This is a genomic window from Sphingomonas sp. LaA6.9 (assembly GCF_022601895.1).
Lineage (GTDB): Bacteria > Pseudomonadota > Alphaproteobacteria > Sphingomonadales > Sphingomonadaceae > Sphingobium_A.
Genome location: NZ_JAKVIO010000018.1, coordinates 1 through 57,671 on the forward strand (window position 1 = coordinate 1; position 57,671 = coordinate 57,671).

Here is a 57,671-nt window from a genome sequence, read left to right on the forward strand (position 1 = left end):
GCCAGGCCGATCGCTGGGATCCGCTGCTCGACTGGGCGGCGCAGCACTACGATATCGTCTTCGCGGTCGCGACGGGGATCATCCATACGCCCCAGCCGGCGGCGACGCTCGAGCGGCTGACCGCCACCACCGCGGCGCGCAGTCCCTTCCATCTGGCGGGGCTGTCGCCGCTCGTCACGATCACCGGCTCGCTCGTCGCAGCACTTGCGCTTGCCGAAGGCGCGGTCGACGCCGATACGGTCTGGCAGGCCGCCACCGTCGATGAGCGCTGGCAGGCCGAACAATGGGGCGAGGATGCGCTTGCGCAGCAGGCTGAGGACGCGCGCCGCGCCGAATTTCTGGCGGCGGCGCGCTTCCTTCAATTGCTAGGCTGACGCCCCGGCGTCGGCACGCGCGAAGGGATAGTCGATATAGCCTTCGGCACCCTGGCTGTACCAGGTCGCCATCTCGTCGCTGTTGAGCGGCAGCTTTTCGGCAAGCCTCAGCGGCAGGTCGGGATTGGCGATGAAGGTGCGGCCGAACGAGATCGCATCGGCCAGTCCCGCATCGAGCGCGGCCTGCGCCTCGGCAAATCCGAAATCCGAATTGAGCACCAGCGGGCGCTGGAACACAGGGCGGATCGCGGGCGAAACCTTGGGCTGGTCGGTGCGCCCGAAGGTGCCCTCTGGGCCGGGCTCGCGCAGCTCGAGAAAGGCGATGCCGATATCGCTGAGCAGTCTGGCGGCGGGCACGAAGACGCTTGTCGGATCGCTGTCGCTGACGCCCTGCGAATCGCCATTGGGGGACAGGCGGACCGCGGTGCGATCGGCACCAACTTCGCCCGCGACCGCCTCCACCACTTCTCTGAGCAGGCGAATCCGGTTTTCGGGGCTGCCGCCATAGTCGTCGTCGCGCTGGTTGCTGCCATTACGCAGGAACTGGTCGATCAGATAGCCATTGGCGGCGTGGATCTGGACGCCGTCGAACCCCGCGGCACGCGCATTGCGCGCAGCGCGGACATAGTCGGCGACGATCCCCGGAATCTCGGCAATGTCGAGCGGCCGTGCCTGTTCATAGTCCTGACGGCCGTCATAGGTATGCGCCGCACCCGGCGCGGTCGTCGCCGATGCCGATACGCCCACCGCGCCATTGTTGAAGCTCGAATGGACGATCCGGCCCATGTGCCAGAGCTGCGCGAAGATATGCCCGCCCGCCTGATGCACCGCCTCGGTCACGGGCTTCCAGGCCTCGGTCTGTTCCGCGTTCCACAGGCCCGGCGCATAGGGCCAGCCCAGTCCCTGCTGGCTGATGCCCGTCGCCTCGGAGATGATGAGCCCCGCGCTCGCGCGCTGCGCGTAATAGGTCTTCATGATTTCCGTCGGGACATGCGCGCGCGTCGCGCGGGCACGCGTCAGCGGCGCCATCAGGATGCGGTTGGGCGCGGAGACCGCGCCGAGATCTATGGGGTCGAAAAGGCTTGGCATGGAATCAGTCCTTATTTGCAACGGGACCGGACACACATAGGGCGCTAAGGGGGGCCATGCACGAGTCGACCCCCAAAAGTTTTTCTTATGTCGAGCCAAGCCCCGCTGGCCGCGCCTTTGTCGCGCTGATCGGCGCCAATGTCTGCCTGGCGTTCGGGCCGTGGTTCGTGCGCCTCGCCGATGTCGGCCCGACCGCCTCGGCCTTCTGGCGGATGACGCTCGCCGTCCCCTTCCTGCTCATCGCGATGCGCATGCTGGGAGAACGCGTGCCGCGCATGGGGCCAACGCTATGGGCCATGATCGCGCTGTCGGGCATCTTCTTCGCGGGCGATCTCGCGACCTGGCATCTCGGCATCCTCAAGACCAAGCTCGCCAACGCCACGCTGTTCGGCAATGTCGCGATCCTGATCTTCCCGGTCTACGGCTTCCTCGTCGCGCGCGCCTGGCCCAATCGTTCGCAGGCATTCGCGCTGCTGCTCGCCGCGATCGGAGGAGGCCTGCTCATGGGGCGCTCCTATGATCTGTCGGCCGAAAATCTGGCGGGCGATCTGCTGTGCCTTTTGGCGGGCCTTCTCTACACCTGCTACTTCATCGTGATGGCACGCGCGCGCGGCGTCATGGGCGCCTATACCGCGCTGTCGCTCTCGACGGTGGCGGGAATCCTGCCGCTGCTGTTCTTCGCGATGCTGTTCGGCGAAACCATCTGGCCGCACAACTGGGGGGCGCTGCTTGGCCTTGCCATTGTCAGCCAGGTCATCGGTCAGGGCCTGATGATCTATTCACTCGCGCATTTTTCGCCGCTCGTGGTCGGGCTTGCGCTGCTGATCCAGCCCGTCATCACCGCCACGATCGGCTGGCTCGTCTATGGCGAGCGGCTCGGCGTGCCCGATCTGATCGGCGCAACCTTTGTCGCGATCGCGCTGGTGCTGGTCAGGCGGCCCGACAGAGCCTGATCGTTTGAGGTGGAAGCGCGTGGCGCTTCCACCAAAAGCGTGAATCAGGCTCTATTCAAACAGCCGGGGCCGCCTGATCCTTCATTCTTAGAAGCCCGATTCTGCAGAGATCATGCAGTAGAGCATCGGGATCGAAAGCAGCGTGTTGGTCCGCGAGAACATCATCGCGGTCGTGGCTGCCTTGGCCTTGGTCGCGTCATCGGCCTCGACGATACCGAGCGCCTTTTTCTGGTTGGGCCAGATGATGAACCAGACGTTGAACGCCATGATCACCGCCAGCCACATGCCGATGCCGATCGTGCGGAAGGGCGATTGCAGCGTGAAGGCCTGATGCGCATAGCCCGCAAGGATCGCGACGATCAGCCCCGTGACCACGGTCGCGGCCGCCCCCCAGCGGAACCAGAACAGCGCGGCGGGCGCGATATATTTGGAAATGCCCGGCTTCAGCTCGGCGGGCACCTTGGGCATGGTCGGGATCTGGGTGAAGTTGAAATAATAGAGATGCCCGATCCACATGATCGCGCAGATCACATGGAGGAAACGCCAGAAATAGTTGTTGTCATAGGCGCCCTGCACCCCGAACAGCACCGCGAGCAGCGCGAGCACGCCCACGCCCAGCACCGCATTCAGATTTCCGAAGAATTTCGCCATATAGACCCTCCCTTGTTGCACGCTCGTAACGCTTGGCGAACGCGTATCACGCACGCCGGGGGGTGTCACGACCTTGCGGTCCGGCCGTCACGCGCGCATAGGACGCCCAATCATTGGAGACGCGCCGCTCATGTCCGCCCAGCCGCCCGCCCTGCCCACCGATCCGACGCTCGACGAGATCCGCGCCGCGCTCGCGCCGCATATCCCGACGCATGCCAGCTTCGATGGCTGGAACGCGGTCGCGCTGGCGCGGGCCGCCGGGGAACTGGGAATCGATGCCGATATCGCCGGGCTCGCCTTTCCCGGCGGCGCGGTCGAGATGATCGACGCCTGGTTCGCGGCGATCGATCGCGCGATGGAGACAGCGCTTCCGCCCGAAAAACTCGGCCGGATGAAGATCCGCGAAAAGATCAGCGCACTCGTGCTCGCGCGCATCGACGCCGCGACCCCGCACCGCGAGGCGCTGCGCCGCGCGCTCGCGATCCTCGCCATGCCGCAGAACGCCGCGACCGCGCTCAGGCTCGGCTGGCGCGCGGCCGATCACATGTGGCACCTCGCGGGCGACACCGCGACCGATTACAACCATTACAGCAAGCGCGCGATCCTGTCGGGCGTCTATGGCGCGACTTTGATGGTGTTCCTCAACGACGAGAGCGCCGGGCTCGCCGAAACCCGCGCCTTTCTCGGTCGCCGCATCGACGGCGTGATGCGTTTCGAAAAGGCCAAGGCGCAGCTGCTGGCACGGCGCGAGCACATGCCCAGCCTGTCACGCTTCATCGGCCGTCTGCGCTACCCCGCCGTCTGAAACGAGCGCTGGCTATTCCCGGGGGTTATTGATAATCAGTCGCAGGAAATGGATAGAATCGACGGAAACACGGTGCGGCTTGATCAATTGCCCCTGCGTCAGACGGCGCGGATCGCGGAAATCGACTGGAACATGCTGGCCCCCAATGAAGCGCGCCGCCTTCGCGAGCTCGGCTTTGGCGAAGGCGTGGCGGTCGAGGTGCGGCACCATAGCGGCCTTTTTCGCACCGGCCCGATCGCCTGCAAGGTCGGGCGGATGACGGTGGCGCTGCGCCGCAGCCATGCCGCGGCGATCCTGGTCACGACGTCGGCCATCGCCCCATGACCCCCGCACCGATGATCGCGCTGGTCGGCAATCCCAACGCCGGCAAAAGCGCGCTTTTCAATGCGCTTACCGGCGCGCGCCAAAAGGTCGGCAATTATCCCGGCGTCACCGTCGAGCGCAAATCGGGGCGCATGACGCTGGCCGATGGTCGTCCGGTCGAGCTCGTCGACCTGCCCGGCGCCTACAGCCTCGACCCCGGCAGCCCCGACGAGGCGGTGACGCGCGACGTGGTGCTGGGCCATCAGACGGGCGAGAAGCGGCCATCGGCGCTCATCGTCGTGGTGGATGCGGGCAATCTCGACAATCATCTGCGCTTCACGCTCCAGCTGATCGCGCTCGGCCTTCCCGTCGTGGTCGCGCTCAACATGGTCGACCTCGCCGAGCGCGACGGCCTGAAGCTCGATCCGCAGGCGCTGTCGCGCGACCTCGGCGTTCCCGTGATCCCCACCGTCGCGGTGCGCCGGCGCGGGCTCGAGGAACTCAGGGCCGCGCTCGAGACGCTGGTCGGCGACGGCAGCGCACCACCGCATGTCGAAGCGCCGCCGCCCGAGGACATCACGCATCTCCAGCACCGCGCACGCGCGATCTCGGTCGCGGCGACGGTGTCCGAAACCCCTGTCCGCCAGATAACGCACCTGCTCGATTCGGTGCTGCTGCACCCGGTCGGCGGCCTCGCGATCCTGCTCACGCTGTTCTTCGTCATGTTCCAGGCGGTCTTTGCCTGGTCCGAGGCGCCGATCGGCTGGATCGAAGGCGGTTTCGCCGCGCTTCAGTCGCTCATCAGCGACGCGCTGCCCGATGGCGTCTTGCGCTCCTTCCTCGTCGATGGCGTCATCGCGGGGGTCGGCTCGGTGGTCGTGTTCCTGCCGCAGATCCTCATCCTCTTCTTCTTCATCCTGCTGCTCGAATCCTCCGGCTATATGGCGCGCGCGGCCTTCCTGATGGACCGGCTGATGGCGCGCGTGGGGCTCAACGGCCGCGCCTTCATCCCGCTCCTGAGTTCCTTCGCCTGCGCAATTCCCGGCATCATGGCCACGCGCACGATCGACGATCCCAAACAGCGGCTGACCACCATCCTCATCGCGCCGCTTATGACCTGTTCGGCGCGGCTGCCCGTCTATTCGGTGATCATTGGCGCGTTCATCCCCGCGCGCAATCTCGGCTATGGCGTCGGGCTGCAGGGCGTCGTCTGGTTCGGCCTCTATCTCGTCGGCATCCTCGGCGCGATGATCGTCGCCTTCGTGCTCAGGAAGACGATCGCGCGCGGAGCGTCGAGCGACTTCATGATGGAGCTGCCAAAATATCAGATGCCGCGGCTGAGCGACATCGCGATCGGGCTGTGGCAGCGCGCGTGGATCTTCCTGCGCCGCGCGGGCACGATCATCATGATGGTGACCGTCGTGCTCTGGGCGCTGCTCTCGTTCCCGCAGGCGCCCGCGGGCCAGAACCAGGTCGAGCAGTCGATCGCGGGGCGCATCGCCACGGGGCTCGAGGTCGTGGTCAAACCCATCGGCTTCAATCACGAGATGGCGCTCGCGATCATCCCCGCAATGGCGGCACGCGAAGTCGCAGTGTCGGCGCTCGCGACAGTCTATTCGATCGAGAGCGGCGACGAGGACGAGACCGCGCGCTCGCTCGGCACGCAGCTCCAGGGCCGCTGGTCGCTCCCCACCGCGCTCGCCTTCCTGATGTGGTTCGTCTTTGCGCCGCAATGCCTTTCGACCATCGCGGTCATGCGGCGCGAAACCAACGGCTGGAAATGGCCTTCTTTCGCGTTGGCATATCTCTTCGGACTTGCTTATGTCGCAGCAGGCGCCACCTTCTGGGGCGCGACGGCATTGGGACTTTAAGAAGGGATAAGGGCGTGGCTGGCTCGGTGAACAAGGTGATTTTGGTCGGCAATCTGGGCGCCGACCCGGAAGCGCGCTCGCTCAACAATGGCGGCGAGGTCGTGAACCTCTCGATCGCCACGTCGGAGCGCTGGAACGACCGCGATGGCAACAAGCAGGAGCGGACCGAATGGCACCGCGTCGTGATCTTCAACGAGAATCTGGCGAAGGTCGCGAAGCAGTATCTGCGCAAGGGTTCGAGCGTCTATCTCGAGGGCCAGCTCCAGACGCGCAAATGGCAGGACAATAACGGCCAGGACAAATATTCGACCGAGGTTGTGCTCCAGCGCTTCCGCGGCGAGCTCGTCCTGCTCGGCGGCCGCGACGAGGGCGCGGGTGCAGGCGGCGGCCGTTCCAACGATAGCTGGGGCGGCGGTGGCGGCAATGATTTTGGCCGTTCGTCGGGCGGCGGCAACGATTTCGGCCGTGCATCGGGCGGTGGCGGCGGACGCCCTGCTCCGGCGGCGTTCGACAGCGATCTGGACGACGACGTCCCCTTCTGATCCCGCCTCACGGCGAATATCGGTGTATCGCGCGCCGTCGGTTTCTTCCGGACAGGTTTTCGGAAGAGACCGACGGCGCAACGCATTCGCGCCTGTGGCATGCTGCTTTGAAAGACATATGGCGGGCACCGGCGGGATCAGGGTGCAACACCGCAAGAATAGGGGTTAGCCCCGATATGGCCGTCCACAACCAGGTGATACCGTTGGCCTCCAGTTATTAATTACGCTGGCGGTTCATTCGGGAACCCTTGACCTCGATCGAGGGCACCCGCGGGTGTTACGGATGGGAGGCAAGGCTATGAAATCGATCATAAGCAGGAAGACCGCGCTGGGGATGCTGGCTGCCGTACTGGTCGCGGTGCCGGGTCTCGCGTCCGCACAGGACGGCCCGCTCAAGGGCATGATCGTTTCGCACGACGGATCGACGATCGTCGTCAGGTCGGGCGGCAAGGATACCCCCGTGGTCCTCTCCGAATCGACCAAGATCCGCGGCATTGAGGGCGCGCTCGGCGTCCGCGGCGAAGATCATCCGCCCTCGGACCTGATCCGGGGCCTCGCGGTCGAGGTGAAGACAGCAGGGGGCGGCGATGCGCTCACCGCAACCGAGGTCACCTTCAAGAAGAGCGACCTCAAGACCGCGAAGCAGATCGCGGCGGGAATCGCGAGCACCGAGGCGCAGGTCCAGGAAAACACCGACCGGATCGACAACGTCGCCGAACTGAAAGCGCTGGACCGGACCAACGTGTTGTTCGCCACCGGCAGCGCCACGATTTCAGCGAAGGGCAAGCAGGATCTCCAGGCGATCGCCACCAAGGCCAAGGGGATTACGGGATACAGGCTGGCGGTCGTGGGCCGCGCCGACAAAACGGGCAATGCTGCGGCCAATCAGAGGCTGAGCGAGCGCCGGGCGGCCGCCGTCCGGGACTATCTGCTGAAGTCCTGCGGCGTGATGCCGGGACGGATCCTTGCCACCGAGTCTCTGGGATCGTCGGAGATCGCGCAGGATCCCAATCCGCCCAAAACCGATGCCGAGGCGCGGCGCGTGACCGTGACGATTGCGGTGAGCAAGTCCTCGAGGGTGCAATAGGCAGACCCGACCAATCGGCAGGTTGGGCAGGTGCCGATATGGGTTCGCGAGCAACCGGAGTGTGACCGGTCGAAGTGCGTGGGCTAATTGTCCCATATCGGCAAGAAAGGACGCCGCCCGGTGGGTTATCGCCTTCCCGTGTTCACGAGCCTTTCCGGCTATCAGCCAGGCTGGATCCGGAGCGACGTGGCCGCCGGGCTCGCGGTGGCGGCGGTCGGCCTGCCGAGCGCCATCGCCTATCCTGCAATCGCGGGATTGCCCCCCGAGGTCGGGATTTACGCCAGCATAGCGCCGCTCGTCGCCTATGCGTTCCTCGGCCCTTCGCAGAAACTCATCGTCGGCCCCGACGCGGCCGTCATGACCATCCTCGCGGCGGCGATCGTTGCCATTGCGGCGAGCATCCCGGCCGGGGCCGGGGTAAGCCGCGCCGGCATCGCCGCAGCGCTCGCGTTCGGGGTGGGGCTGCTATATCTCGCGGCGTGGTTTCTCCGCCTCGGCGTCCTTGCGAACTTCCTGTCGCGCCCCATCCTGACCGGATTCTTCACCGGCATCTCGCTTTCGATCCTCGTCGGACAGATCGATCGTTTCACCGGCGTCAACATCGAGTCCGACGGCCTGCTCAGACCCGTTCTCGAACTGTTGCAAAAGGCGGGATCGATCCATTGGCCGTCCTTCGTCCTCGCCCTCGCGATGTTCGGCGTGTTGCAGCTGGTGCGCATCGTGCGTTTTCCGGTCCCCGGGCCGGTAGTGGTGCTGGTACTTTCCGTGGCCCTGTCGGCCGGCTTCGACTTTGAAGGACGCGGCATCAACGTGGTGGGGGACATCCCGACCAATCCCCCCTCGCTGATACTGCCGCCATTAACCGAGCTGCCCTTGCAGACACTCGCGCTCGGTTCTGCCGCGATCTTTCTTGTCAGCTTCGGCTCCGGCATCATCACGGCGCGCAGCTTCGGCGCGATTGGCGGGTATGCGGTCGATCCGAACCGCGAACTCGTCGGATTTGGCGCCGCGAACATAGCCGCGGGCCTGTTCGGCGCCATACCGGTCAGCGCTTCCGACTCGCGAACCGCGGTCAACCTCACCGTCGGCGGCCGAACGCAGGTGGCCAGCATCGTGGCCGCCGCAACGCTGATTGCGACGCTGGTCTTTCTGGCGCCGGCACTCAGGATCATCCCCATCCCCGTGCTTGGCGCGATACTGGTGGCGACCGCGCTCAGCCTGATCGACCTTGCCGCGCTCAGGCAGATCTGGCGCATCAGCCGCATGGAGTTCGTCTTCGCGCTCATTGCGCTGGCAGGGCCGATAGGGCTTGGCGTGCTCAATGGCGTGATTATCGCGATCGCCGCGACGCTCGTCTATCTTCTGCGCAAGACCATGTTTCCCCGCGACGCCATGCTCGGGCGCGTTCCGGGGCGCGACGGTTTCTACAAGCTGCACCGCACGCCGGAGGCCCGCCAGGTGCCCGGCCTTGCCATTTGCCTTATCCAGGGCAGCCTGTTGTTCTTCAACAGCGACTATGTCGGATCGCGCATCCGCGCCATTGCCGCCGGGTTGCCGGCGGACACCAGGTGGCTGTTGATCGATGCGAGCGCGATACCCCAGTTCGACAGCTCGGCCGCGGCAATGCTTATGGAATTGTGCGAAGAGCTGCGCGCCCGCGGGATCCGGCTTGGTCTGGCCGAGCTGCACGCCGAAGCCCGCGAGATGCTGGACCGGGCGGGCGTGATCGCGTGCATTGGTCCCGACATGGTCTTCCACATTCTCGAGGACGCGCACGCGGCGTTCGCGGCTCAGTCAGGCGGCTAGAGTGATTTCGAGCCAGATGGAATCATCTGGCGGTCCGGAAAACACGGCAAGCAAACGATCTCCAGGCTCTGTCCGGTTCAAGTGGAGCCGGACAGCGCCTAAACCCAGACAAGCGTCATGCCGACATCGCCGGGCATGCCGTTTGGAAAATCGATGATTTCAACGCGCAGCTTGTAGCCCTTGTCGCGAAAATGGCGCTGCCAAAGCGAAAAGATCTCCTTGGGAACGCCCGTGAGCGTGTCTTCCCACCCTGGCTCCTGCTGGTTGATCGCGCGCCCCCGATCGGTGCAGAGCTGATTGGGAAACCGATAGACCTGAACTTCCGTGCGACGATTGCGTACCGCGCCCTCGATAAGCTTGACCGCGCGTTGAATCGCTTCGTCGTCCGATATCCCGGACGGATGGGTCAACTGATCCATCAGGGACTTCTTGTCGGCCTCTTCCTCCTGTCGCCGCCTTGCTTCTTTCGCGGCGTCTTCAGCCTCGGCCATGGCAAGCTTCTGGGCATATTCGGTCGCCGAAGGGAGCAAATTGTCCGACATAGTCAGTATCCTCGTGCTGCCATGTTGAATCATCGTGTCGTTCGATCGCTGCGGACAAGCACGCCGGCGGCGCTTCCCGATCAGTATACCGCGGGAACCATCCTTCGCGTCGACGCCAGATCCACCTTTTCCTTTTTGACGCGTCTTTTGGGAAATTTGACCTTCTCGTGCGCCACTTCCTCATAGGGAACCTGGCTCAGAAAATGCCTGATGATGTTCAGGCGGGCGCGCTTCTTGTCTTCCGAAATCGCGACATACCACGGGGCCCAGTCGGTATCGGTGGCCCTGAACATGTCGTCGCGCGCTTCGGTATAGTCATCCCACCGGCTGTAGGAGGCGATATCCATCGGCGACAGCTTCCAGATCTTGCGCCCGTCCCCGATGCGCCCTTCAAGGCGCTTGGTCTGCATGTCGGGACTGACCTCGAGCCAGTATTTGAAGAGAATGATGCCGGATTCGACGATCGCGCGCTCGACGAGCGGTGCGACCTTGAGAAAGGTCTCGGCCTGCGCCTTGGTGCAAAAGCCCATGACGCGCTCTACGCCCGCGCGATTGTACCAGCTTCGATCGAAGATCACGATTTCGCCGGCCGCGGGCAAATGGGGCAGATAGCGCTGGACATACATCTGGGACTTTTCGCGCTCGGTCGGCGCGGCGAGGGCTATGACCTTGAAGACCCGCGGGCTGACCCGTTCGGTGATGGCCTTGATCACGCCGCCCTTGCCGGCGGCGTCGCGCCCCTCGAAACAGATGCAGATCTTCGCACCCGTTTCCTTTGCCCATTCCTGCAGCTTCACCAGCTCGACATGAAGCTTTTCCAGCTCCCCGGCATAGTCCTTGTTGGACAGCTTGAGCGGCACGTCGCCCTCGGCCTTATCCGTCTTCTTGTGCTTGGCCATCGCGCTCTCCGAAAAGATGGTACGACTTCCCGCCAGCGTCCGGGGGCGCCGCTGCGGCACAAATACCGGTCGTAACGCGCCGGTTTCGCGCAGTTTTCTGCGCCAGTCAGACAATCATTATGAACCTGGCGTCACGCAATTCAAGTCCTGCCGGCAGCGCGTAAAATACGTAGCTGCCTGCTTTTTTGCGCTCGCCGGACGCGGCAAAACACATCTTCGGGGCGATGACGCGCAGCGTGCTCCGGCACCGCCCAAAAAGGCGCCGATCCCCGGCCAGCCGGGTGGTGCGCGATTGCTGCGCGACAAATCCCTCTGGCCGCTTCCCCCCACGCGAATCCCTTGCTAAGGCCCGCCCCGACTCTCGCATTCGCGCGAACATAACGGCATGGGCAAGCTCCCGGCTTCTCCCCGTCCATGCCAGCCATTGGAAGGAGAAGACATGACCGCCGTCGGCCAGGATACACTCGCCACCCGCTCCACGCTCAATGTGGGCGGCAAGACCGTGCATTATTACTCGCTGGCCAAGGCGGCCGCGCAGATCGGCGATGTCTCGCGCCTGCCCTTCTCGATGAAGGTGCTGCTCGAAAATCTCCTCCGCTTCGAGGACGGCGTCACCGTGACGGTCGACGACATCCGGGCGATCGCCGACTGGCAGAAGGATCCCAAATCGACCCGCGAGATCCAGTACCGCCCCGCGCGCGTGCTGATGCAGGATTTCACCGGCGTTCCCTGCGTCGTCGACTTGGCAGCCATGCGCGACGCGATGAACAGCCTCGGCGGCGACGCGCAGAAGATCAACCCGCAGGTGCCCGTCCACCTCGTCATCGACCACTCGGTCATGGTCGACGAGTTCGGCACCCCCAAGGCGTTCGAGGATAATGTCGAGCTCGAATATCAGCGCAACATGGAGCGTTACGATTTCCTCAAATGGGGCTCGAAGTCGCTCGACAATTTCAAGGTCGTCCCCCCGGGCACGGGCATCTGCCACCAGGTGAACCTCGAGAACATCGCGCAGGCGGTCTGGTCGTCGGTCGATGCCAGCGGCGAAACCGTCGCCTATCCCGACACCTGCGTCGGCACCGACAGCCACACCACGATGATCAACGGTCTGGGCGTGCTCGGCTGGGGCGTCGGCGGGATCGAGGCCGAGGCCGCGATGCTCGGCCAGCCCGTCTCGATGCTCATCCCCGAAGTCGTCGGCTTCAAGCTCACCGGCGCATTGAAGGAAGGCATCACCGCCACCGACCTCGTGCTCACCTGCACGCAGATGCTGCGCGCCAAGGGTGTTGTCGGCCGCTTCGTCGAATATTTCGGCCCCGGCCTCGCCTCGCTGTCGCTCGCCGACCGCGCGACGCTTGCCAACATGGCGCCCGAATATGGCGCGACCTGCGGCTTTTTCGGCATCGACGACAAGACGCTCGATTACATGCGCCTCACCGGCCGCTCGGAAGAGAATGTCGCGCTGGTCGAGGCCTATGCGAAGGAACAGGGCCTGTGGCTCGATCCCTCGGCCGAGCCCGTCTTCACCGACATCCTCGAACTCGACATGTCGACCGTCGAACCCTCGCTCGCGGGCCCCAAGCGCCCGCAGGACAAGGTTCTGCTCTCGAATGTCGACGATGTCTTCAACGGCGACCTCGAAAAGGTCTACAAGAAATCAGCCCCCGCGCGCGTCGCGGTCGAGGGCCGGACGCATGACATCGGCGACGGCGACGTTGTCATCGCTGCGATCACGAGCTGCACCAACACCTCGAACCCCAGCGTTCTCGTCGCCGCGGGCCTCGTCGCCAAGAAGGCGGTCGAAAAGGGCCTGAAGCCCAAGCCCTGGGTCAAGACCTCGCTCGCCCCCGGTAGCCAGGTCGTCACCGACTATCTCGAAAAGGCGGGCCTGCAGAACTATCTCAACCAGGTCGGCTTCAACCTTGTCGGCTATGGCTGCACCACCTGCATCGGCAATTCGGGTCCGCTCGCCGAGCCGATCTCGAAGGCGATCAATGGCAATGACATCGTCGCTGCCTCGGTGCTTTCGGGCAACCGCAACTTCGAGGGCCGCGTCTCGCCCGACGTGCGCGCCAACTTCCTCGCCTCGCCGCCGCTCGTCGTCGCTTATGCGCTTAAGGGCACCGTGACCGAGGATTTCATCAACACGCCGATCGGTACCGGCAGCGACGGTTCGGACGTGTACCTCAAGGACATCTGGCCCTCGAATGAGGAGGTCCGCTCGGTCATGGACGGCGCGCTGACCCGCGACATGTTCGTCACCCGCTATTCGACGGTCTTCACCGGCGATGCGCGCTGGCAGGCGATCAACGTGACGGGCTCGGACACCTATCAGTGGCGCGCGGGCTCGACCTATGTCGCCAACCCGCCCTATTTCGAGGGCATGAGCATGACGCCCGCGCCCGTCACTGACATCGTCGAGGCAAAGCCGCTCGCGATCTTCGGCGATTCGATCACCACCGATCACATTTCGCCGGCGGGTTCGATCAAGGCGTCGAGCCCTGCGGGCAAGTGGCTGAGCGAGCATCAGGTTTCGGTGGCCGACTTCAACAGCTATGGCGCCCGCCGTGGCCACCACGAGGTCATGATGCGCGGCACCTTCGCCAATATCCGCATCAAGAACCTGATGCTCGACGGCGTCGAGGGCGGCATGACGCGCTACAATGGCGAGGTGATGCCGATCTATGATGCCGCGATGCGCCACAATGCCGACGGCACCCCGCTCGTCGTCATCGGCGGCAAGGAATATGGCACCGGCTCGTCGCGCGACTGGGCGGCCAAGGGCACCAACCTGCTCGGCGTCCGCGCGGTGATCGTCGAAAGCTTCGAGCGCATCCACCGCTCGAACCTCGTCGGCATGGGCGTGCTCCCGCTCCAGTTCAAGGATGGCGAAAGCAAGGACACGCACGGCCTGACGGGCGATGAAAGCTTCACGATCCTGAATGTTGCGGGCCTGAAACCGCGTCAGGACGTCGAGGTTCAGGTGACGCGCGCCGACGGCTCGACCTTCACCTTCACCGCGCTCTGCCGCATCGATACCGTCAACGAGCTCGATTACTTCCTCAACGGCGGCATCCTGCAATACGTGCTGCGCAAGCTCGCGGCGTAACCCGTTTATTCCTCCCCAAGCTCTGCTTGGGGAGGGGGACCACGCGAAGCATGGTGGAGGGGCTTGGCTCAGTGCTTCCCCCTCCACCGGACTTCGTCCGGTCCCCCTCCCCGAGACAAGCTCGGGGAGGAACTACACTGACCCATTTCCGTCAGCATAGAATCCAGCCCTCTGGACCCCCGCTCTTCCCGGGGTACATTGCGCCATGCGCAAACCTCAAAGCGTCGACGCCCTTTCAAATTTCGGCCGCGTCCGGCTCTCCAAGAGCTTCTTCATGCGCGATTTCCTGTATTCGGAGATCGCGCAGATCCACGGCCTGCCCAACATTCCCGACGATCCCGACCTCGCCATCGTGGCGGGTACGCGGCTGTGCGAGGAGCTGCTCGAACCCTTGCAGGATGCCTTCGGGCGCATCGCGGTTCGTGGCTCGCTGCGCTCGGCGGAGGTCAACGGCCTTGGCAACCGGCTGATGCGGAAAGGCGGCAAGGGCTATAATTGCGCGATGAACGAGACGAGCGCCGCGGGCCATATCTGGGACCGGCGCGATGCGCTGGGCTTCATGGGCGCCACCGCCTGCATCGTCGTGCCCTCTTTCATCGACCGTTACCGCGAACCCGGCGACTGGCAGAAGCTCGCCTGGTGGGTCCACGACCATCTCAACTATTCGAGCCTCTATTTCTTCCCCGTCAACCGGGCCTTCAACATCAGCTGGCACGAATTGCCGGTGCGCCGCATCGACAGCTTCGTCGCCCCGCGCGGCTGCCTCACCAAGCCCGGCATGGCCAACCATGACGGCAGCCATGAGGAACATTGGGCGGGGATCACCGACGGCTGAGGGTAGACGATTATCGCGTCATCCACCTCCGCTCGGGCTGAGCCTGTCGAAGCCCATTCCTTCCTGTTCGCCTTGTATGAGCGAGAAAGAAGTGAGGGCTTCGACAGGCTCAGCCCAAACGGCTTGGAGGATCGAAGTACCACCTCTGTCCTACACGCAATGTTCCTGTCATGTTCTTCGCAAGGCCGCGCCTGCTGGCGCGGCGGGGAGGCGGGACCGACATGCGCGTTTGTGAGAAAAGTGCGAAGCTAAGTGAAGTTAAGCGCGTCCGCGATCGTCGGTCAGCGCCTTTTGTCCGCGCTCTTGTCGCGCACGTCCTTGAACTCCGAACCCGGTTTCCATTCGGGCCAGCGGTTCGAATTGGCGAGTTCGCTCGCCATCGAGCGCACCAGTTCCATGTCCATCACCGCGCCGTCGAGGTTCCAGTCCGCGCTCCACGCGTCGCACGCCTGATGGTAGCAATTGGTGGTATAGTCGCTCACCCATTTCTCGCCCGCAGCGCGGCCGCCCTCGACCAGATCGGCACCGCCCGCGAGCCCCATCATCAGCAGCACGGGCACGCCGCGCTTGGCGAGCGGGAAATGGTCCGCGCGGTAGAACAGCCCGCGCTCGGGCGCGGCGTCGGGGGTGATCGTCCGACCCTGCTTTGCTGCGAAACGCGCCAGATCGTCCTCGAGCGTGTTCTGCCCCTTGCCAATCAGGATCACATCCTTCGCGCGCCCCGCAGTCTGGAGCACGTCGACCGTCAGGTTCGCAACGGTCTTTTCATGCGCATAGACCGGGTTTGCGGCATAGGTTTCCGAACCCAGAAGTCCGCGCTCCTCGGCCGACCACATGCCGAACACGATCGTCCGCTCAGGCTTCGGCCCCGCCCTGAACAGCCGCGCCATTTCGAGCAGCGCCGCGACGCCGATGCCGTCGTCATTGGCGCCCGCGCGGATCGTGCGCCCCTGCGGGTCGGGCTTGCCGATCCCATACGCATCCCAGTGCGCGCCGAGCATCACCACTTCGTCGGGGCGTTTTGCGCCGCTGATCTTCGCCAGCACATTACGGCTCTGCACGACCTCACGCGTCACCGGAATATCCGCCGCGAAACGCGCGCCCTTCAGCTCGACCGGCAAAAAATCCTTGCTGCGCGCCCGTACGCGCAGCGCCGCGAGATCGAGGCCAGCGTCGCGGAACAGCGCGGTCGCGGCCTCGCCGCTCAGCCAGCCCTGCAGCGCGACGCTGGTGATCCTGTCGGCGGGGCGCACCATGTCGTAATTCTCGCCGCCGGGGCTCACCACGACATTCCAGCCATAGCCCGCGCCCGGCGCGTCGTGGACGATCAGCGCGCCCACGGCACCCTGCCGCGCGGCTTCCTCGAACTTGTAGGTCCAGCGCCCATAATAGGTCATTGTCCGGCCACCGAAGCTGTCCTTGACCGCTTCGCCGTCCTTCGCCTCGAAATCGGGATCATTGATCAGGAAGACCGCGATCTTGCCTTTCAGGTCAACGCCCTTGAAATCGTCCCAGCCGCGTTCGGGCGCCTTCACGCCATAGCCCACGAACACCATCGGCGCGTTCGCGATAACCGCACGGTCCTTGGGCTGGAGCGTGCTGAGATAGATGTCCTTGCCAGTCTCCAGCGGCTGCGTGGCAGCGCCGCGCGTCACCTCCAGCCTGGTGGGCGTCCCCAACCTGGTGTGGAGCAGCGGCACGGGCTGCGTCCACGCGCCGTTCGGCCCACCGGGCTCGAGCCCCAATGCCCTGAACTGCTCGACCAGCCACGCGATCGTCTTTTCCTCGCCCGGCGTTCCCGGCGCGCGGCCCTGAAAATCATCGGTGGTGATCGCCCTGACCATCGCCTCGATCCGCTTCGCGTCGATCGCGTTGTCCGGCGCGGCGAGCAGCGGAGCGGGCAGGGTCAGGGCCAGGCTGGCGAGAAGGGCGCGCTTGATCACGGGTGGATACTCCAGGGAAGGACGGGGCGACGGATGCCAAGCCTTAATCCTCCCGCGACGCCGCGCCAACCGGGCCCTACGCCGTTCATCGCAGATGCAGCCGCGGGCGCGCAGTCTTTCCGCGCTTCGCAAATGGGAGGGTGTGATGAAATCGCTTCGCCTGCTGTTCCTGCTTTCGCTCGCGCCGCTGGCGCTGCCCGCCGCAGCCCAGACTCCGGCGCGCAACCCGCAGATCGATTATCCGGGCTTTCGTGCGCTGACCCAGTCGGTCGAGGCGCAGCGCCGCGATGGCCTGATCGATTTCGCGCGTTTTCAGGCGGAAGCGGCAAAGCCCGGTACACTGATCCTCGATGCACGCTCGCGCGATGCCTATGCCGCCGGACATATCAAGGGCGCGGTCAACCTGCCCTTCACCGATTTCACGGCGGAGAGCCTTGCTGCGACGATCGGCGCCGATCCCAATCGGCTGATCCTGATCTACTGCAACAACAATTTCCGCAACAATGCGCCGCCGGTGACACTCAAGGCACGGCCGCTCGCGCTCAACATCCAGACCTTCATCAATCTTGTCGGCTATGGCTATTCCAACATCCGCGAACTCGATGCCGTCGTCGACTTCACCGACCCCGCGGTCGGCTGGGTGACGGGGCCGGACGCCTGACGGCGGACGCGATCAGGCGGGCACGAGTGCGGGCTGCAGCCAGTCGGGCAGGATGACGCCCGGCGTATCGGCAAATGCCTCGACGCGCAGGTGCATCACGGCTAGCCCGAGGTCAGGATACCAGATGCGCGTCCGATCGCCCGGATCGGCATCGGTACGGACCACCGCCAGCCGCCGGTTGACCTTCTGCCGCCAGTTCATCCGCGCGGTGTTCTCCTGCCCGACATAGCAGCCCTTGGTGAAGCTCACCCCGTTGAGTTCCGCGGCATTGCATTCGAGCCAGAGCGTCTTGTCCTGCCCGAGTTCGGCCACGCCTTCGGTGACGCCGAGGCTCAGGCGATGCGCGAGCCAGCCCTGCGCGGGTGTCGCGGGCGCTGCGATCCAGCGCCTGCCGAGCGCAGCAAGGCGGGGGTCGTCGACGCCCTCGCCCTCGCGCGCCCAGTGGACGCCGAGCGTCTCGTCGCGCGCGATCGTGATCGGTCGGCGCAGGCGATAGAGCGTCAGCCGCCTGGCGAGGGCATCGGCCTGATCGGCCTCGCAGTCGATCAGCACATCTTCACCGTCCGCCCAGATAATGAAGTCGAACAGCGCCTTGCCCTGCGCGGTCAGCAGTGCCGCCCAGACGGGGAGCGGGCCGGTCACGTCATTGGTGACGAGGCCCTGGAGAAAGCCGCGGACATCGTCTCCGGACAAGCGAATCACGGCGCGGTCGACAAGGGTGGTGTTGCTCATGCCGAACAGTTAGGGATGCCAGCGCCGAATCCCAAGCCGGAGCATCCATGACCTCGACCGAAATCACGCGACTGGAGATCAGGCGCCCCGACGACTGGCACGTCCATCTGCGCGACGGAGAGATGCTGGCGCGGGTCGCGCCCTGGACCGCGCGGCAATTTGCGCGCGCGATCGTGATGCCCAATCTCAGTCCGCCGGTGACGACGGTGGAGGCGGCAAGCGCCTATCGCGATCGCATCCTCGCCGCAGTCGCGCCCGATGCCGATTTCACGCCACTGATGACGAGCTACCTCACCGACCGAACCGATCCCGCCGATCTCGGGCGGGGCCATGGAGAAGGCGTCTACACCGCGGCCAAGCTCTACCCCGCGCACGCGACCACCGGTTCTGCGCATGGCGTGACCGATGTGAAGAACATCTACCCCGCGCTCGAGGCGATGCAGCGCATCGGCATGCCGCTGCTCGTGCACGGCGAGGATACCGGCCCCGATGTCGACGTGTTCGACCGCGAGGCAGTGTTCATCGAAAAGACGCTGACCGGGCTCGTCCGCGACTTCCCCGAACTCAAAATCGTGTTCGAGCACATCACCACCGCCGACGCCGCCGACTTCGTGCAGGCGAGTGGCCCCAATATCGGCGCGACGATCACGCCGCAGCACCTGATCATCAACCGCAACGCGATCTTCGCGGGTGGCATCCGCCCGCATGCCTATTGCCTGCCGATCGCCAAGCGCGAACGCCATCGGCTGGCGCTGCGCAAGGCCGCGACCTCGGGCTCGCCCAAATTCTTCCTCGGCACCGATACCGCGCCGCACGCGGTAAGTGCCAAGGAAAGCGCATGCGGCTGCGCGGGGATCTTCAACGCCCCCTTCGCGCTCGAAAGCTATGTGAAGGTGTTCGACGAGGAAGGCGCGCTCGACCGCTTCGAAGCCTTCGCCTCCGAAAACGGTCCGCGCTTCTACGACCTGCCGCTCAACGAGGAACGGGTTGTCCTGGAGCGCGCAGATGTCGCAGTGCCCGACCGGATCGGCGAGGGCAGCTCCGCACTTGTGCCCTTCCATGCCGGCGAAACCCTGGCATGGCGCTTCGCGGGCGCGGCCGGCTGAGCCCGTCAGCGCGCGCCCTGCCGCCGGATTTTGCCTGATCGACTACCGATTTGAAGATTCGCCTTAGTTTGCACCTTTTCTGCGTTTATGTGACGACCCCATGACACCGGCATACGATCAAAGAATCGAGCCGATGCGGGAGGGCTGAAACGGCTGTCCAGAAGGGGGTATCATGGCTAAGACTCTAAAATCATTTTCTGTTTCCGCACATTTCATGCGCCTCGGCGCTTCTGCGCTGGCGCTCGCTCTGGCGACGCAGGCTGCGCAGGCCCAGACGGCCGATTCGCCCGAGGCGGCCGCCGACGAGGCTGGGCTCGACCTGATCGTCGTCACCGCGCAGCGTCGTGAGGAAAATCTGCAGGACGTGCCGATCTCGGTCACCGCGGTTGGCGGCGAAAAGCTCGACGTGATCTCGTCGGGCGGCGCGGACATCCGCTTCCTGTCGGCGCGCATCCCGAGCCTGGTCGTCGAATCGTCGTTCGGCCGCACCTTCCCGCGCTTCTATATCCGCGGGCTCGGCAATACCGATTTCGACTTCAACGCGTCGCAACCCGTCAGCCTCGTCTATGACGACGTCGTCCTCGAAAACCCGATCCTCAAGGGCTTCCCGGTGTTCGACCTCGACCGCGTCGAGGTGCTGCGCGGCCCGCAGGGCACGCTGTTCGGACGCAACACCCCCGCGGGTATCGTCAAGTTCGATTCGGTGAAACCGGGTCGCGACCTCAACGGCTATGCCGAACTGTCCTATGGCAGCCACAATGCGGTCACCGCGCAGGGCGCGATCGGCGGCCTGCTGGCGGGTGATGCGGTGTCGGCGCGCCTTTCGGTCCTCTATCAGCGCCAGGACGACTGGGTCGACAACATCAATCCCAGCGCCCCCGAAAAGGACGCGCTCGAGGGATATGACGAATTCGCGGCGCGCCTGCAGTTCCTCTTCAAGCCGAGCGACGATCTCGACATCCTGCTTTCGGGCCAGATGCGCTCGCTCGACGGCACCGCGCGCGTGTTCCGCGCCAATGTCTTCGAACGCGGCCAGAAGGGGCTGATCTCCGGCTTCAAGCGCGGCGAGGTCGCGACCGACGGCAAAAACGAACAGGAAGTCGACACCTATAGCCTGTCGGCGAACATCACTTACGACTTCGGCCCGCTGTCGCTTATCTCGGTCACGAGCTATTGGGAGGGTGATGCCACCTCGGTCGGCGATGTCGATGGCGGCTTCGGCGCGTCCTTCCTTCCCCCCGCGCTAACCGGCCCGGGATACATTCCGTTCACTGCGGAGACGCGCGACAGCGTCCCCAATCTCCAGCAGTTCACGCAGGAAATCCGCATCGCCAGCAATGGCAATAATGCGTTCAACTATCAGGCGGGCTTCTTCTATTTCGACGAGGATCTCGACATCGTCAGCGAGAACTATTCGACGCTCGGCGACCCGCTCAACGCGCCCGGTGCGGTCAACATCGCGGTCGATCAGCACCAGAATAGCAAGGCCTACGGCATCTTCGGCTCGGTGACCTACAAGTTCACCGACCAGTTCAGCCTGACGGGCGGGATGCGCTACAACAGTGACGAGCGCGACTATGTCGTCAATCGCACGCACGACTCGCAGTTTCCCGCCTTCCTGCAGAACCCGCTCGGCACGGTCACGCGCCATGTCGAGGACGACAATCTGACCTGGGACATCAGCGCAACCTTCGAGGCCAGCGACGACATCAACCTCTATGCACGCGTCGCCAAGGGCTATCGCGCGCCGAGCATCCAGGGACGCATCCTGTTCCCGCCGGCAACCGCGACCCCGCTCGAATCGGGCGTCACCGTCGGCGATTCGGAGACGATCCAGTCGTACGAGGCGGGCATCAAGACGACCTTCCTTGACGGCCGTGGCCGATTCAACCTTGGCGGCTTCTATTATGACCTCAACGACGCGCAGCTGACCGCGGTCGGCGGCGGGGTCAACGCCAACCGCCTGATCAATGCGGACAATGTCCGCGGCTATGGCTTCGAGATGGATGCCGAGCTGAAGCCGGTGCCCGAACTGCTGCTGACCTTCGGCCTCAGCTACAACAATACCGAGATCCAGGATTCGGACCTGACCACGGCTGCGTGCGGCGCGGTGCGCACCGACACATTCCCCAATGTGTCGCTCTGCACGCCGCTCGATCCGATCGTGGTGCCCGCAGCGCCCTTTGCGGCCGCGATCGTCTCGATCGACGGCAACAGCCTGCCGCAAAGCCCGCGCTGGATTGCCAACTGGACCGCGCGTTACGGCATTCCCGTCGGCGACGGTGAAATCTATGCCTATACCGACTGGGCCTATCGCTCGAAGATCAACTTCTTCCTCTACGAATCGATCGAGTTCCAGGATGCCGACATGCTCGAAGGCGGTCTTCGCATCGGCTACAAGACCGACAGCTGGGAGCTTGCGGGCTTTGTCCGCAACATCACCAACGACGTCTCGGTGGTGAGCGGCATCGACTTCAACAACCTGACCGGCATGGTCAACGAACCGCGGATCTACGGCATTTCGGGCCGCGTGACCTTCTGACACGAAAAGGGCCGGCAGCTTGCGCTGTCGGCCCTTATTTTTTGCGCCGAAGGCCCCTCAGAAGGGCACCCACCGGCCCTTCTCGCTGAACTTCATATATCCGATATTGGCGCCCAGCCTGAGGCCCGCGCCAAGCCGCACGGGGATCAGCACCACATCGCCGCGGCGCAGATAGCTGGCGGTGAAGCCGCCGACGAAATAGCCCGCGCCTTCTCCCTGCGGATAGCGGCGATAGAGATCCTGGCTGTCGTGCAGGTTATAGACGAGCACGAAGCTCTTGGACGCGTTCGCGCCCGCGTCGAATCCCACCGATGGCCCTGTCCAGTAGACCGGGCGGTTGCCCTCGATCTTGTGGTGGAGCGTGCCCGAACCATAGCGCAGTCCCACGACGAACGCGCCCGAGGCCTCCTCGCCCGTGATATAGGCATTGGGTTCGCCCTGATCCTTGAGGATGTCCTCGAGCAACCCGGCAAGACCTTCGGCGCCCTTGCCGAAGACGCCCTCGGCCGCGCCGATCAGGTCGCCCTTGCGATAGGTTTCCTGTTGCGCGGCGCTCGCGGTCGTCGGGGCCGGGGGCGCGGGCGCAGCTGTTGCCGGGGGGAGCGGCTCGCTGTTCACGGGCAGGCCCGGCTCGGATGCCGGATCCACATCGGCTCCAGGTGCCGACTGCGGCGCTGCGCCGGTCTGCGGCACGGGCGCGAGATCGGCGTCGATCGCCTCGTTTGGATCGATCGATCGGATCTGCGCCGAGGCGGGCACCGCCCCCGTCGACAGTGCAGCCACCATCAAAAGGCTGTTGAGTGCTTGATTCCTGATCATCTTTCGACCCCCGCTAATAGCGCCGGAGAATAGCGCCCTGGCACATGACCCCGCAATGAACCGCGCGATGACCCGAGTCGATCCTGCGGCCGTTCGAGTCAGCTTGCTGCAAAAAACTAGGTGCCGAATCGCAATAGCGCTGTTGATATGCCCCGATTGGCCCGCTATAGCCGCGCTTCGCCGAGCATCCGGAGACGTGGGTGAGTGGCTGAAACCAACGGTTTGCTAAACCGTCGTACGGGTAAATCCTGTACCGAGGGTTCGAATCCCTCCGTCTCCGCCAGCGTTTCAGCGCATCGCCCTGAAACGCCAGGACAGAACATAGAGGCAGGGCGCCGGTCCAGATCGTTATGGCAGCCTTCAGCTGGCACGGCGAAAGCGAAGGGCATGGACACGGCCGGTCTTGATCGTGAAGCCTTGGCCGTCCTCGTCGAACAGGAGCCGCAAACCCGACGCGCTGAAGGAGCCATCGGCATTGCGCCTGAACTTAAGGGTTGAGCCGTCGGCGGCATAGGGAGACGAGATCCTGACCGTCAGATCGTCTCCGGACAGCGACAGATCATAAGCCGCCTGCAACTCGTCGGAGATATAGCGGCCGGCAAGTTCCGGCTTTGCCGTTCCGGGCGCATCGGCCAGAATGTCGCCCTCGATGGCTTCGATGATCTCGTCGGCCTTCTTCTCTGATGGCCAGTCGCCTCGGTTGCAGAAAAGCGCGACGGCGAGCTTTCGCTCGGGCAGGCGTGCATAGACGTTTCTGAACGCCTCGGCGCCGCCATTATGCTGGACGAAATACTGGCCGTTGCGCCGTCCGATCACGAGCCCGCCGCCATAGGCGAGGTTTGGGCGCTCGACGAAAACGGGCGTGCCGTCCGTCAACCTTCCCGGCGTCAGCATGATTTTCTGTACAGCCGGCGTCCACACTTTGTGGCCGACCGCGAGATCGTGTTCGTATCGCGCCAGATCGTTGATCGAGACCATCAACCCGCCCGAGCCGCTGAACTTGGGATAGCTGTCGCGGACCTCGAAGGCGTCGCCGACGGGCACATAGCCATGGGCGATGTTGGCGCCGGTCGGCCTGGCATCGTTCATGAAGAAGCTGCGCTTCATGCCGAGCGGCCGCAGAATCGCCTTCTGCGCGTAATCGGCGAAGGGCATGCCCGCGACGCGCTCGACGATTTCGGCGAGAAGAAGATAGCCGCCGTTCGAGTAGCTATAGGCCGTGCCCGACGGAAAATTGGTGCTCTTCTGATCGAAGACGAGGCGGAGCGCCGTCGCCTTGTCGGTGTCCGCGGCGCTCTCGATCCCCGCGAGACGGATCAGCTCAAGCGAATCCCGGATGCCGGCCGTGTGCAGCATCAGCATGCGAACTGAGACGGTCACCTCATAGCGCGGCAATTCGGGGAGATATTTGCGGACATCGTCGTCAAGACCGAGCCTGCCCTGCTCGATCAGCTTCGCTGCCGCGAGCGCGGTGAACTGCTTGGAGACGGACGCCGCGTAGAACAGCGTGTCGCCATCGAGCGGTTTGCCATTAGCGATATCGGCTGCACCGGCGGCGGTGACGAAGATCGTCTTGCCGTCGCGGAAGGCCCCGACAGCGCAGCCTGGTGCCGCCTGCCCTCTGGGGTCCGTGATTATCTCCTTCACCTTGCCAGTGGGGGCTGCCTGGACAGGCGCGGCGATGAGGGACGCGGCGAGAAGAAAATGCATGCGATTGACCTTGAGCATCTGGGTACTCCGTCAAGGTCTTCGCGACGCGCAAGTCGTGAAGACCGGAACGATGATGTCGTTGCAACCCGAGCAGACCCGGTGGAGCCGGAACGTGTGCGCGAAGAGGATGATGTGGCTGGTTGATCTGCCTATTTCTGACCGCGCCGCGACGCGAGTTGTTCGAAGGTGAGGTTGCCAATCGGATAGTCTGCCCAACCGTCCAGATCGAAATGCCACCATTCCTGCGGATAGACCGTGAAGCCCTCGCTTTCCATTGCGCTGCGGAGCAGCTCGCGCAACCAACGCTCGCGATCGCTGCCCCCGACATAATTGGTGAAGGAGCGGCTGGAAAACTCATCGTAGCGGCCGGTGGTGACGATGGGCTGCCCCGTCTTCAGATCGTACATCGTCAGATCCACCGCCGCGCCGCGATTGTGCCGCGAGCCCCGCGATGGATCGGCAACAAAGACGCGATTTTCGGGCGGCGTCGCATCCCAGAACATTTTGGTCACATACCAGGGGCGATAGGCATCGTGGATGAGAAGGCCGTATCCTCGCGCAGCAAGCGACTGCTGGATGCGCCCGACCGCCTCCGCCGCGGGACGTTGCAGATAAGCGGCCGCGCTTTCGTAGATCGGCTGCCCCATGAAATTATTTGTGCCCGCATAGCGGACATCGAGCCGTATGCGGGGATCGACGCCGGGCAGGGAAACGAGATCAGCAGTCTTTCGCGTTGTGCTTTCAACAGGGGGCGACGCACTACGCCCCGCCTGTCGCAGCGCCGCGATGTTCGATTGCATGGCCGCCTGGATGCCGGCTTCAGCCTCCGCACCGAAATCGCGACGCGGAAAGCGGATGGCGCCAAGATAGACTGCTGTCGCATTGCCCTTTGGATCGCGTTCGAAGCGCAGCTGTTCGAACGGATAGAGCCCGCGATCGTTCGGGAAGGCGTAGATGTCGGCCGAGACCCGGGTCAGCGGCAGCCAGTCGGTCCACTCGATCCGGACGAATGGCTTTCCATCACGCTCGTAGATCCGGAGGATGTTGTGCGGCCAGCCATATTCCCCGATCAGCGGCGCAAACTCAGGCGCAGGCGCAGGCGGTTCGGGCCAGTCGGTACGCATATAGCGGCGACCCGCAAACTCCAGCCATTGGCCGTCGGCGGCGAAGGCGAGCTTGTCGGAAAAGAGCTGCGCGTCGTCGAGATAGAAGCGCCCTCCCGACTTGCGCACCTTGCCTGCCAGCTCAGGTCCGTCAAGGACGAGCTCTCCGTCGAACACGCGCGTCCAGATACTCGAGGCGCCGTCGCTGAAACGCCCCGACAGTTTCCGGGACTCGTCGGAAGATAATGCTTCGGTCTTCAACCATTGCGGCATTGGCCTGCCCGTTCGGCTCGCCAGCAATGCCCGCAACGCAAAGCTCCCCAGCCGTTGCGCCGCAGGACCTGAATCGACCGTGCTGAACACCACAACGCCAATGCCGGCGTCGGGCATGAGCCTGAGATCGGTCGCAAAGCCGTACACCGCGCCGCCATGGCCCACGGCGCGCTGCCCCTCGAATTCGCCGAGCACAAAACCGAGACCGAAACGGCGTTGGGAAGTGCCCGGAAACTGTTCGCGCCACATCTCCTCGTGCGTTGCGGGTTTGGCCAGCACCGTCCGATCGAGCAATGCGGCCGCGAAGCGGCCGAGATCGTCCAGCGTCGTGTAGAGGCTGCCTGCCGCTGGTGTTCCCAGCTCGAATGCGGGCGCGGTGAAGCGGCTGCCGTCGAACGACGCCATTTCGGCATGCGCGATCCGCTCACGGAATGGTCCGGCGGAAAAGCCGCTCGAACGCATGCCGAGCGGTGCAAGCACGAGCGCTTCAACCGCATTTTCGAAAGACTGGCCCGTCACGCGCGCGACGACCTCGCCGACCACGGCGATCCCGGCATTGGAATATTTTGTGAGGGTGCCGGGAGCGACCACCAGCGTCGTTTCGTTGAGGCTGGCGACGGCGTCGGCCTCGCCTTTCGCGTCGGTATCGAAATAATGGCCGCGGGGTGCCTCGCGGATCAGCCCGCTGCGATGCGTCATCAGCTGCCGCAGCGTTATCGCGCCGCCAAAGGGATTGTGCGGGCGGAAATCGGGCAGATAGCGCGTGACCGGCGCATCGAGATCGAGCTTGCCCTGCTCGACGAGCTTCATCACGGCGATATCGGTGAAGAGCTTGCTGACCGAGCCCGCGCGATAAACGGTATCGGCCGTCGCGGCGCGTGTGCGCGCGGCATCGGCGAACCCCCAGGCATTGGACCAGATCACCCCCTTGCGGTCGACCAGCGCGATGGCAACCGAGGGCAGAACCTTGTCGGCAAGCTCGGCCTGTGCGGCGGCGGCGATCGTTTCGACCAGCGTTGCGGGCACGGCCTCGCTCGACGCAGGCACCGGCTGTGCCGTCAGAGGCGCGGGTGCCAATGCGCAGGCCGCAACCATCAATCCGTAACGCACACGCATTCAGCTCTCCTTCGCCTCGTTCGCTCGATTGTCGTCGCCCGGGACACATCTTCGCGCCTACCGCGTCCAGTGACCTGATGACACGATCTTGCTATCTCGTGATTTTTTCAAATTAGGACAACGATTTTCTCTTTTGTCAATGCACCCTCGCTGTGTTTGTACGCGCATTCCGCGTGTCATGATGATCGAAGTTTTCTGATATTGAAAACCAGAGGAAGTCATGTCACGTGCGGTCGGTGCAAAGCAGGGAGTGCAGCGTGACTTTTGAGGATCAATGGGCCGCGCGGCATGCCGGGCTCGACTGGCGCTTCAAGGCCTTGCCCGCGATTGACGACACCGTAGCGCTCGATGCTGTTGGCGCGCAGGGCTGGTCCATATTGCGCGAGGACGTGATGCTGCCCGCAGCGGTGCTGAGAACAGAGGCGCTCCGGCACAACAGCCATTGGATGCGACGTTTCACCGATCTTGTCGGGGCACGGATCGCGCCACACGGCAAGACGACGATGAGCCCCGCGCTGTTCGACCTGCAACTCGCCGATGGCGCCTGGGGCGTCACGGCGGCAACGCCCGCGCATGTCCGAATCTACCGCCAGCATGGCGTGCGACGCATCCTGCTCGCCAACCAGCTGATCGGCAGGCAGGGCGTCGCCTATATCGCGTCGGAGCTGGCGCGCGACCCTGACTTCGATTTCTACTGCCTCGTCGATTCGATGGCGGCGGTGGATGCGCTTGACGCCGCGCTCCAGGCCTGCCCACCCGGGCGACCAATTCAGTTGCTTGTCGAGCTGGGCATTGCCGGGGGCCGGAGCGGAGCGCGCGACGATGCGACTGCGATTGAAGTGGCACGAGCGGTGTCGGCCTCGCCGCGCCTGTCGTTGCGGGGGGTTGAGGCCTTTGAGGGGATTTTGCAGGGCCAGGGCGTTGCCGGAGAGCCCGGCATGCGAAACGTTCTCGACCGCATGATGGTGGTGGCGACCGCATGTACCGCAGAGAATCTCTTTGACGGCGTGCCGATACTGTCTGCGGGCGGCTCCTCGTTCTTCGACGTGGTAGCAAAAACTTTCGGCGCTGCGGCCCCGTCATCCCACGAAGTCCTGCTGCGCAGCGGCTGCTATCTGGTGCACGACAGTGGTTATTACGCAAAGCTCGTGGAGCGGCTGATGGCCCGGTCGCCCGAGGCTGCCAGTCTGGGCGAAGGGCTCAGGCCCGCGCTTGAGGTCTGGGCCTATGTCCATTCGCGGCCCGAGCCAGGGCGCGCGATCGCGGGCCTGGGCAGGCGTGACATCTCGGACGACACGCGGATGCCCACGCCGCTGCTTTTCGCGCGGCCAGGCGACACGCAGCCGTCAGCGCTCGGCCCGGGCCATTCAACCGTGCGGCTCGACGATCAGCATGCCTATCTCGATATACCCGAGGATTCGCCCCTGCAGGTCGGCGATCTCGTCGCCTTCGGGATCTCGCATCCCTGCACGACATTCGATCGCTGGCCCGCACTCTATCTGGTCGATGAGGCGCGCACGATCACGGGGGCGATCCGGACCTTCTTCTAGCCAGCCTTGGCGGATGGCGGCAATCGGGCGCCGTAAGAACGGCCACCGGCCGGCTGTATCGAATTGACGAAAAAACTGGGGCAGCGGCGTGGGGTTTGCCGCTGCCCCTATGGCCGCCGGTGGACGCGGCCAATGCTGTCTCTCGTGGCGCGACGATCAGAACCTGAGCTTGACGCCTGCGGAGAAGTAGCGGCCGATCACGTCGTAGTTGGGGTTGGTGTAGACGACGTAAGGCGGGTCTACATCGAACAGGTTGTTGATGTTGCCGAACAGCGTGAACGGGCCCGTCTTGAACTGAAGACCGAGATCGACATAGGTGCGGGCGCCGACCTGGTTGTTGAGGATCTGCTGACCATTTGGCCCGACCTGCGTGCTGTAGATGCCGCCATCGACATAGCGCGCGCGCAGATCCGCAAGGAAGCTTTCATCCTCATAGGTCATGGCGCCGGTCAGGCGCCATTCCGGCGTGGAGAAGGCCGTGTCGCCGCCAACCACGCCCGCAACGTCCTTCGTGCGCACGCCATCATCGATCAGGAGCTCGAAGATGTGATTGGCGAGCGCGCGGAAGGTCACCCTGCCCTGACCGACCGCGAAACGGTACGACGCCTCCATGTCGATACCGCGCGTGCTGTATGAGGCAAGGTTCCGGTAAGTGGCGGAAATCGATTCGATCCCGCCATTGGGTCGGCGCGTGATGATGCCGCCACAGCTCGGATCATTCGGGTTCGCCGCATAGCACTGGTTGAGCGTGTCCTGCACGGTCACCGTCGTGATGACATTGTCGATGTCGATGTCGTAATAATCGACCGAGAAGCTGAGCCCCGGCACGTAATGCGGCGAATAGGACCCGCCAAGCGTCAGCGTATGCGAGATTTCTGGCGTCAGGTTGGGATTGCCGCCGGTATAGCTCACGACATTGGCTTGCGGGGCCCCGACAAATGGATCCTGGACGTTGCCGATGCCCGTCGAACGCGCGAGGAAATATTCGGTGATGCTGGGTGAACGGATGTCGCGCGAATAGACGGCGCGCAGCAGTACATCGTTGACGAGGCGTAACGTGCCGCCCGTCTTCCACGACCAGATGCCCCCGCTCGTGCTGTAGTCCGAATAGCGCGCGGCTCCGTTGACCTCGAGATGCACGGTGTCTGCGATGTCGAGCAGCGGCAGGTTGACCTCCCCGAACACTTCCTTGACGTCGAAGCCGCCATTGGTCGCCGAGGAGTTGAGCGTGGCAAAGGCCTTCTGCAGCGACAGCGGATCGACGAAGTTGGTCTGGAGTTCTTCCCATCGGAAATCGGCGCCCAGAGCGATGTCGACGGGGCCGGCCCAGGTCGAGAAGGGCTGGCCGTGCAGACTGCCGCCCGCCGCGTCGAGCTTGGTCGTGTAGATCAGCTGGGTGCCGCCAAAGGCGTAGGCGACAGCGGCCGCCGAGATGTTGCCGTTGCCGAGGAGGTTGATCGGCGCGCAGGCCGGATCGTCGTTGGCGGTGCTGGCGTCGGCATTGACGCGGCACACGGGCGCGCCGTTCACCAGCACCGCGTCGATTGCACGGTTGAAGCGCGCGGCAATCCGCTGGTTGTAGAGCGACTGGTCGCTCTTCAGCTCGCCGTGGTCGTAATAGGCATTGTAGCCCCAGCTATCGCCGAACGAGCCTTCGAGACCGATCGCGCCTTCGAGGTTGCGACGCTCAAATTTGAAGTTGAGCATCTTTTTGGGGCCAACATCATCGAGGATCCGGCCCAGCACAAATGGTCCCGCAATGCCGGCGGCGGCAAGCTGATTGCGCGCCGTCTGCGTCAGGAACGCATTGTCAGGCATGACCACGGCGACCGGCGTTTCCGGAAAGAAGGCATAGTCCGACGTCATCCGGTTATAGCTGCCGTCGACCCAGAGCTTCAGCGAATCGGTGACGTCGAATGTCGCGCGCCCATAGACATTGGTGCGCTCATAGGGCGAGGTGACGGCGACATAGTCGTAGATGTTCTGCCCGCCGCCGCCGACAGTGAACTGCCCGACCGTCTCGCTGCCGAGCGGAAGCGGGCCGACGCTGCCATCGGGGTTGAAGATCAGGTTATAGGGTGTGGCATTGAGCCGAAGGATCGAGCCGCCACGGTTGAGGATGGTATAGTTGACGTCATTGGCGAGTATCAGCTGGCCATCGGCGCGCTGGAAGACGCCGGACTCGAGATTGCGCCGATCCTTGCGGCCGAAGGCGCCCTTCTCCTGCAAATAGTCGGCACCGATGATGAAATGACCGCGGTCGCCGGCGAAATTCGTGCCCCATGCGATGTCGGCGCCATATCGCTCTGCGTCGGAGCGCGAGGAAATGCCGGTCTGCGCGCCGATGCGCCAACCCTCCATCTCGTCGTCGAGGATGATGTTGACGACGCCTGCGACGGCGCCCGAGCCCCAGGCCGCTGAGGCGCCGCCGGTCACGACGTCGACGCGCTTGATAAGGTTCTGCGGCACGGTGTTGAGATCGTTGCTGCCGGTAAAACGGTGCCCGTTGAGCAATGTCAGCGTGCGCACCCCGCCGAGCCCGCGAAGGTCGGCGGTCGAGACGCCGCTGGAGGTGTTGCCCGTCGTTGTCGTTGGGGTGACGGTGGCACGGAACTGCGGCATGTCGTTGAGGACCTGCGCAATGCTCGGTCGATTGCCCTGGCGCAACTCTGCCTCGCCGACGATCGTGGTTGGCGTGGGCGCATCGAAACCCGAGCGCTGGATGCGCGACCCGGTCACCACGATATCGCCGTCGGGCGCAGCCTCGTTTGCCTGAACGGCCTCCTGCGCCACCGCCGGCGCAAGACTCAAGGTCATCGAGAGCGCGGTACCCGCGTACCACAGCAAGTGCCTGGACTTCATGCATATCCCCTTTTGTTGAAGACGCAGAAAGTTGGCTGCGACGGCCGGCCGCATCGTTTGTTTTTCAGCCGGCAGCCGCCAACCCTCCCTGAAATTACCGGGAGGATAATGCATGGCGTTTTTGAAAAAACAATCCTGAATCGGAAATTTTTATCGAAATTGGAAAATTGACGACGATTCCATTCGCATTTTCGTACCGCGAGATGACAGTCTCGATTGCATATGCTAGTCGCGAAAATCGGTTGAAAGGAAGAAAATGCCATCTCCAGGTCGGGTTGAATCGGTGACGGGCGATGCAGAAGCGTTGGGCAGCCATCCAGGCGCCGTCGTCCGTGCGATCCGCACAAAGAAGGGCTGGACGCTATCCGAGTTGAGCAATCGCACCGGCGTCGCGGTTTCCACCCTGTCAAAGGTGGAAACCGGCAAAATGTCGCTCAATTACGAAAAACTGCTTCGCATCAGCAACGGTCTCGATGTCGATATCACACGACTTTTTTCTGCGAACACTGGCGCAGCACCAGTGCCGGCTGGTGCAGCTACTGGGCGTCGGAGCATTACGCCGGCCAGTGAAGGCCCGACAATCCGCACTGCGACATATGATTATGTCTATCCGGCCGCCGATCTCCTGAACAAGACGCTCAACCCGATGTTCCTTGATGTAAAGGTTCGCTCTATTGAGGAATTTGGCGAGCTGATGCGCCATCCGGGCGAGGAATATGCGCTCGTGCTTGAAGGGCAATGCGAGTTCTACTGCGATCTCTATGCGCCCGTCGTGCTCAACAAGGGCGATTCCATCTATTTCGATGGAGCCATGGGCCACGGATATGTCGCCATAGGGGACGGCCCCTGCCGCGTTTTCTGCGTCTGTTCGGCGAAGGACGCCGAGCTCAAGTCCGTTTTGAAACCGATCGAGAACGGCGCCAAAATTTAGCCCCGTACGAAAAAATATTCCGATATTGAAAATATCATCCTCCGGTGGCAATGATCGTCCATGGCAAGGGGATGCTCATGGACATGTTGACAGGAACGGCTCAACGCCCGCGGGGTTCGCGAGCAAAGCGCTGGTTGAAGCGTATCGCGCTCGGCATTCTCGTCCTGCTGATCGCCGTGATCGTCGTGGGCGCGAGCTATGAAGCGCTGGGTCGCCGCAACGCGACGAAGCAATATCCACCTCGCGGCAAGCTGGTCGATATCGGTGGACGACGCATTCATATCGATTGCCGCGGCGCGGGTTCGCCGACCGTCATTTTCGAATCCGGTCTGGGCACGGGCGGAACGCTCGACTGGACTCTGGTGCATGACAAGATAGCCGGGTTCACCCGTGCATGCGCCTATGACCGGGCGGGCATCATGTGGAGCGATCCCAAGTCCACCCCACAGGACGCCGCTGCCGTTGCCGAAGATCTTCATGCGACGCTGAAAGCGGCAGGGATATCTGGACCGCTGGTGCTCGTTGGCCATTCGATCGGCGGCCCCTACACGACCACCTACACGGGAAAATATGGCAATCAGGTTGCCGGGCTGGTGATGGTCGATCCGTCACATCCCGACCAGATCGCCCGGCTTGGCCAGGCGGTGAGTGTCGATGTTCATCCCAAGCAATCGTCGCGACTGATGCACGCCGCTTCGGCATTGTCGTGGACGGGCATCGTGCGTTTCATGATGGCAGGCAGCGAAGTGCCGAAGCTTCGGACGGAAGCGGAAAGCAGGATATTCGACGAGGCGATGCGCAAGGTGTTCGCCTATGCCAGCAAATCGGTCAAAGGCGCGACCGCCGAACTGGATGGTTTCGATCGCACCATGGACCAGGCGCGTGCGGTTCATGGTTTCGGAAACCGGCCACTGATCGTGCTGACCGCAATGGCGCCTTTCAAGCCCGCGCAACAAAAGGCGCTCGGCATAACCGACCAGGATGCCGTCCGCTTCAAGCAGACATGGAAAACACTCCATGAGGAGCAGACCAGATTTTCGACCCGAGGCCGCCAGCAGATCGTGCCCGACGCGACGCATTATATCCAGATCGATCGGCCCGATGTCGTGATCGACGCAGTGCGAGAGGTTGTCGATACGGTGCGCGCCGACGCGAAGGCTGGCAGCTGACCCCTCCTTCCTGAAACCCCGTTTCTCGGCTGGAGATCCCCGCTCCAGTCCGACATGATCGCGAAGGAGTTCCGCATGATCCGGCAGATTCCCGGTGTCAGCCTTATGGGTTTGACGTTGTTGCTCTCGACGCCCGCGCACGCCGGCACGATCACCGGTCCGGCCGATCTTGGTACCGCGGTTTCCGCGCAAATCGCGTGCGCCGGAATATTTGTGACCGGGCGTGCCGAAGCGGATGTGCTGCGCGACGATGTTCACGCGCTGGCGCCGTTCACAAAGGCGATCACGCTTTCGGTCGACCGCAAGGATCGCACCGTCACCGCATCGGCCCCCGGCGCCACGCAACGCACGGCGCTCTATCGCCCGGCGGCGGGGTGCACCCTGCTTACCGCGACGGTGCGGCGCGACGTGCTCGAGCGCCAGACCGCGAGGATGAAGCCGATGAAGATGCGGTCATCGGGAACCTGGCCGCTGGGCGACGCGCCGCCCAAGGATACCGGGCCCAAGATCGACAAGGCAGCGCTCGAAAAGGCGGTCAACGATGCCTTTGTCGAGCAGAACAAGGGTGGCTATCCCGACACGCGCGCCATCGTCATCGTTCACGGCGGACGGATCGTCGCTGAACACTATGCGCCCGGATTTGATCGGAACAGCAGGCTGCTCGGCTGGTCAGCGAGCAAGAGCATCGCGGCTACGCTCGTCGGCCTGCTGGTCGACGATGGTGTGCTTGAGCTCGATGCGCCCGCGCCAGTTCCCGAATGGCAGGCAGAGGGTGATCCGCGGCGGCAAATCACGCTGCGCCAGTTGCTGACGATGTCGAGCGGCCTGCGCTTCGTCGAGAGCTATGAGCCGGGCAATGATTCGATCAGAATGCTGTTCTCCGCGTCCGACATGGGCGCGCTGGCGGCCTCGCTTCCGCTCGACAAGGCGCCGGGTACGGCGTGGAGCTATTCTTCGGGTACGACTAACATATTGTCCGCGATCGTGACCCGCGCAGCGGGCGGCTCACTCGAGGACGTCACGCGCTTCGCGCGCAAGCGCCTGTTCGAGCCCGCGGGCATGACGAGCATCGTCATCGAGCCCGATGAAGCCGGGGTGCCAGTGGGCAGTTCCTACGCCTATGCCACGGCGCGCGACTGGGCGCGTTTTGGGCTGCTTTACCTAAACAACGGGATGGCAGCGAAGAAGCGGCTACTTTCGCAGAACTGGGTCGATTTCGTAAGGACGCCGACCGCAGCGGCGCCGCGATCGCTCTATGGCGGGCAGTTCTGGCTCAATCGCGGCGAGGACACGGGTGAGAAGCGGCGGATCTTCAGGGATCTTCCAGACGATACCTTCATGGCGATGGGGCACAACCACCAGATCGTCGCCGTCATCCCGTCGCGCGACGCGGTCATCGTACGGCTCGGCTGGACGCCTGAGGGGCAGACGTTCGATTTCAACAAATATCTGTCGCGGATAGTCGCGGCGCTGGAGCCCGCGACAAACGCCGATGGTGCACGTCACGCCAGGTAGCGCGTGCCGGGTGTAGCGTTCTCGCGCCCAAGTCTCAAAAGTCATTTGACAATTTTCCAAATGGAAATATTTTTCCATTTTGGATAATAATTAGCGAAATCAAGGCTGCGGTGAACGGAGTATCGATCCTGACCGCCGGAGGAGCAGGAAGGGCGTTGAATATGCGAGCGATCAGGCTTTTCGCGGCGGCGGCGTTGATGCTGATAGGCGGAGGCACGGCCGCGCAGCAAATGACCCGGCCCGCTCCCGCGCCGATCGGGTCCGGCGCGGCGGGGCTAATGCCCTCGGGCGCTCCGGGCGCGCGGCCGCTGTCCAAACAAGACGTCGACACATGGCTTGATGGCTATCTCCCTTATGCGCTCAAAAAAGGCGATATTGCGGGCGCGGTCGTCGTCGTGGTCAAGGACGGCCAGGTGTTGACGCAGCGCGGCTTCGGCTATGCCGATGTTGCCAGGCGCACGCCCGTCGATCCCGAGGTGACGCTGTTCCGGCCGGGCTCGGTCTCCAAGCTCTTCACCTGGACTGCGGTGATGCAGCAGGTCGAGGCGGGCAGGATCGATCTCGACGCCGATGTGAACAACTACCTCGATTTCAGGATTCCGCTGAAGGACGGCAAGCCCGTCACCATGCGTCAGCTCATGACGCACACCGCCGGGTTCGAAGAGCATGGCAAGGAAACCATGTACCATGATCCTGCCAATCTCACGTCGCTCGACGCGTATCTGAAGCGCTCACTTCCCAAGCGCGTCTTCGCGCCGGGAACGACGCCGTCCTATTCCAACTACGCCACGGCGCTGGCGGGCTATATCGTCGAGCGGGTGACGCAGATGTCCTTCGACGACTATATCGAGCAACGCATCTTCAGGCCGCTCGGCATGGCGCATTCGACCTTCCGGCTGCCGTTGCCGCAGCGCTTCCAGCAGCAGATGGCACAGGGCTATTCGGTGGCCTCCGCCGCTGAGCCCAGCAAATACGAGATCATGAGTCCGAAGCCGGCGGGCGCCCTGGCATCCTCGGGCGCGGACATGGCCAAATTCATGCTCGCCCATCTCAATCAGGGCGCGGGGCTGATGAAGCCGGAAACCGCGCGCATGATGCACGATACGCCGCTCACCATCCTGCCGTCGCTCAACCGCATGGAGCTCGGCTTCTTTGAAACCAACATCAACGGGCGGCAGGTGATCGCGCATCTGGGCGATACGATGGCGTTTCACACATCGCTTCACCTGTTCATGAACGATGATGTCGGCTTCTATGTATCGTTCAACAGCATGGGCAAGGACGGCGCAGTGGGGCCGCTGCGCCGCGCGCTCTTCGAAGATTTCGCCGACCGCTACCTGCCCGACACCCGTCCCGCCGATGGCAAGGTCGACGCGACAACCGCCGCCGAACATGCAAGGATGATGGCCGGCAACTATTTCAAGAGCCGCCGGTCGGTGACAAGCATCATGGCGATCCTCAACCTTTCGGGGCAGGTCTCGGTCGGCGTTGACAGCAAGGGCGGGCTCGTCGTGCCCGTGGCGCGCGGGCTGAACGGCCAGCCGCTGAAATGGGTTGAAACCGCTCCCTTTATCTGGCGTGCCGTCGACAGTCATGAGCGGCTTGCTGCGCAGGTGGTCGATGGCAAGGTCGCGCGCTGGAGCCTCGATGGCGTGTCACCCTATCTCGTCTTCGATCGCGTGCCCGTGTGGCAATCCTCGGCCTGGCTTCTCCCCGCGCTCTATGCGGGTCTCGCGATCCTGCTGCTCACGCTGCTCCATTGGCCAGTATCGGCTTTGATTCGTCGCCACTACAAGGCGCCGCTCGCGCTGGGGCGTCGTTCGCTCCTTGCCTATCGCGGCGTCCGGCTCGGCGCCGGACTGGTGCTCGCGCTGCTCGGCGGCTGGGCGATCGCTTTCGCAGCGATGACCGCCAACCTCGACAATTTCACGCCCCGATCCGATCCGTGGCTGTGGACGCTGCAGATCCTCGGCGTGTTCATCTTCGTCGGGGGCGTCGCGATTGCCGGCTGGAATCTCGCGCTCGCGACGAAGGAAAAGCGCGGCTGGTTCGGCCGGCTCTGGGCCGTACTCCTCCTGCTTTCCATGCTGGTGGTGCTCTATACTGCCTGGATGTTCGGCCTCGTCGCGATGACGGTGAACTATTGAAGTCGCTCGCGCTGGCCGATTGAGTTGAAAACGGGACAGTGAAGAAAGGCTAGTGTAATGCGTCGCCATGGCGTTCGGCGCATCGCTGCGCCCGGCGATTGGCGGCGACGAGAGAGGGATCGAAGCTGATGCACGGTGTCGAGGCCTTTGAGCTCGTTCTTATCCTGCTGGCGCTCGTCGTCGCGCTCTATTGGCTCGCTCTCAGGCTACAGATGCCGCCCGCGACCACGCTCCTGATCGGAGGTGGCGCCATCGCCTTCATTCCCGGTCTCCCGGCCGTGTCGCTGGATCCGGAACTGGCACTGGTGCTGTTTCTGCCGCCGCTGTTGATGGACGGCGCCTTCAACACCTCTCTCGGGCGCTTTCGGCGGAATTTGCCCGGGATCCTGTCGCTTGCGGTTGGAGCCGTGATATTCACGACGCTCGTTGTCGGGATGGTGACGCACTGGATTCTTCCCCAACTGCCCTGGGCGGCCTGTTTCGCTCTGGGCGCAATTGTCTCGCCCCCCGATGCCGTGGCCGCAAGGGCGGTACTGAAGGGGGTTACCCTGCCACGGCGGCTTGTCGCGTTGCTCGAAGGCGAAAGCCTGCTCAATGACGCAACAGGCCTGATACTTTTCCGCTTCGCGGTCGTGGCGACATTGAGCGGCGTCTTTCACGCGGGTGAAGCGATTGGAGGTTTCGTGGTGGTCGCGATCGGCGGCGCGGTCGTCGGGCTGTTGGTTGCGGCACTCTGGATCTTTGTCGTTCGGCAGCTGCGCGACACGGTCCTGATTGTTGTCACGACGGCTTCGCTTGGCTGGATCGCCTATCTTGCCGGTGAAGCAGCCCACGTATCGGGCGTCATTGCGACCGTTGCCGCCGGTCTGGTCCTGAGCTGGCACTACCACACGCTTTTGTCCGCAGAAATCCGGCTGCTTGGCAACTCCGTCTGGGATATCATGGTATTCCTCCTCGAAGCTTTCGTTTTCATCCTGATCGGCTTTTCCCTCCGCGGAGCCATCGAAAGGATCGGCGGGATCGAGGCTGTTCCCGCATCGACGATGTACGTCGTTGGCGCCGTCGTGCTGACGGTCATCCTCGCGCGCTTCATGTGGGTTTTCGGATCGGAAGCATTATTGAATATTGCCCGGGGAATAGGCGTGAAACGCGCCCGCCCCTTAGGCCCGCGACAGGCAACGGTGCTCAGCTGGGCGGGCATGCGAGGCGTGGTGACGCTGGCGGTGTCGCTCACCCTGCCCGCCGACATGCCCGGGCGCGATCTCATGCTCGTCTGCGCCTTTGCCGTCATCTTCGTCACCGTCGTCGTGCAGGGATCGAGCCTGGGCTGGGTCATACGCAGGATCCGTCCCGTCGACGAAGATCCGCCGGCGAAAATGAACATGCCGACCATCGAGGCGACGATGGCGCGCGCGCGGATGGCGGTCGTCGAAAAGCTTGCCTACGCGCCGGACGGCACGCTCATCCATCCTCTGCTGCTTGAGGAATATCAGCGAAGAATGGTGTTCATGGACCGCTATGCCGAAGACTCGAGCGCCGCCATGGAAAATCTGCGCCCGCATTTCGACGTCCTGCTCGAGTCCATCGTGGCCGGCCGCAAAGCCCTGATCGAGGCCCACCGTTCTGGCCTGATCGAAGATGAGGTCCTCCACGAACTGGAGCGAGATCTCGACGTCGAAGAAATCGCGATCGTGTTCCAGCGCGGCGAGTAATCGATCTCCATTCGCCGCAACAGGCAGAAGATAGCCGCAGCTTTTCGGATGCTCATCGCCAGCGCGCTCAGCTCGCGAGCTTGCGCTCCTTGGCGAAGGGACTGAGCCCCAGCCAGCATTGCATGTCTGCCGCCAGCCCGGGATCACCCGTCAGCATCAAGCGCTGCGCCGAAATCGCGCTGCGAACGGTATCAAGCCCCATCCAGATCGCGGTCATCGTGCGCAGATCGGAAGAGACATAGAGATCGACGTCAAAGCCCGGATTGGTCGAGCACAGATCCGCTTCCACCTCGGGGTTGATCAGCAACCACCATGACCGCTGGCTATGCGGAAGCTCGGGATAGAGAAACTGGATCACGCTGCGCCCCTCGGGCATCGGGGTCAGGTCGAGATTGCGGCGCATGTCCCACATCAGCAACTGCACATCGAGATGCTGAAGCGACAGATCCGACTCGATCCACCGCTGGCCCCAGATTCCGAAGGCCTCGATCAACGGCTCAAGCTCGCGGCCCGCTTCGGTCAGCCTGTATTCGAACAGGCCGGGATCTCGCGCCAGTCCCACGCGCGCGATCACGCCCGCTGCTTCGAGTTCCTTCAGCCTTTGCGAGAGCAATGCCGGTGACATGCGCGGAACGCCCCGACGCAGATCGTTGAAACGCGTGGAGCCGGCGATCAGTTCGCGCAGCAGCACCACCGTCCAGCGTGTGCACAATATCTCCGCCGCCATCGCGACGGGGCAGAATTGCTTGTAGCTGCCCTGTGTCATGCTAGCCTCCCTCAGGCACTTGAGTAGCGTAGGCGCGACGTGTGCGACCGCCAAGTTCAGTTTATGTATCGGCAGGATTCAGTTTCTGAACTGGCGGCCCGTTTTCGAAAGTGGGATTGTTTGCGTGGAGGGTCACACCAATCAAGCAAAGGTGAATTCATGTCCGTCAACCTCAAGACCAGACCCGAAATCGATACGCGCGACTGGCGCGTACTTGCCGACGGGATCGCCACCGAAATCGCCGTCAACGCGGCGCGGCACGACGCTGAAGGGTCGTTCGTCGCCCAAAACTATGACCTTCTGAAGCGTCAGGGCTTCTTCAAGGCCATGGTTCCCGAAGAACTGGGCGGCTACGGCGCGGACCATCGCACGATGTGCGAAATCATCCGCCGCCTTGCAGCAGCTTGCGGCTCCACGGCGCTCGCATTCTCGATGCACACCCACCTCGTTGCGGTGGCCGCATGGCGCTGGCGCCATCAGAATGCGCCGACCGACGGCCTTCTGAAGCGCGTCGCAGCCGAGGACCTCGTCCTTGTCTCGAGCGGCGGCTCCGACTGGCTGGCGAGCGCGGGCACCGCGTCGCCGACCGAGGGCGGCTATCTGATCAACGCGCGCAAGATCTTTTCGAGTGGCTGCCCAGGCGCGGATATGCTGATCACCAGCGCGGTGCTCGACGATGGCGACGCGGGGCAGACGGTCCTGCATTTCGGCGTGCCGTTGCGTGCCGAAGGCGTCAGCATCCTCGACACTTGGCACGTCATGGGCATGCGCGGCACCGGTTCGCACGACATCGAACTGCGCGACGTGTTCGTGCCCGAGGCCGCCATCTCGGGCAGGCGACCGCAGGGCAAGTGGCACATGCTGTTTCACATTATCAGCATGATCGCCTTTCCGCTGATCTATTCGGCCTATCTGGGGGTCGCCGATGGTGCGCGTCAGACCGCGATCGGGATCGCCCGGAAAAAGCCCGAAAACCCGATGCTCATAGCGCTCGTCGGCGAGATGGAAAATGCACTCGCCAGTGCAGGTCTGGCGCTCGACGACATGATCGCCCAGGCTGAAACGGGTACGCCCGACCCCGAAGCGACCAGCCGCGCGATGATCGGCCGCACGCTGGCGGGTCAGGGCGCCATCAGGACCGTCGAGCGCGCCATGGAAGTGGCGGGCGGCGCTTCGTTCTACAATCACGTCGGACTCGAACGCGCCTTTCGCGACGTGCAGGGCGCGCGCTATCACCCGCTTCAGGAAAAGGCGCAGCTCGCCTATACGGGGCGGCTCGCACTGGGCCTCGATATCGACGGCTGACCTTGGAATATGGAAACGCACCATCGGTCATCCGGCCGATGGTGCGAAGCCATTGTCACCGAAGCGCGTGGCATTCGATCCAGGATGTGCCCCCGGCCGGACCGACGACCCGGCTGCAGAAGGAGCGTCGTCATGCGTGCAGCTCTGCGGAGCGAGCGAATCTGGTCACCGGCGCATAGCACGGGTTGATCAGATGGACGGCCAGCAAGGCGACGAGATAGGCGGACCCCGAGACGATGAAGATGGGGGTGTAGCTGCCGATCGTCTCGAGCACATAGCCCGCATATTTGGACATGAGCATGCCGCCGGCGGCACCCGCGAAGCCGCCGAGCCCGACGACGGTGCCCTGCGCCCAGCGCGGGAAAAGATCGGCAGGCATCGAGAAGAGGTTGCTCGAAAAGCCCTGATGGCCTGCGCAGGCGAGCCCGATCAGCAGCACCGCGACCCAGATCGTCGGGGCATACATCGCGAAGGTGACGGGGGTGACGACGAGCGCGCAGGCGAGCATCGCGGTCTTGCGTGCGCGATTGGCGCTCACCCCGCGGGCGAGCAGCCGCGACGAATACCAGCCGCCGAGGATCGAGCCCACATCCGCGATCAGATAGATGGCGATCAGCGGCGGGCCGAAGCCTTTTAGGTCGACGGCGTAGCGCTTTGAGAAGAAGTCGGGCAGCCAGAACAGGAAGGTCCACCAGATCGGGTCGATCAGGAAACGGCCCGACATATAGGCCCATGTCTGGCGGCACGAGAGAACCTGACGGAAGGTCGCTTTACCCTCGGTGTCGAAGGGTTCGGCCTCGATATAGGCGATCTCTTCCTGCGTGATCCTGGGGTGCTCGCGCGGGCGACGATAAAAGGCGATCCACGCGCCGATCCAAACGAGGTTGAACAGGCCGGTGATGACGAAGGCCGATTCCCAGCCCATCGCAAGCGTGATCATCGGCACGATCAGCGGGGTCACGATCGCGCCGACATTGGCGCCCGCGTTGAAGATACCGATCGCGAGCGCGCGCTCGCGCTTGGGGAACCATTCCGCGGCGGCGGCGAGGGCAGCGGGGTAGGTGCCCGATTCACCGAGCGCGAGCGGAATCCTTGCCAGCGCAAAACCAGTCGTGGTCGTGACCAGCGCATGCGCCATGTGCGCCACGGTCCACACACCCATGGCAAGCAGATAGCCGACCTTCGCGCCAACCCGGTCGATCAGCCGCCCGAAGAAGAGGAAGCCGATTCCGTAGGCGGCCTGAAACCAGAAGACGACGTCGCCATAGCCGCTCTCGGTCCAGCCATATTGCGCCTGCAATGTGGGCTTGAGGACCGAGAGAACGAGGCGGTCGATATAGCTGAGCACCACCGCGAAAAAGAGCAGCGCGCAGATGATCCACCGCACCTTGCCTCTGGGCGGCGGCGGGATCACGGTTTTGTCCACGCTGTTCACCAGTGCCACATCGAACCGTCCTCGAGGCGGTTCACGGGTAGGTATGCGCGCTTGTACTCGTATCTGGCGGCCAGTTCCTCGTCGATGTCGGCGCCGAGGCCGGGGGCATCGCCGGGGTGCATCATGCCGTCGGCGAAGGAGTAATGGTGCGGGAAGACCGCATCGGTCTCCTCGGTATGGCGCATATATTCCTGCACGCCGAAATTGGGCACCGAAAGATCGAAATGGAGCGCGGCGGCCATGCAGACCGGCGAAAGATCGGTCGCGCCGTGGCAGCCCGTGCGGACATTGTGCATGTCGGCAAAGCTCGCGATCCGGCGCAGGTGCGTGATGCCGCCCGCGTGGACCACGGTGGCGCGGATATAATCGATCAGCTGCTCCTCGATCAGCTCCTTGCAGTCCCAGATCGCATTGAAGACCTCGCCGACCGCGAGCGGGCTCGTGGTGTGCTGGCGGATCAGGCGGAAATTGGCCTGATTCTCGGCGGGTGTCGCGTCCTCGAGCCAGAAGGGGCGATATGGCTCGAGATCCTTGCCCAGTCGGCCCGCCTCGATCGGGGTCAGGCGGTGGTGGATGTCGTGGAGCAGATGGACGTCCCAACCCAGTGCCTCGCGCGCCTTTTCGAAGAGCGGCGGGACCGAGCGGAGATATTTCTCGCTCGACCACAGATTCTCGGTGGGGAGGTCGGCATCGGCGGGCTCGTAGAAATAGCGGTCCTTTGACACGCCATAGGTGGATGCGAGGCCGGGTACGCCGGACTGGAGCCGGATCGCCTTGTATCCCAGCTGCTGATAGTGGAGCGCGTTCTCGATCGTCTCCTCGATCGTCTTCCCGTTGGCATGGCCATAGACCATCGCGCCTTCGCGGCACGCGCCGCCGAGCAGCTGATAGAGCGGAAGCCCCGCGATCTTGCCCTTTATGTCCCACAGCGCCATGTCGACCGCGGCGATCGCGGACATGGTGACGGGGCCGCGCCGCCAATAGGCACCCTTGTAGAGATATTGCCAGATATCCTCGATCCGGTGCGCGTCGCGGCCGATCAGGCAGGGAATCACGTGATCCGCCAGATAGCTGGCGACCGCGAGTTCGCGCCCGTTGAGCGTTGCGTCGCCAAGGCCGTAAACGCCTTCATCGGTTTCGATCTTGAGCGTGACGAAATTGCGGCCGGGGCAGGTGACGATGACTTTGGCTGAGGTGATTCTGGGCATGTGACGATATCCGGTCAGGCGGTGATGGTAAGCGTCGCGGTCTTCAGATCGACCGAATTGGGACCGGCCATGATGTCGAAATCGCCGGGTTCGACGATGCGTTTCATGTCGCGGTCCCACATGTGGAAGGCACTGGAGTCGAGCGCGAAGCGGACGGTTCGCGCCTCTCCCGGCTTCAGCGTGACGCGTTCGAAACCTTTCAGTTCCTTGAGCGGCCGCGTGATCGAGGCGATGCGGTCGCGGACATAGAGCTGGACGACCTCGTCACCCGCGCGCGCGCCGCTATTGCGGACCTCGACCGAAACCACGACGCTGCCGTTGCGGGCGATGCGCGTAGCCGAAAGCCGGGGAGCACCGATCTCGAAGCTGGTGTAGCTGAGCCCGTGGCCGAACGGGAAAAGCGGGTCGGTCGTATCGAACAGATAGCCGCGGCGCGCGCTCGGCTTTGCATTGTAGAAGACCGGGATTTGCCCCGCGTGACGTGGCACCGAGACGGGCAGCTTGCCGCCGGGATTGACCTTGCCGAAGAGTATGTCGGCGATGGCGGTCCCGCCTTCCTGACCAGGGTACCACGCCTCGAGCAGCGCGTTCGCGCGCGCGGCGATGGCGGGCCAGGAAGGCGGGCGCCCGTTGACGGCGACCACGACAACGGGCTTACCCAGCGCGAACAGCGCGCCTGCAAGATCATTCTGTTCGCCGACGAGATCGAGGCTGGTGCGATCGCCGAGATGGTTTTTGGCAAATGCCTCGCGGCTCGTCTGCTCGGTGTCGCCGATCGCGAGAATGACGACATCGGCGGTCTTCGCGACCTCGACGGCCTCGGCAATGAGCTGGCGATTCTTCGCGGGATCGGCGAGCAGCACCTCGTCGACAGAGCGGTCCTCGCTCCGCGTGATGAAGACCCCCTGTGCATGGACCACTTCGGCCTTGCCCGCGAGACTGGCCGTGATGCCTTGGAGCAGGCTGACCGACTGGCGCGGGAAGCTCGAATAGCCGCCCAGCCGCGCGATCGCGGCATTGGGGCCGATCACGGCCACGCGCTTGTGCGCGCCCGCGGTCAGCGGCAATACGCCATCATTCTTGAGCAATATCATCGAACGATGCGCGGCCCTCAGCGCGAGCGCGCGCGCCTCGGAATTACCCGTGATCGCGTCCGATCGCGCGAAATCCGCATAGGGATTCTCGAACAGCCCGGCGCGGAACTTGAGCGCCAGCATGCGGCGCACGGCGGCGTCGAGCACCGCCTCGCTCACCTTGCCCGCACGAACCGAGTCGGCGAGTGTGCGGAAGGCGACGCCGTCGGGGAGGTCGGAGTCCACGCCCGCCTTGAGTGCGCGGATCGCCGCGGCGGGGATGTCTGGCTCGACATGGTGGAGCGTCGAAAGCTCGTCGATCGCGAAGTAATCGCTGACGACCGCACCCTTGAAGCCCCATTCGCCGCGCAGCACATCGGTGATCAGCCATGTGTTGGCGTGAGAGGGGACGCCGTCGATCTCGTTATAGGACGGCATGACCGCCGCGATGCGCGTCCGGCGGACGATCTGCTCGAAGGGCGGGAAGAAATTCTCGCGCAGGCCGCGTTCGGAAAGCTGCGCGGGGCCGACATTGATCCCGCTTTCGGGCTGGCCGTGGCCCGTCATGTGCTTCAGCGTCGCGAAGACCTTGTCGGGCGCGAGCGTCTCGCCCCTGCCCTGCAGCCCTTCGACCGCGGCGACCCCCATCTCCGCGACCAGATAGGGATCCTCGCCAAAGGTCTCCTCGATCCGTCCCCAGCGCGGGTCGCGCACAATGTCGACGACGGGTGAAAGCGCCAGATGGACGCCGCGCGAACGGACCTCGCGCGCGATGACGCTGCTGACGTCACGCATCAGCGCGGTGTCGAAGCTGCTCGCCAGCGCGATCGCCTGCGGGAACATGGTGGCGTCGGTGGCCATATAGCCGTGCAGCGCCTCTTCATGGAACAGCACGGGGATGCCGAGGCGCGTGTTGGTCAGCGCGTGGCGCTGGACCGCATTGACGAAGTCGACGGTATCCTTCGGGCTGCGCCAGCGCGCGCCCGTGCCGCCGGCGGGGCCGATCCCGGCCGGGGTCGCGCCACGACGGTCCGACGGGCGGCCCACCTGTCCGAAGCCATGGGGATAGGCGGCGCTGGCCTTGGCGGGATTGAAGGTGAGTTCGTCCATGATGTCACGCTTGGTCGCCCAGAGCGTGATGATCTGGGCGACCTTTTCATCGAGCGTCATGCGGCCGAGCAAATCCTCGACGCGCGCGGCGACCGGAGCCTGCGGGTCCTTGTAGAGCGGACGGCCCTGCGCGAAGGCGGCGGGCCCGAACGTCACCGTGCCCGTGGCGAGCGCGGTGACGAGCCCCAGCGCCCTCAGGACGTCGCGACGGGAAGCACGCGTTGCCACCGCCTCAACCCGCAATGGTCAGCGTGACGCTCTTGAGATCGACCGAATTGGGGCCGACCATGATGTCGAACTCCCCGGGTTCGACGACGCGCTTCATCTTGTCGTTCCACATGCGAAAGGCGCGCTCGTCGAGCGTGAAGTTGAGCGTGCGGCTCTCGCCCGGCTTCAGCGTGACCCGCTCAAAGCCCTTGAGCTCCTTGAGCGGGCGCGTGACCGAACTGATCTTGTCACGCACATAGAGCTGGACGGTCTCGTCGCCCGTGCGCTTGCCCGTGTTGCGCACCGCGACCGAAACCCTGACCGTGCCATTTGGCGCGATCCGCGCCTGCGATAGTTGCGGGGCGCCGATGTCGAAGCTCGTGTAGCTGAGGCCGTGGCCGAACGGGAAAAGCGGGTCGACCGTATCGAACAGGTAGCCGCGGCGCGCGCTCGGCTTGGCGTTGTAGAACATCGGCAGCTGGCCCACCGAGCGCGGGATGGTGAGCGTCAGCTTGCCGCCGGGATTGACGTCGCCGAACAGCACGTCGGCCACGGCGTTGCCGCCCTGTTCGCCCAGATACCAGCCTTCGATCAGCGCGTTGGCCTGCTCGGCGATCTTCACGGTGGAGGCGGGCCGCCCGTTGATCAGGATGACCGTGATCGGCTTGCCCAGCGCCTTCAGCGCGTCGAACAATTCCTGCTGCTCGCCGACCAGGTCGAGGCTGGGGCGGTCGCCAAGATGCGACTTCGCCCAGCCTTCGCGGCTCGTCTGCTCGGTATCGCCCAGCGTGAGGATGATCTGGTCGACATTCCTCGCGGCCTCCACCGCTTCTGCGATGAGGCGGCGGTTTTCCGCGGGGTCGGAGAGCTTGACCTCGTCGGCCCACCAGTCGTCATTCTCGGTGATCTTCACGCCCTGCGCGAAGACGATGTCGGCGTTCTTGCCGACCTTGGCCTTGATGCCGTCAAGGATCGAGACCTTGACCGGGGGCTCGCCATAATAGCCGCCAAGCCGCGCAACCGCGGCGCTGGGGCCGATGACTGCGATGGTCGGCCTGGCGGCTCCCCCTTTGGGCATGGCGAGCGGAAGCATGCCGTCATTTTTGAGCAGGATGATCGAGCGCTGAGCCGCCTTCAGCGCCAGCGCGCGCGCCTCGGCATTGTTGGTGACGGCCCTGGCTTCGGCGATGTCGGCAAATGGCTTCTCGAACAGCCCGGCGCGGAACTTGAGCGTCAGCATCTTTCGCGTCGCATCGTCGATCCGCGCTTGCGAAACGCGGCCCTCGCGGACGGCCTTGGTCAGCGAGGCGAAGGAGAGTCCGTCGGGCATGTCCGAATCGACGCCGGCGTTGAGCGACATCACCGCGGCATCTTCGAGGCTGGCTGCCACCTTGTGCAGGTTCGTCAGGTCGTCGATCGCCGAATAGTCGGAAATGATCGCGCCCTTGAAACCCCATTCGCCGCGCAGCACGTCGGTCAGCAGCCATGTGTTGGCGTGGCTCGGAACACCGTCGATCTCGTTATATGACGGCATCACCGCGCCGATCTTCGTCCGCCGCACCACCTCCTCGAAGGGCGGGAAGAAATTCTCGCGCAGGACACGCTCGGAAATCTGTGCGGGCCCCACATTGGTGCCGCTTTCGGGCTGGCCGTGGCCGGTCAGGTGCTTGAGCGTGGCGAACACCTTGCCGGGGGCGAGGTTGTCGCTGCTGCCCTGCAATCCCTCGACCGCGGCCACGCCCATTTCGCCCGCAAGATAGGGGTCTTCGCCGAAGGTTTCCTCGATCCGGCCCCAGCGCGGATCGCGCGCGACGTCGACCACGGGCGAGAGGACCAGATGAACGCCGCGCGCGCGGATCTCGCGCGCGATGACGGCGTTGATCTCGCGCATCAGCGCGGGGTCCCATGTGGAGGCGAGCCCGATCGCCTGCGGGAAGCTCGTCGCGCCGATCGCCGCGAAACCGTGGAGCCCCTCTTCATGAAACAGCAGCGGGATGCCAAGGCGCGTCTTTTCGATCGCCCAGTGCTGGAGTTCGTTTGCCAGCTTCACCGATTGCTCGGCGGTGTGCCTCGCGACGACGCGCGGGCTGAAGGCACCTTTGACATCTGACGGCCGCGTGAACTGACCGAGGCCATTCGGGTAGCGCGCCGACATTTTCGCCGCATCGAACTGGAGATTGGCGTCGAGTATCTCGGGCTTGTTCTGCCAGACGGCCAGAAGCTGGGCGACCTTCTCCTCGAGCGTCATGCGTCCGAGCAGGTCTTCGACACGCGCTTCCACCGGCGCTTTTGCGTCCCTGTAGAGCGGCGTGTCGTGGCGTTGCGCGGCGGGCTGCTGCGCCGTGACTGATGCCGCACCCAGCGGCACGAGCGCCGCCGCCGCTGCCAGCATGATTCCCGAATTGCGAGCGAACGCGCTGAAACGCATGAAGCCTCCCTCTCCCGCGGGCGGCGTTGCGCCCGATTGCAAACATCTTGACGATGCGTCTATTGATAGCGCTAACATGATATGCTCTTCATGGGCTTGTCAATGCCCGCCGCTGGCGGGGAAGGCGAACGCCGGTAACGGGCGGCGCCGTTTTTGAGAGGGGACGATATGTTTCGTACGCTTCTGCGCGCATTGCTGGTTCTGGCGTTTCTGGCGCTCGCCGGGCCGGTGCGTGCCGAAGACGGCTATGATCTGTGGCTGCGCTATCGTCCCGTCGAAGCTTCCCTGCAGGCGCAATACCGCCCCATGACGACCGCGATCGTGGCGGGTGGCGATTCGCCGACGATGCGAATCGCGGTTGCCGAATTGCGGCGCGGCCTTGGTGGTCTGCTCGGTGCTGAACCCGTCAGCGGTCCGTCGGCGGATGCGGGCGCGATCCTGATCGGGACCCCGACACGGATGCCCGCGATCGCCGCGCTCAGGCTACCGCTCGAGGGGCTTGGGCGCGAAGGCTATCTGATCCGCAGCGCCCGGATCGAAGGCAAGCCGGTCACCGTCATCGCCGCCAACGACGATATCGGCGCACTTCACGGCGCGTTCCATTTGCTGCGGCTGATCCAGACGCGCCAGCCGATCGAGGCGCTCGATATTCGCTCGGCGCCCGGGGTCCAGCTCCGCCTGCTCAATCACTGGGACAATCTCGATCGCAGCGTCGAGCGCGGCTATGCGGGCCAGTCGATCTGGGACTGGTGGAAGCTGCCCGACTTCAAAGATCCGCGCTACATCGATTACGCGCGGGCCAATGCGTCGATCGGGATCAACGGCACCGTTCTCAACAATGTGAACGCCAAGGCCGACAGCCTGACCGCACCCTATATCGCCAAGGCGGCGGCGCTGGCCGACGTGTTCCGACCCTATGGCATCCGCGTCTATCTCTCCGCGCGTTTTTCGGCGCCGATCGAGATCGGTGGGCTCGAGACCGCCGATCCGCTCGATCCTCAGGTGCGCGCGTGGTGGAAGGCCAAGGCCGACGAAATCTACCGCGCGATCCCGGACTTTGGCGGCTTCCTCGTCAAGGCCAATTCGGAAGGGCAGCCGGGGCCGCAGGATTACCGGCGCAGCCATGCCGATGGCGCGGACATGCTCGCCGACGCCGTCGCGCCGCATCGCGGTGTCGTGATGTGGCGCGCCTTCGTCTACAGCCACGAGACCCCCGACGATCGCGCCAGACAGGCCTATAGCGAGTTCAAGCCCTTTGACGGCAGGTTCGCGGACAATGTCATCGTGCAGGTCAAGAACGGCGCGATCGACTTCCAGCCGCGCGAGCCATTTCACCCGCTGTTCGGCGCGATGCCGAAAACGCCGCTGATGATGGAATTCCAGATCACCAAGGAATATCTCGGCTTCGCGACGCACCTCGCCTATCTCGGGACGCTGTTCGAGGAGGCGCTTTCGGCCGACACACAGGCGAAAGGAAACGGCTCGACCGTCGCCAGGGTCATCGACGGCAGCCTGCACGGCTACAGGCTCACCGGGATGGCGGGCGTCGCCAATATCGGCAGCGATCGCAACTGGTCGGGATCGCATTTCGATCAGGCCAACTGGTATGCCTTTGGCCGGATGGCGTGGGATCCCGATATGAAGGCTCGCCCCATTGCCGAGGAATGGGCGCGGATGACCTTTTCCAATGAAGCTGGATTCGTGGCGCCCGCGGTCGACATGATGATGGCATCGCGCGAGACCGTCGTCGATTACATGACCCCGCTCGGGCTGCATCACCTGATGGCATCGGGACATCATTACGGGCCCGGCCCCTGGGTCGACGATCTCGAGCGCGCCGACTGGAATCCGGTCTATTATCATCGCGCCGATGGTGCGGGCATCGGCTTCGACCGGACGAAGGCGGGAAGCGATGCGGTGTCCCAATATGCGCCACCCGTCGCGCGGATGTTCGGCGACATCGCCACGGTGCCCGAACGCGACCTGCTCTGGTTCCACCATGTCGGCTGGGATCATCGGATGGCTTCGGGGCGCACGCTCTGGGACGAACTGGTCATGCGCTACGGGCGCGGCGTTCGGGGCGTCGAGTCGATGCAGCAGCGCTGGGCCGGGCTGGCATCCTTTGTCGACGCCGAACGCCATGCCGAAATCGCTGCGTTTCTCGCTATCCAGCACAACGAGGCGAGGTGGTGGCGCGATGCCAGCGTCGCCTATTTTCAGACCTTTTCGAAACGGCCGCTGCCCGCGGGTGAGGTCGCACCCGAACACCCGCTGCAATGGTACAAGGCGCTGCGCTTTCCCTACGCTCCGGGCCATTGAGGTAGCGCTAAATGTGACAATATATCCGCAATATCAGGGTTATTGACATTAATCTGCAAGCTCGATAGCCCTTTATATGTGACCGCTACCATAAGCGGCAGCTCGATAATAACGACTGGCAAGCAGTCGAGGAGAGGGGAAGATTAGATGATCACGGAACAATTGCGTCCGCACGCAAGCCGTCGCCGGGCGTTTCTTGCCGCCACCATGCTGGCTACGAGCATGGCTTCGTCTGCCTATGCCCAGACCGAGCCGCCTCCGCAGCCCCCCGTCCAGGATCAGCCCGCGGCTGATGCCTCGGAAGGCGAGATCATCGTCACCGGCTTTCGCAAGAGCCTTCAGGAATCGGCAGATCTGAAGCGCGATTCGGTCGGCTTCATCGATGCGATCTCGGCGGAGGACATCGGAAAGTTCCCCGACACCAACATCGCAGAATCCTTCAACCGTATTCCCGGCATCACCATCACGCGCGAAATCACGGGTGAGGGTGTGCAGGTCGCGATCCGCGGCCTGGGCACGAACTTCACCAAGGTGCTGTTGAACGGCGCGCCCGTCGCGGTGTCATCGACCGGCCGTACCGATGCGCAGAGCACCAACCGCGAGGTCGATCTGGACCTTTTCCCGACCGAATTGTTCAGCCAGCTCACCGTCATCAAGACGTCGATGGCGAGCATGGTCGAGGGCGGGGCCGCGGGCACCGTCAACATGCGCAGTGCGCGTCCCTTCGACAATCCTGGCAAGCGGCTCACCTATTCGCTGCAAGGCACCAAAGGCAGCAACGCCGACGACTGGGGTTATCGCGGTTCGCTGATCGGCAGTGCCACCTTCGGCGATTTCGGCATCCTCGCGGGCGCCGCCTATGTGAAGAACAAGGTGCGCGTCACGGGCTTCGAAACGATCGGCTGGACCAATCCCAATCTGAGCGCCGCACAGTGTGGCGCAACCAGCGGCTGCAACGCGACCGGCGGCGGCAACTGGACCATTCCGGGGACGGTGCCGGCCAATGCAGGCAATGGCCTGACGACAGGGGCGACGATCGACCGCGCCTTCCTGCTTGCCAATAATCCGGGGCTGTCGATCCAGCAGATCGACAATGCGATCATTCCGCGTCTCGGGCGACCGTCCGACGAATTCGGGTCCAAGGAACGATTGAGCGCGATTGTCAGCCTCGAATATCGGCCCGCAGATTCGCTGCGTTTCTATGTCGACTCGATGTATGGCAGGAAGGAAAACGACCTCGAGCGCATCGACATGAACTGGGTCGGCCGCAACGGGGCCGCCATCCCGCTCAACATGGAGGTCGATCGCACCGATTGCAGCGGTGGCTGTGTTGTTACCAAGGGCACCTATGCCAACGCCCAGTGGTTCCTCGAATATCGGCCGTTCATGGAGGACGTCGAATTCTGGGGCGTGAACCCGGGGTTTGAATGGGACATCTCGGACAAGTTCAAGTTCAATGTCTCGGGCAACTGGACCGAAAGCACATTTCACCGCGAATCCCCGTCGGTGCTCGTGTCCACCGTGCTCGGATCGGGTGTCACCGTCGACTATCTCAACAGCGGCTCGATGCCGGATATCACGACGAATGTTGACCTCAACGATCCGGCCATTTTTGGCTGGAACGCGGGCAGCCGCGTCAATATCCAGGATGAGCGCCGCAAGACCGAGACCAAGGGCGTGCGGGGCGACCTGACCTATGGTGACGACGAACTCAGCCTTCGTGTCGGCGGTGCCTATGACGACATCTCGCGCAGGATCCGCGCCTTCGACAACAGCCAGGCGTGGCAGAATGCGGTGTGCGGCAACAACCCGAACGTCTTCCTGCCCAGCCCCAACACGCAGCCGCAGTGCCGTGGCCTCAATCAGCCCGGCGCGGCCGCCCCTGGCGATCCGACCTATCCGCTTCTGGGCAGCGGCTATAGCGCAGGCATGGGACCGCTTCTCTATCAGGGATCGCTCATCCCCAACGCAGCGCTGCCTTCCTATCTGATGCGCGGGCCAAGCGGCTTCGTGACCGTCGACTGGGATCGGTTCAAGGCCGACAGCAACTACGACGCGCTTCACGACGCCGCACCCGAGGCGGGCGCATCCAACACCGGCGCGAGCGGCGGCTATGTGCGCGAGAAAACGACCGGCGCCTATATGGAGGTCAACGGCAATACCGAGCTCGGTGGCAACGCGCTGCGCTGGAATGTCGGATTGCGCTTTGTCCATACCGATCAGACGATCGGCGGCAATGTGTCGCTGGCCAATCCGCTCAACGCGACCGATCCGGACGGCGCCGGACCGTTGCCTGCGGCCTGCCCGGGCACTGGCAATGCGCGGGACGGCTCGTGCTATCCCAATGTTCTCAACTTCGTGACGACCAGCAACACCTATGACAACTGGCTGCCTTCGGGGACGGTGTCTTACAATGTGTCGGAAAACGCGCTGGTCCGTTTTGCGCTGTCGAAGACGATGACACGCCCCGACCCGAACGCGATGCTGCCCGGCCTGAACTTCAGCTCGCCGTCCGCCGACGTTGGCAACGTCGGCAACTCGTCGCTGGAACCGTTCATTTCCAAGAATATCGACTTCGGCTTCGAATATTATACCGGCGGTCCCGGCTATGTGAGCGTGGCGGCCTTCCGCAAGAAGGTGACGGGCTTCACAGTTCCCGGAACCGTGACTGTGCCCTTCACCGACCTGGCACAATATGGCGTGACCTTCGACACGCTGACGCCGACGCAGCAGGCAGCGATCAATTCGCGGGGCGGCCCCAATGTCGCGACGGTGGTGTTGCAGCAGCAGGTCAATGCCAGCGGATCACTGACCGTAAACGGCCTCGAATTCGGCTGGGTTCAGCCGCTCGACTTCCTGCTCAGCAAATATGGCATGGATGGTCTCGGTTTCACGGCCAACCTCACGATCATCGACCAAAAGGGCAAGGGAGCGGCGCCAGCGGTCGCGTTGGGCGTGGCGCCATATACCTACAACGCCACGGTGTACTACGAGAACCATGGCATAAGCGCGCGCGTATCGATGACGCATGCCGACGGCTCGCAGGTGTCGGGGCTCAACCAGAATGGCATCCCCAACGCGGCGCTGTTTTCGGATGATTACCAGCAATGGGACTTCTCATCGAGCTTCGATCTCGGCGAGTTCTTCGAGAACGAGCACCTTCCCGAGCTGACCTTCGACGTGGTCAATATCTTCGATGCTGACCAGCGGACCTATTTCCAGTTCCCCAACGCCACGTTCACCCGGTACAAGCCGGGCACGCAGTTCATGGTCGGCCTGCGCGGCCGGTTCTGACGGCGACGGTCTCCGATCTGTTTGCCGGGAGCGGCGCATGTTCCGAATGTGCCGCTCCTCCCTTTTTGCGGGCGTACAAAACTGTATGTAATGGCTGAGCAACTGTCGGGAGATTTGCGTGGAGCCCAAGCCCAATCGACGCCAGCGGGGCACGTCGACGATCCATGATGTCGCACGCCGGGCGGGGGTCTCCCCGATGACTGTTTCGCGCGTCATCAACGGCGAGAAGAACGTCAAGCCAACGACACGCGAGCTGGTCGAGACGGCGATCCGTGAACTCAACTATGCGCCCAATCCAGCGGCGCGCAGTCTGGCCAGCGCAGACCTCATTCGCATCGGGCTGCTCTACAGCAACCCAAGCGCTGCCTATCTGAGCGAGTTCCTGGTCGGCGGGCTCGATCAGTGCAGCCGGAGCAACGTTCAGCTCGTCGTCGAAAAATGCGAACCCGGAACCGATGAGGAGGTCGTGGCCGAAAGGCTCATCGCGAGCGGTATCGACGGCATCATCCTGCCGCCGCCGCTGTGCGATGCGACCTCGGTGATCGAGATACTCGCGCGTGCGCACACACCAGCGGTCGCGGTCGCAACTGGCAAACCTGCGGACACCGTCTCCGCCGTCAGCATCGACGATTACAAGGCCGCGCTCGAAATGACGCAGCACCTGATCGCGCTGGGCCACCAGCGGATTGGCTTCATCATCGGACACCCCAATCAGAGCGCGAGCGCGCGGCGGCTCGAGGGCTATCGCGCAGCGCTCGCTGCAGCAAGCATCGAGGCAAGCGAAGAGCTGATCGCGCAGGGATTTTTCACCTATCGATCGGGTCTGGACGCGGCCGAGCAATTGCTGCGCCTGGCAACGCCGCCTTCCGCGATCTTTGCGAGCAACGACGACATGGCTGCGGCCACGGTCGCGGTGGCGCATCGCCACGGGCTCGACGTGCCCGGCGACATCACGGTCTGCGGTTTCGACGACACCGCACTCGCCACGACGATCTGGCCCGAACTGACGACGATCCACCAACCGATCACCGACATGTCGCGCGCCGCGGTCGACCTGCTGATCGAGGAGATCCGCCGCAGGCGGAACAAGCAGAAGGAACGGCATCCCCACACCTTGCTCGACTTCACGCTCGTCCGGCGACAGTCCGACGCTGCGCCGCGCCGACGCCCACCAACATCGCGCGCGAGGCTTGACAAGGCGGGCTGACACGGCATGGTAGCGTTACCATAACAAGCTCCGGTGCCTCGCCGGAGGGTGGAGGATTGCATGAAAGCCCGCAGCCCCGCGCGTCCCTTCCGGTCGCGCGACTGGTTCGCCGATCCGGCTCGCAGTGACATGACCGCGCTCTATCTCGAGCGCTTCATGAATTATGGCATCACCCCTGCGGAGCTTCGTTCGGGGCGGCCGATCATCGGGATCGCGCAGACGGGGAGCGACCTTTCTCCCTGCAACCGGATCCATCTCGAGCTTGTCCGGCGCGTCCGCGATGGCATTCGCGACGCGGGCGGCATCCCGATGGAATATCCCGTCCACCCGATCTTCGAAAATTGCCGGCGGCCGACCGCGGCGCTCGATCGCAACCTTTCCTATCTGGGACAGGTCGAGATCATGCATGGCTATCCGATCGATGCCGTGGTGCTCACGACCGGCTGCGACAAGACGACCCCTGCGGGGATCATGGCGGCTGCGACGGTCGACATTCCCGCGATCGTGCTTTCGGGCGGACCGATGCTCGATGGCTGGCACGAAGGCGATCTGGTCGGTTCGGGCACGGTCATCTGGCGTAGCCGGCGAAAGCTCGCGGCGGGCGAGATCACCGAGGAAGAATTTCTCGACGCAGCCTGCGCATCGGCACCCTCGGCGGGGCATTGCAACACCATGGGCACTGCATCGACGATGAACGCGGTCGCCGAGGCGCTGGGGCTCTCGCTGCCAGGCTGCGCAGCGATCCCCGCGCCCTATCGCGAGCGCGGTCAGATCGCCTATGAAACCGGACGGCGCATCGTCGACATGGCGTATGAAGACCTGCGTCCTTCGAGCATCCTGACGCGCGCGGCCTTCCTCAACGCGATCGCGGTAACTACCGCGATCGGCGGCTCCAGCAACGCCCAGCCGCATATCGTCGCGATGGCCCGCCATGCCGGTCTCGAGATTCGGCCCGAGGACTGGATGGGCGCCTATGACCTGCCGCTTATCGTCAACATGCAGCCCGCGGGCAAATATCTCGGCGAGCGTTTTCACCGCGCGGGCGGCGTGCCCGCAGTGATGTGCGAGCTGCTCGACAAGGGCAAGATCGACGGCGGATGCCTGACGGTGACCGGCCGCAGCATTGCCGAGAATATCGCAGGACGCGTGGCTTCCGACCGCGAAGTGATCCTTCCCTATGATGCACCGCTGCGCGAACGCGCGGGCTTTCTCGTGCTCAAAGGCAATCTGTTCGACTGCGCGATCATGAAAACGAGCGTGATTTCCGACGATTTCCGCTCGCGCTATCTGTCGGTGCCCGGGCGCGAAGGCGTGTTCGAGGGGCGCGCGATCGTCTTCGACGGGTCCGACGACTATCACCACCGCATCAACGATCCCGGGCTTGAGATCGATGAAAACTGCATCCTCGTCATCCGGGGGTCAGGTCCTCTGGGCTGGCCCGGTTCGGCCGAGGTCGTCAACATGCAGCCGCCGGATGCGCTTATCCGCCGGGGCGTCATGAGCCTTCCTACGCTCGGCGACGGACGCCAGTCGGGGACTTCGGACAGCCCGTCCATTCTCAATGCCTCGCCCGAAAGCGCCGCGGGCGGCGGGCTCGCATGGCTGGTGACGGGCGACGTCATCCGCATCGACCTCAACACCGGACGCTGCGACGCACTGGTCGCCGAGGACGAGATCGCGCGGCGGCGGGCGGGGCCGCCTCCCCCGATACCAGCGAGCCAGACGCCGTGGGAAGAGCTCTACCGCGAAAAGACGGGGCAACTGGCCGATGGTGCGGTGCTCGAAATGGCGGTCAAATACCGCGCGACGTCAGAGCGCACGCCCCGACACAACCATTGAGAGGCTTGGGCTTGAGGTCGATCGGCTCTCAGCGAACGGGAAGCTCGAACGGTCCTGCAGGCAGTCCCGAGCCGTCGTACAGATTGCAGACGGGGCTATCGGCCCAGCAGAAGCGAACGAGCGCGTACGGGCCATCGCCAGCGTCGAGCGTGACCGTATCGCCCACCGCGCGGGCGTCGACGAAGCGGCACGTGCGTCCTGCGGCGTCGCACAGTTCGAAACCGATCGGCCGCGCCGCGCTGTAGCTGACCAGCGAACCTGCGACGTCGCCGAACCGCACGGCAACGCCCTGCGCGGTCCGCGTTGCCGAAAGCGGCCTTGGTCCGGACGGCGACAGCGCGGTCTCACCGTAGATCAGATGTCGCGCGGCGCGCGCCAGACGCCGCGCAAGTTCCTGCTTGTTCGCGGGGTGGATGTCGCTGCGCTCACCGATGTCGATCGTCACCGCGAGCGCTGCGTTGCCGTCGGCCTCGACCGCCTGACGCTGCGCCTCGCGCAGCCGCGCAGCGCCGCTGTCGACGGGCGTCGTACTTGCCGCGCCATAATTGGCGATCTGCACAATGAGAAAGGGCAGGTCCGCGCCGAAGCGCTGCCGCCAGTCGCGCATAAGGCCGGCCAGTCGGACGGCATAGCTGTCGGCGCGCTCGACATCGCTCTCGCCCTGATACCAGAGCACGCCCCTGAACCCATATTGGCCGAGCGGCGCGATCATCGCATTGCCGA

At 64.0% G+C, this 57,671-nt stretch carries 39 protein-coding genes, 1 tRNA gene and 1 pseudogene (1 of these 41 running past the window's edge); 25 read left to right on the plus strand and 16 right to left on the minus strand.

The genetic code is table 11. The features are described 5' to 3' along the window. Positions 1–374 (plus strand): annotated as a pseudogene (locus MKI88_RS10735) (ATPase); the annotation flags it as partial. Here the strand turns inward: MKI88_RS10735 and MKI88_RS10740 are convergent. Then, complete coding sequence (locus MKI88_RS10740; protein ID WP_241631378.1) at positions 366–1,463, minus strand: alkene reductase; 1,098 nt, start codon at positions 1,461–1,463, stop codon at positions 366–368. The pseudogene MKI88_RS10735 and the gene MKI88_RS10740 overlap by 9 nt on opposite strands. Positions 1,464–1,519: 56 nt before the next feature. On the opposite strand from MKI88_RS10740, the gene MKI88_RS10745 reads away from it, so the two are divergent. Further along, positions 1,520–2,416: a DMT family transporter gene (locus MKI88_RS10745; RefSeq protein ID WP_241631379.1), complete on the plus strand. Its 897-nt coding sequence runs from the start codon at positions 1,520–1,522 to the stop codon at positions 2,414–2,416. A gap of 87 nt (positions 2,417–2,503) precedes the next feature. Here MKI88_RS10745 and MKI88_RS10750 read toward each other — a convergent pair whose 3' ends face one another. Continuing rightward, entirely contained in the window at positions 2,504–3,067 is a 564-nt protein-coding gene (locus MKI88_RS10750; RefSeq protein ID WP_241631380.1) for a urate hydroxylase PuuD, read from the minus strand. Positions 3,068–3,197: 130 nt separating this feature from the next. Between MKI88_RS10750 and MKI88_RS10755 the strand changes: the two genes are divergently transcribed. From MKI88_RS10755 to MKI88_RS10780, 6 genes are all read left to right on the plus strand, one after another. Continuing rightward, the gene (locus MKI88_RS10755) at positions 3,198–3,872 is read left to right on the plus strand and encodes a COQ9 family protein (RefSeq protein WP_241631381.1); all 675 of its coding nucleotides are present in this window, start codon (positions 3,198–3,200) and stop codon (positions 3,870–3,872) included. A gap of 48 nt (positions 3,873–3,920) precedes the next feature. Further along, positions 3,921–4,196 (plus strand): ferrous iron transport protein A, encoded by a 276-nt coding sequence (locus MKI88_RS10760; protein WP_407073342.1) that lies wholly within the window; start codon positions 3,921–3,923, stop codon positions 4,194–4,196. Continuing rightward, on the plus strand, positions 4,193–6,046 hold the full coding sequence (locus MKI88_RS10765) for a ferrous iron transporter B (RefSeq protein ID WP_241631382.1): 1,854 nt from the start codon (positions 4,193–4,195) through the stop codon (positions 6,044–6,046). Before MKI88_RS10760 ends, MKI88_RS10765 begins: the two co-directional genes overlap by 4 nt. A 14-nt stretch (positions 6,047–6,060) precedes the next feature. Continuing rightward, positions 6,061–6,588 carry a single-stranded DNA-binding protein gene (ssb, locus tag MKI88_RS10770; protein WP_241631383.1) on the plus strand — a complete coding sequence of 176 codons (528 nt, stop codon included), beginning with the start codon at positions 6,061–6,063 and terminating at the stop codon, positions 6,586–6,588. Between the two features lie 298 nt (positions 6,589–6,886). Further along, entirely contained in the window at positions 6,887–7,675 is a 789-nt protein-coding gene (locus MKI88_RS10775; RefSeq protein WP_241631384.1) for an OmpA family protein, read from the plus strand. Between the two features lie 120 nt (positions 7,676–7,795). Further along, the gene (locus MKI88_RS10780) at positions 7,796–9,481 is read left to right on the plus strand and encodes a SulP family inorganic anion transporter (protein WP_241631385.1); all 1,686 of its coding nucleotides are present in this window, start codon (positions 7,796–7,798) and stop codon (positions 9,479–9,481) included. Positions 9,482–9,579: 98 nt separating this feature from the next. Here the strand turns inward: MKI88_RS10780 and MKI88_RS10785 are convergent, their stop codons facing one another. Then, the gene (locus tag MKI88_RS10785; RefSeq protein ID WP_241631386.1) at positions 9,580–10,023 is read right to left on the minus strand and encodes a hypothetical protein; all 444 of its coding nucleotides are present in this window, start codon (positions 10,021–10,023) and stop codon (positions 9,580–9,582) included. Positions 10,024–10,103: 80 nt separating this feature from the next. Continuing rightward, positions 10,104–10,922: a polyphosphate kinase 2 gene (gene ppk2, locus MKI88_RS10790; RefSeq protein WP_241631387.1), complete on the minus strand. Its 819-nt coding sequence runs from the start codon at positions 10,920–10,922 to the stop codon at positions 10,104–10,106. Positions 10,923–11,361: 439 nt separating this feature from the next. Between ppk2 and acnA the strand changes: the two genes are divergently transcribed. Together acnA and MKI88_RS10800 are read left to right on the plus strand one after the other, a co-directional pair. After that, the gene (gene acnA / locus MKI88_RS10795; RefSeq protein WP_241631388.1) at positions 11,362–14,031 is read left to right on the plus strand and encodes an aconitate hydratase AcnA; all 2,670 of its coding nucleotides are present in this window, start codon (positions 11,362–11,364) and stop codon (positions 14,029–14,031) included. 274 nt (positions 14,032–14,305) lie between these two features. Next, a complete protein-coding gene (locus MKI88_RS10800) occupies positions 14,306–14,866 on the plus strand; it encodes a hypothetical protein (protein WP_241631389.1) in 561 nt (186 codons plus the stop codon). 281 nt (positions 14,867–15,147) lie between these two features. On the opposite strand, the gene MKI88_RS10805 is transcribed toward MKI88_RS10800, so the two are convergent. Further along, on the minus strand, positions 15,148–16,806 hold the full coding sequence (locus tag MKI88_RS10805) for a M28 family metallopeptidase (RefSeq protein WP_241631426.1): 1,659 nt from the start codon (positions 16,804–16,806) through the stop codon (positions 15,148–15,150). A gap of 148 nt (positions 16,807–16,954) precedes the next feature. Between MKI88_RS10805 and MKI88_RS10810 the strand changes: the two genes are divergently transcribed. Next, positions 16,955–17,470 (plus strand): rhodanese-like domain-containing protein, encoded by a 516-nt coding sequence (locus MKI88_RS10810; protein WP_241631390.1) that lies wholly within the window; start codon positions 16,955–16,957, stop codon positions 17,468–17,470. 12 nt (positions 17,471–17,482) lie between these two features. Here the strand turns inward: MKI88_RS10810 and MKI88_RS10815 are convergent, their stop codons facing one another. Beyond that, complete coding sequence (locus MKI88_RS10815; RefSeq protein ID WP_241631391.1) at positions 17,483–18,202, minus strand: folate-binding protein YgfZ; 720 nt, start codon at positions 18,200–18,202, stop codon at positions 17,483–17,485. 47 nt (positions 18,203–18,249) lie between these two features. Here MKI88_RS10815 and pyrC point away from each other — a divergent pair, with 47 nt between their 5' ends. Further along, positions 18,250–19,308: a dihydroorotase gene (gene pyrC / locus MKI88_RS10820; protein WP_241631392.1), complete on the plus strand. Its 1,059-nt coding sequence runs from the start codon at positions 18,250–18,252 to the stop codon at positions 19,306–19,308. Between the two features lie 172 nt (positions 19,309–19,480). Then, entirely contained in the window at positions 19,481–21,850 is a 2,370-nt protein-coding gene (locus MKI88_RS10825) for a TonB-dependent receptor (RefSeq protein WP_241631393.1), read from the plus strand. A gap of 57 nt (positions 21,851–21,907) precedes the next feature. Here the strand turns inward: MKI88_RS10825 and MKI88_RS10830 are convergent, their stop codons facing one another. Further along, on the minus strand, positions 21,908–22,669 hold the full coding sequence (locus MKI88_RS10830; protein ID WP_241631394.1) for a DUF1134 domain-containing protein: 762 nt from the start codon (positions 22,667–22,669) through the stop codon (positions 21,908–21,910). A 190-nt stretch (positions 22,670–22,859) separates the two neighbouring features. Here MKI88_RS10830 and MKI88_RS10835 point away from each other — a divergent pair. Next, positions 22,860–22,952: transfer RNA gene (locus tag MKI88_RS10835), tRNA-Ser, on the plus strand. Between the two features lie 77 nt (positions 22,953–23,029). Here MKI88_RS10835 and MKI88_RS10840 read toward each other — a convergent pair. Both MKI88_RS10840 and MKI88_RS10845 read right to left on the minus strand, forming a co-directional pair. Next, the gene (locus tag MKI88_RS10840) at positions 23,030–24,397 is read right to left on the minus strand and encodes a serine hydrolase (RefSeq protein WP_241631395.1); all 1,368 of its coding nucleotides are present in this window, start codon (positions 24,395–24,397) and stop codon (positions 23,030–23,032) included. 131 nt (positions 24,398–24,528) lie between these two features. Next, positions 24,529–26,871 (minus strand): serine hydrolase, encoded by a 2,343-nt coding sequence (locus MKI88_RS10845; protein WP_241631396.1) that lies wholly within the window; start codon positions 26,869–26,871, stop codon positions 24,529–24,531. 257 nt (positions 26,872–27,128) lie between these two features. Between MKI88_RS10845 and MKI88_RS10850 the strand changes: the two genes are divergently transcribed. Then, entirely contained in the window at positions 27,129–28,421 is a 1,293-nt protein-coding gene (locus tag MKI88_RS10850; protein ID WP_241631397.1) for an amino acid deaminase, read from the plus strand. 156 nt (positions 28,422–28,577) lie between these two features. Here the strand turns inward: MKI88_RS10850 and MKI88_RS10855 are convergent, their stop codons facing one another. Further along, positions 28,578–31,283, minus strand: coding sequence for a TonB-dependent siderophore receptor (locus MKI88_RS10855; RefSeq protein WP_241631398.1), 2,706 nt, complete (start codon positions 31,281–31,283; stop codon positions 28,578–28,580). A gap of 256 nt (positions 31,284–31,539) precedes the next feature. Here MKI88_RS10855 and MKI88_RS10860 point away from each other — a divergent pair, with 256 nt between their 5' ends. From MKI88_RS10860 to MKI88_RS10880, 5 genes are all read left to right on the plus strand, one after another. After that, positions 31,540–32,214 carry a helix-turn-helix domain-containing protein gene (locus MKI88_RS10860; protein ID WP_241631399.1) on the plus strand — a complete coding sequence of 225 codons (675 nt, stop codon included), beginning with the start codon at positions 31,540–31,542 and terminating at the stop codon, positions 32,212–32,214. Between the two features lie 134 nt (positions 32,215–32,348). Continuing rightward, positions 32,349–33,383: an alpha/beta fold hydrolase gene (locus tag MKI88_RS10865; protein ID WP_241631400.1), complete on the plus strand. Its 1,035-nt coding sequence runs from the start codon at positions 32,349–32,351 to the stop codon at positions 33,381–33,383. Between the two features lie 75 nt (positions 33,384–33,458). After that, complete coding sequence (locus MKI88_RS10870) at positions 33,459–34,898, plus strand: serine hydrolase (protein WP_241631401.1); 1,440 nt, start codon at positions 33,459–33,461, stop codon at positions 34,896–34,898. Positions 34,899–35,059: 161 nt separating this feature from the next. Next, positions 35,060–37,045 (plus strand): serine hydrolase, encoded by a 1,986-nt coding sequence (locus MKI88_RS10875; RefSeq protein WP_241631402.1) that lies wholly within the window; start codon positions 35,060–35,062, stop codon positions 37,043–37,045. A 128-nt stretch (positions 37,046–37,173) separates the two neighbouring features. Next, entirely contained in the window at positions 37,174–38,757 is a 1,584-nt protein-coding gene (locus tag MKI88_RS10880; protein ID WP_241631403.1) for a Na+/H+ antiporter, read from the plus strand. Between the two features lie 67 nt (positions 38,758–38,824). Here MKI88_RS10880 and MKI88_RS10885 read toward each other — a convergent pair whose 3' ends face one another. After that, the gene (locus MKI88_RS10885; protein ID WP_241631404.1) at positions 38,825–39,523 is read right to left on the minus strand and encodes a helix-turn-helix domain-containing protein; all 699 of its coding nucleotides are present in this window, start codon (positions 39,521–39,523) and stop codon (positions 38,825–38,827) included. Positions 39,524–39,682: 159 nt separating this feature from the next. Between MKI88_RS10885 and MKI88_RS10890 the strand changes: the two genes are divergently transcribed. Further along, positions 39,683–40,828, plus strand: a complete 1,146-nt coding sequence (locus MKI88_RS10890; protein WP_241631405.1) for an acyl-CoA dehydrogenase family protein — start codon at positions 39,683–39,685, stop codon at positions 40,826–40,828. A gap of 130 nt (positions 40,829–40,958) precedes the next feature. Here MKI88_RS10890 and MKI88_RS10895 read toward each other — a convergent pair whose 3' ends face one another. The 4 genes from MKI88_RS10895 to MKI88_RS10910 are packed head-to-tail and all read right to left on the minus strand — an operon-like array spanning position 40,959 to position 48,289. Then, positions 40,959–42,263 (minus strand): MFS transporter, encoded by a 1,305-nt coding sequence (locus MKI88_RS10895; protein WP_241631427.1) that lies wholly within the window; start codon positions 42,261–42,263, stop codon positions 40,959–40,961. Continuing rightward, complete coding sequence (gene manD, locus MKI88_RS10900; RefSeq protein ID WP_241631406.1) at positions 42,260–43,471, minus strand: D-mannonate dehydratase ManD; 1,212 nt, start codon at positions 43,469–43,471, stop codon at positions 42,260–42,262. Before manD ends, MKI88_RS10895 begins: the two co-directional genes overlap by 4 nt. A gap of 14 nt (positions 43,472–43,485) precedes the next feature. After that, positions 43,486–45,882, minus strand: coding sequence for a glycoside hydrolase family 3 N-terminal domain-containing protein (locus MKI88_RS10905; RefSeq protein ID WP_407073343.1), 2,397 nt, complete (start codon positions 45,880–45,882; stop codon positions 43,486–43,488). A gap of 4 nt (positions 45,883–45,886) precedes the next feature. Next, positions 45,887–48,289 carry a glycoside hydrolase family 3 N-terminal domain-containing protein gene (locus MKI88_RS10910; protein ID WP_241631407.1) on the minus strand — a complete coding sequence of 801 codons (2,403 nt, stop codon included), beginning with the start codon at positions 48,287–48,289 and terminating at the stop codon, positions 45,887–45,889. Positions 48,290–48,457: 168 nt separating this feature from the next. Between MKI88_RS10910 and MKI88_RS10915 the strand changes: the two genes are divergently transcribed. The 4 genes from MKI88_RS10915 (at position 48,458) to MKI88_RS10930 (ending at position 56,948) form a co-directional block, all read left to right on the plus strand. Then, on the plus strand, positions 48,458–50,608 hold the full coding sequence (locus tag MKI88_RS10915; RefSeq protein WP_241631408.1) for an alpha-glucuronidase family glycosyl hydrolase: 2,151 nt from the start codon (positions 48,458–48,460) through the stop codon (positions 50,606–50,608). A gap of 222 nt (positions 50,609–50,830) precedes the next feature. After that, positions 50,831–53,902 carry a TonB-dependent receptor gene (locus MKI88_RS10920; RefSeq protein ID WP_241631409.1) on the plus strand — a complete coding sequence of 1,024 codons (3,072 nt, stop codon included), beginning with the start codon at positions 50,831–50,833 and terminating at the stop codon, positions 53,900–53,902. Between the two features lie 118 nt (positions 53,903–54,020). Beyond that, positions 54,021–55,109, plus strand: a complete 1,089-nt coding sequence (locus MKI88_RS10925) for a LacI family DNA-binding transcriptional regulator (RefSeq protein WP_241631410.1) — start codon at positions 54,021–54,023, stop codon at positions 55,107–55,109. A 60-nt stretch (positions 55,110–55,169) separates the two neighbouring features. Further along, positions 55,170–56,948 (plus strand): IlvD/Edd family dehydratase, encoded by a 1,779-nt coding sequence (locus MKI88_RS10930; RefSeq protein WP_241631411.1) that lies wholly within the window; start codon positions 55,170–55,172, stop codon positions 56,946–56,948. Between the two features lie 28 nt (positions 56,949–56,976). Here MKI88_RS10930 and MKI88_RS10935 read toward each other — a convergent pair whose 3' ends face one another. Continuing rightward, positions 56,977–57,671, minus strand: the 3' end of a protein-coding gene (locus MKI88_RS10935) for a sialate O-acetylesterase (RefSeq protein WP_241631412.1). Its footprint extends 1,252 nt past the window's final position; the window shows 695 of its 1,947 coding nt (coding positions 1,253–1,947); the start codon falls outside the window, past its right edge; it ends in the stop codon at positions 56,977–56,979.

Excerpts from the sequence above, each read along its gene's own strand:
- MKI88_RS10815 (WP_241631391.1), bottom strand. The coding sequence starts at position 18,202 with ATGAGCAACACCACCCTTGTCGACCGCGCCGTGATTCGCTTGTCCGGA.
- MKI88_RS10825 (WP_241631393.1), top strand. The coding sequence starts at position 19,481 with ATGGCTAAGACTCTAAAATCATTTTCTGTTTCCGCACATTTCATGCGC.
- MKI88_RS10830 (WP_241631394.1), bottom strand. The coding sequence starts at position 22,669 with ATGATCAGGAATCAAGCACTCAACAGCCTTTTGATGGTGGCTGCACTG.
- MKI88_RS10840 (WP_241631395.1), bottom strand. The coding sequence starts at position 24,397 with ATGCTCAAGGTCAATCGCATGCATTTTCTTCTCGCCGCGTCCCTCATC.
- MKI88_RS10890 (WP_241631405.1), top strand. The coding sequence starts at position 39,683 with ATGTCCGTCAACCTCAAGACCAGACCCGAAATCGATACGCGCGACTGG.
- MKI88_RS10745 (WP_241631379.1), top strand. The coding sequence starts at position 1,520 with ATGCACGAGTCGACCCCCAAAAGTTTTTCTTATGTCGAGCCAAGCCCC.
- MKI88_RS10755 (WP_241631381.1), top strand. The coding sequence starts at position 3,198 with ATGTCCGCCCAGCCGCCCGCCCTGCCCACCGATCCGACGCTCGACGAG.
- MKI88_RS10750 (WP_241631380.1), bottom strand. The coding sequence starts at position 3,067 with ATGGCGAAATTCTTCGGAAATCTGAATGCGGTGCTGGGCGTGGGCGTG.
- MKI88_RS10765 (WP_241631382.1), top strand. The coding sequence starts at position 4,193 with ATGACCCCCGCACCGATGATCGCGCTGGTCGGCAATCCCAACGCCGGC.
- MKI88_RS10920 (WP_241631409.1), top strand. The coding sequence starts at position 50,831 with ATGGCTTCGTCTGCCTATGCCCAGACCGAGCCGCCTCCGCAGCCCCCC.
- MKI88_RS10875 (WP_241631402.1), top strand. The coding sequence starts at position 35,060 with ATGCGAGCGATCAGGCTTTTCGCGGCGGCGGCGTTGATGCTGATAGGC.
- MKI88_RS10915 (WP_241631408.1), top strand. The coding sequence starts at position 48,458 with ATGTTTCGTACGCTTCTGCGCGCATTGCTGGTTCTGGCGTTTCTGGCG.
- MKI88_RS10785 (WP_241631386.1), bottom strand. The coding sequence starts at position 10,023 with ATGTCGGACAATTTGCTCCCTTCGGCGACCGAATATGCCCAGAAGCTT.
- MKI88_RS10885 (WP_241631404.1), bottom strand. The coding sequence starts at position 39,523 with ATGACACAGGGCAGCTACAAGCAATTCTGCCCCGTCGCGATGGCGGCG.
- MKI88_RS10870 (WP_241631401.1), top strand. The coding sequence starts at position 33,459 with ATGATCCGGCAGATTCCCGGTGTCAGCCTTATGGGTTTGACGTTGTTG.
- MKI88_RS10860 (WP_241631399.1), top strand. The coding sequence starts at position 31,540 with ATGCCATCTCCAGGTCGGGTTGAATCGGTGACGGGCGATGCAGAAGCG.
- MKI88_RS10845 (WP_241631396.1), bottom strand. The coding sequence starts at position 26,871 with ATGCGTGTGCGTTACGGATTGATGGTTGCGGCCTGCGCATTGGCACCC.
- MKI88_RS10855 (WP_241631398.1), bottom strand. The coding sequence starts at position 31,283 with ATGAAGTCCAGGCACTTGCTGTGGTACGCGGGTACCGCGCTCTCGATG.
- pyrC (WP_241631392.1), top strand. The coding sequence starts at position 18,250 with ATGACCTCGACCGAAATCACGCGACTGGAGATCAGGCGCCCCGACGAC.
- ppk2 (WP_241631387.1), bottom strand. The coding sequence starts at position 10,922 with ATGGCCAAGCACAAGAAGACGGATAAGGCCGAGGGCGACGTGCCGCTC.
- MKI88_RS10760 (WP_407073342.1), top strand. The coding sequence starts at position 3,921 with ATGGATAGAATCGACGGAAACACGGTGCGGCTTGATCAATTGCCCCTG.
- MKI88_RS10880 (WP_241631403.1), top strand. The coding sequence starts at position 37,174 with ATGCACGGTGTCGAGGCCTTTGAGCTCGTTCTTATCCTGCTGGCGCTC.
- MKI88_RS10775 (WP_241631384.1), top strand. The coding sequence starts at position 6,887 with ATGAAATCGATCATAAGCAGGAAGACCGCGCTGGGGATGCTGGCTGCC.
- manD (WP_241631406.1), bottom strand. The coding sequence starts at position 43,471 with ATGCCCAGAATCACCTCAGCCAAAGTCATCGTCACCTGCCCCGGCCGC.
- MKI88_RS10810 (WP_241631390.1), top strand. The coding sequence starts at position 16,955 with ATGAAATCGCTTCGCCTGCTGTTCCTGCTTTCGCTCGCGCCGCTGGCG.
- acnA (WP_241631388.1), top strand. The coding sequence starts at position 11,362 with ATGACCGCCGTCGGCCAGGATACACTCGCCACCCGCTCCACGCTCAAT.
- MKI88_RS10910 (WP_241631407.1), bottom strand. The coding sequence starts at position 48,289 with ATGCGTTTCAGCGCGTTCGCTCGCAATTCGGGAATCATGCTGGCAGCG.
- MKI88_RS10930 (WP_241631411.1), top strand. The coding sequence starts at position 55,170 with ATGAAAGCCCGCAGCCCCGCGCGTCCCTTCCGGTCGCGCGACTGGTTC.
- MKI88_RS10800 (WP_241631389.1), top strand. The coding sequence starts at position 14,306 with ATGCGCGATTTCCTGTATTCGGAGATCGCGCAGATCCACGGCCTGCCC.
- MKI88_RS10740 (WP_241631378.1), bottom strand. The coding sequence starts at position 1,463 with ATGCCAAGCCTTTTCGACCCCATAGATCTCGGCGCGGTCTCCGCGCCC.